The sequence below is a fragment of the Cupriavidus sp. CuC1 genome, from assembly GCF_044627735.1.
Classification (GTDB): Bacteria; Pseudomonadota; Gammaproteobacteria; order Burkholderiales; family Burkholderiaceae; genus Cupriavidus; species Cupriavidus ulmosensis.
The window spans coordinates 110,321-152,315 of record NZ_JBIUHC010000003.1; the positions used below are offsets into that span (position 1 = coordinate 110,321).

Sequence of the window (41,995 nt, forward strand, 5' to 3'; positions counted from 1 at the left end):
CGGGCGTTGGTGCGGGTGCGCTGACCGCGCATCGGGAGACCCCTGCGGTGACGGACGCCACGATAGCAACCAAGGTCCATGAGACGCTTGATGTTCATCGTGGTTTCACGACGCAGGTCACCCTCAACCGTGGCCTTGGCTACTTCGTCACGAAGCTTTTCCAGGTCGCCGTCGGTCAGGTCCTTGACCTTCTTGTCAAAGGGAACGCCGGTGGCCACGCAAATCTTGCGGGCGCGCGAGCGGCCGATACCGTAAATAGCCGTCAGGCCGATCTCGGTATGCTTGTGGTTCGGGATGTTAACCCCTGCGATACGTGCCATTCGTCAATCCTCTTTCCGATTAGCCTTGGCGTTGCTTGTGGCGGGGATCCGACGAGCAGATCACGCGCACGACACCGTTGCGCTTGATAACTTTGCAGTTGCGGCAAATGCGCTTAACAGAAGCCAGCACTTTCATGATTTTCCTCTTCCTTCAATTCCTGTTCGCTTCACTTCGTCCGAAAGACGATGCGCGCGCGTGACAGATCATATGGGGTCAGTTCAACCGTCACCCGATCACCCGGAAGAATCCGGATGTAGTTCATTCGCATCTTGCCGGAGATATGGCCCAGCACTACATGGCCGTTTTCCAGTTTGACGCGGAACGTCGCGTTGGGAAGGTTTTCCAGGACCTCCCCCTGCATCTGGATGACGTCGTCTTTTGCCATACCTAGCCTGTACCGACCCGGCTTCAGCGCAAGGTCAGATTACCCTTGAAATTCGCTTTCTTCAGCAGGGACTCATATTGCTGCGACATGACATAGGATTGGACCTGGGCCATGAAGTCCATCGTGACGACCACGATGATCAGCAACGAGGTTCCGCCAAAATAGAACGGAACGTTCCAGCGCAGTACCAGGAATTCCGGCAACAGGCAGACCAGTGTGATGTAGATCGCACCAGCCAGCGTCAGACGGACAAGAATCTTGTCGATGTAGCGCGTCGTCTGCTCGCCCGGACGAATGCCCGGAATGAAGGCACCGCTTTTCTTCAGGTTGTCCGCGACTTCCCGGCTGTTGTACACAAGAGCCGTATAGAAGAAGCAGAAAAATATAATTGCAGCAGCGTACAGCAGGATGTAGACCGGCTGTCCCGGCGAAAGCGTCGCAGCCAGGTCCTTGATGAACCGGCCGGCAGCGCTCGTCGAGTCAGACGTGAACCAGCCCGCGATGGTCGCCGGGAACAGGATGATCGACGATGCGAAGATCGGCGGAATCACCCCTGCCATGTTCAGCTTCAGCGGCAGGTGCGACGACTGACCGCCGTACACCTTGTTGCCGACCTGACGCTTGGCATAGTTCACCAGGATCTTGCGCTGGCCACGCTCGACAAACACCACGGCGAAGGTAACACCGGCGATGATTGCAACGATCAGGATCGATGCAATGATGCTCATGGAACCGGTGCGAACCAGTTCGAAGAGCCCGCCGATCGCGTTGGGCAAGCCCGCCGCGATACCGCCGAAGATGATGATCGAGATGCCGTTGCCCAGACCCCGCTCGGTGATCTGCTCACCCAGCCACATCAGGAACATCGTACCGGTCACCAGCGTGATCACCGCGGTCGCCCGGAACATCAGGCCCGCATCGATCACCAGACCAGGCTGAGATTCCAGCGCGACTGCAATCGACAGCGCCTGGAAGGTGGCCAGAACCACCGTGCCGTAGCGCGTGTACTGCGTGATCTTGCGTTGACCCGCCTGCCCTTCCTTCTTCAACGACTCCAGCTGCGGCAGCACGATCGTCAGCAATTGCATGATGATCGACGCCGAGATGTACGGCATGATGCCGAGCGCGAAGACGGTAAAGCGCGACAGTGCACCGCCCGAGAACAGGTTGAACATCCCGAGGATGCCACCTGACTGACTCTGGAAAAGCTTCGCAAGCTGTTCCGGATCGATTCCCGGCACCGGAATATGCGCTCCGATGCGGTACACGATCAAGGCCAGCACCAGGAACATCAGCCGGCGCTTTAGGTCGCCGTACTTCGCCGTGTTCTTGGCTTGCGTGCTTGCATTGGGTTTCGCCGTGGCCAAACGATGCTCCGACTGTGACTCGCCTATGCTGCGAAATCTGCTGCTAAATTACGCCGCGATCTGACCGCCGGCGGCTTCGATCGCAGCCTTGGCACCAGCGGTGGCGCCCAGACCCTTGATCGTTACCTTGCGGGTCAGCTCGCCAGCCTTGATGATCTTGGCGCTCTTGACCAGCTCAGTCACCAGGCCAGCCTGCTTCAGAACCAGCAGGTCCACCTCGGTGGCTTCCAGACGCTCGATGTCACGCAGGCTCACCTCAGCGGTGAAGATCTTCGTGAGCGAGGTGAAGCCACGCTTCGGCAGGCGACGATACAGCGGCATTTGACCGCCTTCGAAGCCGACCTTGTGGAAGCCGCCCGAACGCGACTTCTGACCCTTGTGACCACGACCGGCAGTCTTGCCCAGGCCGGAGCCGATACCGCGGCCGACGCGACGCTTTGCGTGCTTCGAACCGTCAGCCGGTTTCAGGTTGTTGAGTTGCATCTTGCTCTCCGTGTCCCGGTATCAGGCCAGAACCTTGACCAGGTACGACACCTTGTTGATCATGCCGCGAACAGCGGGCGTGTCCTGCAGCTCCGACACCGAATTGATACGGCGCAGGCCCAGGCCACGTACGGTGGCGCGATGATCCTCACGCGTGCCGATCAGGCTGCGCACGAGTTGCACTTTTACGGTTTGTTGCGACATTTCGTCCGACTCCTTAACCGAGGATGTCTTCAACAGACTTGCCACGCTTTGCGGCGATCTCGCCCGGCGTGCTCATCTTTTGAAGACCGTCCAGCGTGGCGCGAACCATGTTGTACGGATTGGTCGAGCCGTGCGACTTGGTCACGACGTTGGTCACGCCCATCACCTCGAAAATCGCGCGCATCGGGCCACCAGCGATCACGCCGGTACCTTCCTTGGCGGGCATCATCAGCACCTTGGCGGCGCCGTGCTTGCCAACGACTTCGTGTTGCAGCGTGCCGTTCTTCAGCGAGACCTTGACCATCTTGCGACGGGCTTCGTCCATTGCCTTCTGAACTGCAACCGGCACTTCCTTGGCCTTGCCCTTGCCCATGCCGATGCGGCCATCGCCGTCACCAACCACGGTCAGCGCAGCGAAACCGAGAATCCGGCCACCCTTCACCACCTTGGTGACACGGTTGACCGAGATCATCTTCTCGCGGAGGCCGTCGTCGCGTTCGTCCTGCTGGACTTTTGCTTGCATTTTTGCCATGACGTATCTCTCTATGTGCGCTTAGAACTTAAGGCCGGCTTCGCGCGCTGCGTCAGCCAGTGCCTTCACGCGACCATGGAAGCGGAAGCCGCCGCGATCGAACGCAACGGTTTCCACGCCAGCTGCCTTCGCCTTTTCGGCGATGCGCTTGCCAATCAGGGTCGCGGCGGCGGCGGTAGCACCGCTGCCAGTCAGTTCCTTGCGCACTTCTGCCTCGGCGGTCGAAGCCGATGCCAGCACTTGCGTGCCGCACGGCGAGTAGACCTGGGCGTAAATATGCGAATTCGTACGGAACACGGTCAGACGGTTGATCTTCAACTCCGCGATTTTGGCGCGGGTCTGACGTGCACGGCGCAAACGAGCGTCTTTCTTGTTCATGATTGCACCCCTTACTTCTTCTTGGTTTCCTTCAGGATGACGCGCTCGTCCGAGTAGCGAACGCCCTTGCCCTTATAGGGCTCAGGCGGACGGTACGCGCGGACTTCCGCTGCCACCTGACCGACTTTCTGCTTGTCCGCACCCTTGATGATGATCTCGGTCTGCGTGGGCGTTGCCGCCGTCACGCCTTCCGGCATCGCATGGATCACGTCGTGCGAGAAACCAAGCTGGAGCTTCAGCGCAGTACCTTGCAGCTGGGCACGATAGCCCACGCCGACCAGGTTAAGCTTGCGCTCGAAACCGGCGGTTACACCCTTGACCATGTTGGCCACCAGGGCGCGCATGGTGCCCTGCAGTGCGTTTGCTTCGCGCGATTCATCAGCGGGGGCGAAAGTCAGCGTGTCGTTTTCGACATTGACCTTGACCAGGCTGTGGATCGGCTGCGTCAGCGTGCCGAGCGGGCCCTTAACGGAGAGCACGCCAGCTGCCAGATTAACTTCTGCGCCTTTGGGCAGCGCGATGGGAGCCTTACCTACACGGGACATGGTTTACTCCTTACGCGACGTAGCAAAGAACTTCGCCGCCCACGCCAGTGGCACGTGCCTTGCGATCGGTCATCAGACCCTGCGGGGTCGAGATGATTGCGACGCCGAGGCCGTTCATCACTTGGGGGATGTCGCTGCGGCCCTTGTACACGCGCAGACCAGGCTTCGAGACGCGCTCAATGCGCTCGATGACCGGACGGCCAGCGTAGTACTTCAGACCGATGCTCAGTTGTGCCTTGCCGCCTTCTTCTTTCACGGCGTAGTCGTCGATGTAGCCTTCGTCCTTAAGGACCTTGGCGATTGCCACTTTCAGCTTCGACGACGGCATGACAACCGACACTTTCTGCACGCCTTGGGCGTTGCGGATGCGCGTCAGCATATCGGCGATAGGATCGCTCATGCTCATACTGTTTCTCCTGTAGCCTGTGCGTAATTACCAGCTGGCTTTCGTCAGACCCGGGATTTCGCCACGGAAGGCGATTTCACGGATCTTATTACGCGCCAGGCCAAACTTGCGGAAGGTACCGCGGGGACGACCGGTGATCGCGCAGCGGTTACGCTGGCGAGTCGGGTTCGCGTTGCGCGGGAGCTGCTGCAGCTCGAGACGCGCGCTATAACGCTCTTCTTCCGACTTCTCTTGGTCGTCGATAATGGCCTTGAGGGTCGCACGCTTGTCGGCATACTTTGCCACGAGCCTAGCGCGCTTCTTCTCACGTTCAATCAGAGCCAATTTAGCCACGGTTACCCCTTAATTACGGAACGGGAACTTGAATGCTGCGAGGAGGGCCTTGGCTTCCTCGTCATTCTTCGCCGTCGTCGTGATGCTGATGTTCAGACCACGCAGTGCGTCGATCTTGTCGTACTCGATTTCGGGGAAAATGATCTGCTCTTTCACACCGATGTTGTAGTTGCCACGACCATCGAACGAGCGGCCCGAAACACCACGGAAGTCACGAACGCGCGGCAGGGCCACGGTCACGAGACGATCCAGGAATTCGAACATGCGTTCGCCGCGCAGCGTCACCATCGCGCCGATGGGATAACCCTGGCGGATCTTGAAGCCGGCGATTGCCTTCTTGGCCTTGGTCACCACCGGCTTTTGGCCGGCGATCTTGGTCAGGTCGCCCACGGCCAGCTCAATGACCTTCTTGTCATTGATGGCTTCGCCAAGGCCCATGTTCAGGGTGATCTTGGTGATACGCGGCACTTCCATGACCGACTTGAAGCCGAACTGTTCGATCAGCTTCGGTACTACTTGTTCTTTGTAAAACTCTTGCAGACGTGCAGTCATGCTCAACTCCTATCTGTGCCCAGAATCAAGCTGCCACGACGGCACCGGTGGTCTTCAGCACGCGTACACGCTTGCCGTCTTCCACCTTGATACCGACGCGCGACGGCTTGCCATTGGCATCCACGAGCGCAACGTTAGAAATATGCAGCGGCATGACCTTGTCGACCACACCACCGGTGGTGCCCAGCATGGGGTTCGGACGTGCGTGCTTCTTAGCCACGTTGACGCCTTCCACCACAACCTTCTCGCCGAGCATGGCTTGCACGGTGCCGCGCTTGCCCTTGTCTTTTCCGGTCAGGACGATGACTTCGTCGCCTTTACGAATCTTGTTCATGGCGGCTCCTTACAGCACTTCCGGCGCGAGCGACACGATCTTCATGAAGCGCTCGGTACGGAGTTCACGAGTCACCGGCCCGAAAATACGGGTGCCGATCGGCTCGAGCTTGGTGTTCAGCAAGACAGCGGCATTGCTGTCGAACTTGACGAGCGAACCATCAGCGCGACGTACGCCCTTGGCGGTACGCACGACGACGGCGTTGTAAATATCGCCCTTCTTCACGCGACCGCGCGGCGCTGCGTCCTTAACGGTCACCTTGATGATGTCGCCCACGCTCGCATAGCGGCGCTTGGACCCACCCAGCACTTTGATGCACAGCACTTCGCGCGCACCAGTGTTATCGGCTACTTCGAGCCGGCTTTCTGTCTGAATCATGGTGTTATCTTCCCAACTTAATCCACCGGGCAACGCCCGCCGGTCAGTCTTGGTCCCGTCAGCCCCTGGCTTTGCGCCAGCAACCGTTTGGGTTGATCAACTTTGAAGTCGGTAGTTACCAGGCGGCCTGAACATGGTTAATCAGGAGCCGCTCGGCTAGGTTCGCTTCACCGATTCGCCGGGGTGATACAACTAAGGCGAATGCAACAAAGCGGAAGTCCAGGATTATAGCACATAACCCTGGACTCGCAAGTCAACCGAAAACCGTGTGGTTTTTTAGATGACGCGCGCAGCTTCGACCAGACGGGAAACCACCCAGGACTTGGTCCGCGACAGCGGACGCGTTTCCTGGATCTCGACCTTGTCGCCTTCCTTGTACTGGTTGGCTTCGTCGTGTGCGTGGTACTTCTTGGAACGCAGCACGTACTTGCCGTACAGAGGATGCTTGACGCGGTTTTCGATCAAGACCGTGACGGTCTTGTCCATCTTGTCGCTAACTACCCGACCGACCAGCGTGCGGCGAAGCGACGATTCCGTTTGTGCAGTTTCAGTCATTTCGAGGTCGCCTTTTCGTTCAGCACGGTTTGCACCCGCGCGATGTCCTTGCGCACCTTCTTCAGCTGGCTGGTGTTCTGCAGCTGTTGGGTGGCCTTTTGCATGCGCAGGCTAAATTGGGCCTTCAGCAGCTCGGAGAGCTCCTGGTTCAGCCCTGCGGCATCTTTGCCGCGAAGTTCGGATGCTTTCATCCCTGCTCTCCTTACGTCCCGACCTGGCGCACCACGAAATTGGTAGCGATCGGCAGCTTGGCGGCCGCGAGGCGGAACGCCTCACGAGCCAGCTCTTCCGTCACGCCATCCATTTCGTACAGCATCTTGCCCGGCTGGATTTCTGCCACGTAGTATTCCGGATTACCCTTACCGTTACCCATACGGACTTCGGCGGGCTTCTTCGAGATCGGCTTGTCCGGGAAAATCCGGATCCAGATGCGGCCGCCACGCTTGATGTGACGGGTCATCGCACGACGTGCCGACTCGATCTGACGAGCCGTCAGACGACCACGGCCCATCGCCTTCAGGCCGAATTCGCCGAAAGACACGGCGTTGCCACGGGTAGCTTTACCCGTGTTGCGGCCTTTCTGCTCCTTGCGATATTTTCTGCGCTTAGGTTGCAGCATCGTTATTCTCCACTCTTCGCATCTGCGCCAGGAGCGCGGCGACCTGCACCGGCACCCGCGCCACCGCGGCGGTTGCCACCCGGACGGCCGCCTTCGCCTTCACGGCGACGACCATCAGGACGACCACCCGGGCGACGACGACGATCGTCTTGCGGCTCTTCCACCACCGGCGCTTCGTTGCGGCCGAGGTGATCACCCTTGTAGACCCACACCTTGACACCGATGATGCCGTAGGTGGTTTCTGCTTCGGAGAAGCCGTAGTCGATGTCGGCGCGCAGGGTGTGCAGGGGCACACGGCCTTCGCGATACCACTCGGTACGTGCGATTTCGATGCCGTTCAGACGACCGGCGCTCATGATCTTGATGCCTTGGGCACCGAGGCGCATCGCGTTCTGCATCGCGCGCTTCATTGCGCGGCGGAACATGATACGGCGCTCGAGCTGCTGGGTGATCGAGTCGGCGATCAGCTGCGCATCGGTTTCCGGCTTGCGGATTTCCTCGATGTTCACGTGCACGGGCACACCCATGCGGCGTTGCAGCTCGGCCTTGAGCAGTTCGATGTCCTCACCCTTCTTGCCGATCACCACGCCCGGACGCGAGCTATAAATGGTGAGACGTGCATTGCGGGCGGGGCGCTCGATCACGACGCGGCCAACCGAAGCGTTCTTGAGCTTCTTCTTCAGAAACTCGCGAACTTCGATGTCTTCCTTCAGCATGCCGGCGAACTTCGTGTTGTTGGCGTACCAACGCGAAGCCCAGTTACGGCTGACGGCCAGACGGAAGCCAGTCGGATGAATCTTCTGTCCCATCGTGACTCCTTAGTTGCCGAGCGTCACAGTGATGTGACAAGTTTGTTTCTCGATGCGGTTGCCGCGGCCCTTTGCTCGTGCCGTGAAACGCTTGAGCGAGGTTGCCTTGTCGACGAAGATGGTCTTGACCTTCAGTTCGTCGATGTCGGCGCCTTCATTGTGCTCGGCGTTGGCGATGGCCGATTCGACCACCTTCTTCACGATGACGGCCGCCTTTTTCGGGCTGAACGTCAGGACGTTGAGCGCGCGTTCGATCGGCAGACCGCGGATCTGGTCAGCGACCAGGCGCGTTTTCTGGGCGGAGATGCGGGCACCGCGATGAATCGCTTTCACTTCCATGATGGCACCTTACCTCTTCGCTTTCTTGTCAGCCGCGTGGCCCTTGAACGTACGCGTGAGCGCAAATTCACCGAGCTTGTGGCCAACCATGTTTTCCGAAACATACACCGGCACGTGTTGACGGCCGTTATGTACGGCGATCGTCAGGCCGATGAAGTCCGGCAGAATGGTCGAGCGACGCGACCAAGTCTTGATGGGCTTCTTGTCCTTGCCGGCTGAGGCCGCTTCCACCTTTTTCAGCAGGTGGGCGTCACAGAACGGACCCTTTTTTGCGGAACGTGTCATGTCTAGGCTCCTACCTACCGATTAACGCTTGTGGCGGCGCTGCACGATCATGCTGGCAGTGCGCTTGTTGCTGCGGGTACGGTAACCCTTGGCCGGGGTACCCCAAGGCGAAACGGGGTCACGACCAGCAGCGGTCTTGCCTTCACCACCACCGTGCGGGTGGTCCACCGGGTTCATCACAACGCCGCGAACCGTCGGGCGGATACCGCGCCAACGATTTGCACCGGCCTTGCCGATGACGCGCAGGCTATGCTCTTCGTTACCGACTTCACCAATGGTGGCGCGGCATTCGATGTGAACGCGACGCACTTCACCGGAGCGCAGGCGAACCTGAGCGTAGATGCCTTCACGAGCCAGCAGCACAGCGGAACCGCCAGCGGCGCGAGCGATCTGAGCGCCCTTGCCCGGCAGCATTTCCACGCAGTGGATGGTGGTACCAACCGGAATGTTGCGGATCGGCAGGTTGTTACCCGACTTGATCGCAGCTTCCGAGCCGTTCATCAACGCTTGGCCAACTACCATGCCCTTGGTGGCAATGATGTAGCGGCGCTCGCCGTCGGCGAACAGCACCAGCGCGATATTGGCGCTGCGGTTCGGATCGTATTCCAGGCGCTCGACCTTGGCGGCAATGCCGTCCTTGTCGTTGCGCTTGAAGTCGACCACGCGGTAATGGTGCTTATGACCACCGCCCTTGTGGCGGGTGGTGATGTGACCGTTGTTGTTACGGCCCGACTTCTGGAATTGCTTTTCCAGCAGCGGAGCGTGGGGCGCGCCCTTGTGCAGGTTGTGATTAACAACCTTTACCATGGAGCGACGGCCCGGGGACGTCGGCTTGGTCTTGACGAGTGCCATGATTACTTGGCCTCCGCTTCAAAATTGATTTCCTGACCCGGCTTGAGCGAAACGTAAGCCTTCTTCACGTGGTTGCGACGCCCCATGAATCGGCCAAAACGCTTTTGCTTGCCCTTTTGGTTCAGGATCTGAACGGACTGCACCTCGACCTTGAACAGCAGTTCGACTGCCGCCTTCACGTCTGCCTTGTTGGCATCGCGAGCGACTTCGAACACGACTTGTTCGTTCTTGTCGGCGACCAGGGTTGCCTTTTCGGAAACCACCGGCGCGAGCAGCACCTGCATCAAACGATGATCGTTCTTGGCTACTTGCGTCATTTCAGCAACTCCTCGATCTGCGCGACGGCCGCCTTGGTCACCAGCACCTTCTTGTAGTGCACGAGCGACAGCGGGTCAGCCTGGCGCGGCTCGACAACCGCCACGTGCGGCAGATTGCGCGAAGCCAGGTAGAGGTTCTCGTCGAGGCTGTCGGTGATGATCAGCACCGAGTCCAGGCCCATGGCCTTGAACTTGTCGGCCAAGAGCTTGGTCTTGGGCGCATCGACGGTGAAACCGTCCACCACGTTGATACGACCTTCACGTGCGAGCTGCGAGTAAATCGAGCGCATACCGGCACGGAACATCTTCTTGTTGACCTTCTGCGTGAAGTTCTCTTCCGGCGAATTCGGGAAGATACGGCCGCCCCCGCGCCACAGCGGCGAGGAAGACATACCGGCACGGGCGCGACCCGTACCCTTCTGGCGCCAAGGCTTCTTGGTCGTGTGCTTGACCTCTTCACGGTCCTTCTGCTTACGGTTACCGCTGCGAGCGTTAGCCTGGTAAGCGACGACGACTTGGTGAACGAGGGCTTCGTTGTAGTCACGGCCGAAGACTTCGGGCGAGGCGTCAACGCCTGCACCGATCTGGCCATTGTCCTGGAGGAGCTTGAGTTCCATTGATTCGCTCCTTAAGCTTTGGCTTTGGCCTTGACGGCCGGGGTAACGATAACCTTGCCGCCCTTGGAGCCGGGAATGGCGCCCTTGACCAGCAGCAGCTTGCGCTCTGCGTCGATCTTGGCGATTTCCAGGTTCTGGACGGTGCGGGTGACGTCACCCAGATGGCCAGTCATGCGCTTGCCGGGGAACACACGGCCCGGATCCTGCGCCATACCGATGGAACCCGGCACGTTGTGCGAACGCGAGTTACCGTGGGTGGCACGACCCGATGCGAAATGGTGGCGCTTGATGGTACCGGCGTAGCCCTTACCGATGGTCACGCCCTGGACGTCGATCTTCTGACCGACTTCGAACAGGTCGACCGACAGCGTACCGCCGGCTTGCAGTTCGCCAGCCTTAGCGGCATCGATGCGGAATTCGCGGATGATTTCACCAGCTTCAACACCTGCTTTGGCGAGGTGACCTGCCAAAGGCTTGGTGACGCGGCTAGCGCGGCGTGCGCCGAAAGTGACTTGAACCGAGGTATAACCGTCGGTCTCGTCCGTCTTGATTTGTGTCACGCGGTTGTCGCCGACCTCGACCACGGTAACGGGAATTGAATCGCCGTCGTCCGTGAAAATACGGGTCATGCCAACCTTGCGACCTACAAGGCCAAGGCTCATGGTTTGCTCCATTCCCAGCTGCGATTGGCCGGGGCTGATTAAATACACGAAAACAGTGTTTGCAGTGCGGGGCTTGCGCTGAAGAAGACTGCGCGCGGCCAAATTGGCCAGCCCACTACCCATAGACAAACGGGTAGCCTTACACTATATCCCAGCGGTTTGGAAAGAGCAAGCGTGGTCTGGGAAGTTGGGGTCTGGACGCGGGCGGGTGTTGTTTTGCGATGTTTGCACTTGGCGCCGGCGCTCTGCGATGCGATTTTCGGGGCCGTTAGCGGGGTTGCTAGCGGCTGTATCGACACTTGATGTCCGCATCCAAGTGCCGATACGGCCTCCGTTACCGCCCTACCCTTACGAATTCCCCGCCGAAGAACACCAACGGTTCGCCTTCCCCCACTTCAAATCCCTCCACCGCCCCGACGATCAGCAAGTGATCGCCCACCACGTCGGCACGCTCCACCCTGCACGCCAGCGTGGCCAGCGCCTCGTCCAGGTAGGGCACGCCGCGCTCGCAGCGCCGATGGGGGACGCCAGCAAACTTGTCCTCCGCCGGCGTGGCAAAACGGCGCGCCAGCTCGCCATGTCCCGCCTGCAGGATGCTGACGCCAAAGTGCTTGCCGACGGCAAAGTGCCCGGCATTCGGTGAATGCAGCGCCAGGCTCCACAAGACCAGCGGTGGCGCCAGCGACAGCGAGGCGAAGGAGTTGATGGTCAGGCCGATAGGGCGACCCTCGGCGCCGCACGCCCCGATGACCGCCACGCCGGTGGCGTAACGGCCACAGGCCCGGCGCAGCGCCCTCGTATCCAGCACAGCGCATGCGGCTTCCATTTCAGGCAGCCTGCGGCAGATGCTGGTCGATCAACTGCTGGCACGCAGCGGGATCGGCCCACCAGGGAAAGAAGTCCGGCGGGTTGTCAAAGCCATTGGCAATGCGTCCGGCCAGCGCCGGCGCATGGCCAGCCGCGCCCAGCAACGCCAGGATATGCGGCGGCGGCGGAGTGAGCAGGGAATTGGTCCAGTTCACCACGTCGCCGGCGTATTGCCAGTAACGCGCGAACGTCTGCTCCATCCAGCCCGCGTCGAACGCGCGATCGCCATGCGCGACGATGGCATCGAGATACACCCTGCAGCACTTGGCGGCGTTGTTTGAGCCCTGCCCCGTGATGGGGTCGTTGACGACTACGGCGTCGGCCATGCCGAACACAAGCCTGCCCGAGGGCAAGGTCATGACCGGACGGCGCACGGTTGGGGCGAAGCGGCCGGCGAGTATGCCTTGCGCGTCGGTCAGGGTCACCGCATCACAGCGCTCGGCCTCCCACGGGAGCCACGTGCGCAGGATGCGCATGCTCTCGGCGAGGTGCTGCTCCGGCGAGCGTGGCTCCGCCCAGCGGTCCATCGGGCCACCGGGTATGCCCTCGAACACCATGATCTCGCAGGGTCCGGACAGCGTCAGGGCCGGGAAGACGAAGTATTCGCCAATGCCGGGAATCAGGTTGAAGCAAACCCGCGAGAACGGGGTCCGCGGCGTCATGCCGTTCACATAGGTCAGGGCCAGCGAGCGCTGCGGCGCGCTAAAGGGACTGCGCGTGGCGTCACGCTCGAAACGGCTGATGATCTCGCCCTTGCCGGCCGCGAGCAGCACGAGATCATGCTCGCGCGCCAGCGCTTCCAGCTCATCGATGCCGGCATCGGCGATGCGCAGGTCGCCGCCGCGTTGCGCGAAGGCCTCCATCCAGGCGGGCATCTTGAGACGCTGGTCCACTGCCTGGGCTGCCCGGTCGAGTGGGGCTGCCCAATCGATGAGTTTGGCCCCTGGCTGCTCCGGATGCGGAATCGCCAGACCGATCCCTTCCACGGGCGGGCACGTGTCGTCCCACCAGCTAAGGCCAAGCTCCCGCTCGGTCTGCAGTGCACGGTCGAACATGCACTGGCTGGACATGACCTTGCCCGCCCGGACCTGGTCCGGCGTGCGATTGGTCATCAGCGTGACCCGGTAACCCTTGGCTTGCAGGCCGAGGGCCATCTGCAGGCCGGACTGGCCCGCGCCGACGATGGCAATGCGTTGGCTCATGGCAATCTCCTACTTGAAGTTCAGCGTGGAAATCGAAGTCCTGGCGCGCGGCGTCAGCCGGCCAGGCGCGGGATGGCAGGGACGTTTTGCTCCGGCCCCATTGCCGAGTAGCCGCCGTCCACCGCGTAGTCGGCGCCGGTGACAAAGCTGGCATGGTCCGAGCAGAGGAACAGCACGACCTGGGCCACTTCATCGGGCTCGCCCACGCGGCCCAGCAGGTGGAAGTCCGCCGCCACGCGATCGGTGCGCTCGCGGTTGCCGCCGCTGACCTCATCCATCAGCCGGCACCAGGTCCAGCCCGGCGAGACCGCGTTGACGCGGATCCGATCCGGCGCGAGGTCCATCGCCATGCTGCGGGTAAGCTGCCGGATTGCCGCCTTGGAGGCCGGATAAAGCCAGCGTCCGGTCTGCGCCACATTGGCCGAGATGCTGGTGAAGTTGACGATCGCGCCGCCGCCGCGTGCGCGCATTCCATCGTGGACGGCCTGGGCCAGGATCACGCTGGAGACTACGTTGACGTCGAGCGCGGTGAGCCAGTCACGGCGGTTCGACTTGAAACCGTCGTCGAGATAGGTGCAGGCCAGGTTGATGAGGTAGTCGATGCCGCCGAAGTGCCGCGCCACCTGTGCGACGGCCACCGCCACCTGGGTGTCGTCGGTGATGTCGGTGCGGATGAAGATCGCGCGTTGGCCTAGTTCGGCGGCAACGCGCTCGCCGCCGGCGGTATCGATATCGAGTATCGCCACTCGCGTTCCGGCCTCCACGAAGGCCTTCGCGACTCCCGCGCCGATTAGCGTGGCGCCACCGCTGACGATGGCAACCTTGTCCTGCAGTCCTTTCATGACGTTGTCTCCTTGTATTCGGTGCGTTGCCCGTGCGCCTTGGGGGCCATCCGGCGCCGTAGGCGCAGCGGTACCCGAGGCGCGTGCCGGGCCCGCCCCTTTTGCTTGATGACGTCGATATACCGGGGCGCGTATGCGCCCGGATTACTTGCCCTCGCTCTCCTGCCAGCGCGCCATCAGCGTGTTGGAGGGCAGCGCTTCGTCGAGCAGCTTGCGCGCGGTCTCGACACCGGCCACGGGCAGGCCGGCGGGATCGAGCTTGCCGATCTGCACCAGCACGCTCGCCTGGTCCCAGTAGATGTGCTCGTGGTACAGCTTGTCCCCGCGGAACTTGACGATCGCGATGAGGGGGATCTCCACGCGTTTGCCGGTAGGCGCCACGCCCGGCAGCATCCAGTCGACCTCGCAGGTATGCGTGAAGCAGAACAGCATCTCGTCGACGATCTGGCTGGCACCCACGGTGCGCGACAGCGGGATCAGCGTCGTATCGGGCGGATTGCTGTTGACGAAGTGGTTCTGGTAGAAGCGCTTGAGCTGCCGGTGGCCGACGCCGCCGGTCATGGTCGGGATATGATTGACATACGGCTCGGCCACCATCGTCGCCATGGTGGCGTCGACATCGCGGGTGGCGAATTCGTATTCGCAGTGCTTGTCCCAGAGGGCCGAGAAGTCGTAGTGCGGCCCCATCTCTGCGCGCAGCGCGGCAATCGAGCGCTGATGCGCCATCAGCGCCGAGGGGCGGTCGAAATGCTCGCCACCGGTGCGCGCGAACGCGTGGTCGACGCCCGGATAAACGTACAGCTCGATACCGTCCTTGCCGCCAAGGGCTGCGCGGATCTGCGCTTGCGCCTCGGGTGGGCAAAAGCCGTCGCGCTCGGCCACGTGCAGCACCAGCCGTCCCTGGATATCGGCCGCCTCGTCCAGCGCGCGCTCGATGCCGACGCCGTAGTACGCCACAGCACAGGCCACACCGTCCAGGCGGCAAGCAGCCAGATAGGCGAGCTTGCCACCCAGGCAAAAGCCAAGCACCCCGGTCTGGCCCACGCATTCGGGGCGGGCGCGCAGCGCGTCCAGGGCCGCACCGACATCCTTGACGCCGAGGGCCTCATCGAAGCGCTGATACAAGCCCAAGGCGCGCTGGAAGTCCTCGCCGCGATCGCCCAGTTCGATGCCAGGGGCGATGCGCCAGAACAGGTCCGGCACCAGCACCGTGTAGCCTTCCTCGGCGTAGTAGTCCGCCGCGGCGCGCATGGTGGCGTTGACGCCGAAGATTTCCTGGCACAACACAATGCCGGGCCCCTTGCCCGCTGCGGGCGTGGCGAGGTAGGCGCTGAACGTGCCGCTACCGTCGGCGGCGTGGATCTGGATGGTCTGGCCCATGGGCTGCGTTCCTTTGTTTTGGGGGATGGGGCTACCGTGCTGGATTCCATCATGGGCGATCCGCACCGCAGCAAGCTAGCCGCGGGCTGCAGCGGCTATCCGATTAGTGCAGGAAAATACCGGTGCGGGCAAGGGGCGCCGGGAAGCGATCCACTATAGTGGTGTGAAGGAATCCGCCCGCAGGCTGGCCGGGCTCAACGTACGAAGCGGCGCGCCAATGACGCCGAGGAGCGAGACAATGCCGCAGCCCCCCGCGGCCACGGCCACCGAGCCGCTGGCAGGCGCCCTGCTATCCGACCCCGCCCGGCTGGTCTTCGCCTCGACCGACCAGGCCCAGACGCGCGCAGCGGTGGGTACGGTTTTCAAGCCGCACAAGCTCACCATCGGCGGCACGACGCTGGCTGCCCGCATGCATCATGCGCCGCTTGGCGCCGTGTCGTTCAACCGGCTGGCCTATGGCGCGGAGGTCCAGATCGAGCCTGGGCCGCTTGATGATTTCCTGCTTGTGCAGATGCCGCTGGCGGGCCATGCCCAGATCCATTGCGGCCGGCAGCAGATCCTCTCCGACCGCGACACGGCCTCGGTGCTCACGCCCAGCGACCCCGTGCGGATGCGCTGGAGCCACGACAGCGACCAGTTGATCGTGCGCGTGGAGCGCGGTGCCATGGAGCGGGTATGCGCGGCGTACCTCGGCCATCGGCCGCAGGCACCGCTGCGCTTCGAGCTCGGGATGGAGTGGCGCCGCCTGGCAGCCTGGTACCAGCTGATGCACTACCTGGCGGACCTGCTCGCGCTGGCGCCGGATGCGGCGCGGCATCCGTTGACGGCTTGCCAGCTGGAGCAGCTGGTGATCGGCACGTTGTTGACGGTGCAGCCCCATAGCCTGGCGGAGGCGATGCGGGCACGGGGCAAACCCTTGGCGCCGCGTCACGTGAAGCAGGTCGAGGAATACATCCATGCCCATGCGCAGGCACCACTGACCCCGGCCCTGCTGGCGGAAGTCGCCGGCGTCAGCCTGCGCGGGCTCTATGCGGGCTTTCGGGAGCATCGGGGCATCAGCCCAATGGCCTACCTGCGCGCGGTGCGACTGGAGCGTGTTCGCCATGACCTGCTGAACGACCTGGCGATCGACTCGGTCACGGCCGCGGCCCTGCGCTGGGGCTTTGGCCACCTGGGACGCTTCAGCCTGGAATACCGCAAGAATTTCGGCGAGCCGCCGGGCCAGACGCTGCGCCGGCGCGGGCCTTCCTAGGCCGCATTGCGGTGAAATGGGAGCACAAAAACAAGAACGGCGAACCGAAGTTCGCCGTTCTTGTTTGCGCAAAACCGCTTTGGGCGGTCTTGTGCGGAATACCTTACACCTTGATTTCGACGTCGACGCCGGCCGGCAGGTCGAGCTTCATCAGTGCGTCAACGGTCTTGTCGGTAGGATCGACGATGTCCATCAGGCGCTGGTGAGTACGAATCTCGAACTGATCACGGCTCGTCTTGTTGACGTGCGGCGAACGCAGGATGTCGAAGCGCTGGATACGGGTCGGCAGGGGCACCGGGCCCTTGACGATCGCGCCGGTGCGCTTGGCGGTATCCACGATTTCGGCTGCCGACTGGTCGATCAGGCGATAGTCGAAAGCCTTCAGGCGGATACGGATCTTCTGGTTCTGCATGATATTTCCTTTAAAGAGCGATGGGCGGCTAGCGCCCTGGAACAAGGGAACTGGCCGACGGTATTGTACCGCCAGCCAGCTCCAGGAAGTTTGCTTAGTCGAGGATCTTTGCCACGACGCCGGCGCCGACGGTACGACCGCCTTCACGGATGGCGAAACGCAGGCCTTCTTCCATGGCGATCGGGGCAATCAGCTTGACCGTGATCGACACGTTGTCACCCGGCATGACCATTTCCTTGTCCTTCGGCAGCTCGATCGAGCCAGTCACGTCGGTCGTACGGAAGTAGAACTGCGGGCGGTAGTTGTTGAAGAACGGGGTGTGACGGCCGCCTTCGTCCTTCGACAAGATGTAGACCTCGCCGGTGAAGTGCGTGTGCGGCTTGATCGAACCCGGCTTGCACAGCACTTGGCCGCGCTCGACGTCTTCGCGCTTCGTGCCGCGCAGCAGCAGACCCACGTTGTCGCCAGCTTGACCTTGGTCCAGCAGCTTGCGGAACATTTCCACGCCGGTGCAGATGGTCTTGACCGTCGGCTTGATGCCCACGATTTCGATTTCTTCACCGACCTTGATGATGCCGCGCTCGATACGACCGGTCACAACCGTGCCACGGCCCGAGATCGAGAACACGTCTTCCACCGGCATCAGGAAGGTGCCGTCGATGGCACGTTCCGGCGTCGGGATGTAGGTGTCCAGCGTGTCGGCCAGGGCCAGGATCGCTTGCTCGCCCAGTTCGCCCTTGTCGCCTTCCAGTGCCAGCTTGGCCGAACCCTTGATGATCGGGGTGTCGTCGCCGGGGAATTCGTACTTGGACAAGAGCTCGCGCACTTCCATTTCGACCAGCTCGAGCAGCTCGGCGTCGTCGACCATGTCGCACTTGTTCAGGAACACGATGATGTAAGGCACGCCAACCTGGCGGGCCAGCAGGATGTGTTCGCGGGTCTGGGGCATGGGGCCGTCAGCGGCCGAGCACACCAGGATTGCGCCGTCCATCTGTGCGGCGCCCGTGATCATGTTCTTCACATAGTCAGCGTGGCCCGGGCAGTCAACGTGTGCGTAGTGGCGGTTAGCCGTTTCGTACTCGACGTGTGCGGTATTGATGGTAATACCGCGTGCCTTTTCTTCCGGCGCTGCGTCGATTTCGTCGTACTTCTTGGCCGAACCGCCAAACTTGGCTGCCAGCACCGTGGCAATTGCTGCCGTCAGGGTGGTCTTGCCATGGTCAACGTGACCGATCGTGCCAACGTTCACGTGCGGCTTAGTCCGCGAGAACTTTTCCTTTGCCATTTTTCAGCTCCTAATCGAAACCAGTATGTCGTGTTCATAGTGCCGCCGCGCACAACGCGCGGCGGCGGATTTTTTACTTACTTGCCACGTGCCGTGATCACGGCGTCGGCTACGTTCTTCGGCGCTTCAGCGTAGTGCTTGAACTCCATCGTGTACGTAGCGCGGCCTTGCGTGGCCGAACGCAGCGAGGTCGAGTAGCCGAACATCTCTGCCAGCGGAACTTCCGCGCGCAGGATCTTGCCACCGCCGACCATGTCGTCCATGCCCTGGATAATGCCGCGACGCGACGACAGATCGCCCATCACGTTACCCATGAAGTCTTCGGGCGTTTCCACTTCCACGGCCATCATCGGCTCGAGCAGCACGGGGCTTGCGCGACGCATGCCTTCCTTGAAGCCCATGGAGCCGGCCATCTTGAACGCGTTTTCGTTCGAGTCCACATCGTGGTACGAACCGAAGAACAGCGTGACCTTGACGTCGACCACCGGGAAGCCTGCCAGAACGCCGGAGTTCAGGGTGTCCTGAATGCCCTTGTCCACTGCGGGGATGTACTCGCGCGGAACCACGCCGCCCTTGATGGCGTCGACGAATTCGTAGCCCTTGCCCGGTTCTTGCGGCTCGAGCTTCAGCACCACGTGACCGTACTGGCCACGGCCGCCCGACTGCTTGACGAACTTGCCTTCCACTTCGTCGCAGGTCTTGCGGATGGTTTCGCGGTACGCAACCTGGGGCTTGCCCACGGTGGCTTCCACGCCGAATTCGCGCTTCATGCGGTCGACCAGGATTTCCAGGTGGAGCTCGCCCATGCCCGAAATGATGGTCTGGCCGGATTCTTCGTCGGTCTTGACGCGGAACGACGGATCTTCCTGTGCCAGGCGGTTCAGGGCGATGCCCATCTTTTCCTGGTCAGCCTTGGTCTTCGGCTCGACAGCCTGCGAAATCACCGGCTCCGGGAACACCATGCGTTCCAGGATGATGATGTGGTCCGGATCGCACAGCGTATCGCCCGTGGTGGCTTCTTTCAGGCCAACCGCGGCGGCGATGTCGCCTGCCAGCACTTCCTTGATTTCTTCGCGCTGGTTGGCGTGCATCTGCAGAATCCGGCCCAGGCGTTCCTTCTTGCTCTTGACCGGGTTGTAGATGGTATCGCCCGAATTGACCTTGCCCGAGTAGACGCGGAAGAAGATCAGCTGGCCGACGAACGGGTCGGTCATGATCTTGAACGCCAGAGCGGAGAACTTTTCGTCGTCCGCGGCACGGCGCGACGTTTCCTTGTCGTCGTCGTCCACGCCGGTGACCGGCGGGATGTCGACCGGCGACGGCAGGAAGTCGATCACGGCGTCCAGCATACGCTGCACGCCCTTGTTCTTGAACGCGGTGCCGCACAGCATCGGCTGGATTTCGCAGGCGATGGTACGGTCACGCAGGCCCTTGATGATCTCGGCTTCGGACAGTTCGCCCTCTTCCAGATACTTGTTCATCAGCTCTTCGTTCGACTCGGCAGCTGCCTCGACCATCTTCTCGCGCCATTCGTTGCACGAGTCGGCCAGTTCAGCCGGGATGTCCACGTAGTCGAACTTGGTGCCTTGGCTGGCCTCGTCCCAGATGATCGCTTTCATCTTGATCAGGTCGACCACACCCTTGAAGGTGTCTTCGGCGCCGATGGGCACAACGACGGGAACCGGGCTGGCCTTCAGGCGGGTCTTCAGCTGGTCGTAGACCTTGAAGAAGTTCGCGCCGGTACGGTCCATCTTGTTGACGAAGGCCAGGCGCGGCACGCCGTACTTGTTAGCCTGGCGCCAGACGGTTTCCGACTGGGGCTGCACGCCACCCACTGCGCAGTAGACCATGCATGCGCCATCCAGCACGCGCATGGAGCGCTCCACCTCAATGGTGAAGTCCACGTGGCCCGGGGTGTCGATGATGTTGATGCGGTGTTCCGGGTAATTGCCGGCCATGCCCTTCCAGAAGGCGGTGGTGGCAGCGGAGGTGATCGTGATGCCACGCTCCTGTTCCTGCTCCATCCAGTCCATGGTGGCGGCGCCATCATGCACTTCACCGATCTTGTGGTTCACACCGGTGTAGAACAGGATACGCTCGGTCGTGGTGGTTTTACCCGCGTCAATGTGAGCCGAGATACCGATATTGCGGTAGCGCTCAATGGGAGTCTTACGAGCCACTTTAATCCTCTATTCGTCCGTGAGACGCCGGCATCTCATTGCCAACGCCCGTAACACAAACGGGCGAGCGTGTGAAAACACAGCCCGCCCGGCAACCAACCGCGTAACTCGCGCGCTTTAGAAGCGGAAGTGCGAGAACGCCTTGTTGGCTTCGGCCATGCGGTGCACTTCGTCGCGCTTCTTCATCGCGCCGCCGCGGCCTTCCGCTGCTTCCAGCAGCTCACCTGCCAGGCGCAGCGCCATCGACTTCTCGCTGCGTTTTTTCGCGGCCTCGCGCAACCAACGCATCGCCAATGCCAAACGACGCGACGGACGGACTTCGACCGGAACCTGATAGTTGGCGCCGCCCACGCGACGGCTCTTCACTTCGACCACCGGCTTCACGTTGTTGATCGCAACGGAAAACACTTCAACGGGGGCCTTGCCTGCCTTCTTTTCGATCTGGTCGAACGCGCCATAAACGATACGTTCGGCAACCGACTTCTTGCCGTCCAGCATCAGGACGTTCATGAACTTGGCAACTTCAACGTTACCGAACTTCGGATCGGGCAGGATATCCCGCTTGGGGACTTCACGACGACGTGGCATCTTCTTTCCTTTAGATTCAGTTGAGAGCGCGGCAATGATTTCCCGCTCTCCGGCCACCAACTAGCTTGCCTTCCATCGAGGCAAATTCGCCGGGTGACCACTTACTCGACGGCACGGCGCGACAAACGCTCCGTTTTACCGCCGCCTGGTGACAGCACCATGACGCATTCGCCACAGGCCATCGTTTGTTGCTTCGGGCTTTGTGCCCAGCTTGCCTGGCGTTAGCCTTAAGCAGCCTTCGGACGCTTCGCGCCGTACTTCGAACGTGCCTGGCGACGATCCTTCACGCCTTGCAAGTCCAGCGAGCCACGGACGATGTGGTAACGCACACCCGGCAAGTCCTTCACACGGCCGCCGCGAATCAGCACGACCGAGTGTTCTTGCAGGTTGTGGCCTTCACCGCCGATGTACGAGATGACCTCGAAACCGTTGGTCAGGCGCACCTTGGCGACCTTACGCAGTGCCGAGTTCGGCTTCTTCGGCGTCGTGGTGTACACACGGGTGCACACGCCGCGACGCTGGGGGCAGTTCTCAAGCGCCGGGCTCTTGCTCTTGACGACTTCAGAGACACGCGGCTTGCGAACCAGTTGGTTGATAGTTGGCATTGTTCAATCCAGCTTGGTTTTACGGAAAAACACCCCTGGGGCCACAAGCAATGGGCCGAAGAGGCAACGACGGGTTTTGGGCGGGAAAAGTGAGCGAGCGCTCTTGAGACGGACCTGTGGAGGAACAGACTGGCCAAAGAGCGCGAGCTCGCCTGGGATCCCGCTGCGACCACACCACCAGAGCATCACACGATCCCCTGGCGGGCTTGCCGATTGCGAACCGAGGGCCACAATTACGACAGGCGAGCGAAATCCAAAGCCAAAAACTCGAATCTGACATGCTAGCAGCGACTACGTAAACGGTCAAGCAGCTTCTGACACAAGCACAAGCGTGCTTCTCAACTTGGCGCGGCCGGGCCTCAAAAGTCCTCCACGGCACCCAGCGCTTCCAGGATGGCGTCGCCATAGCGCTCCAGTTTGGCGGCGCCGATGCCGGGGACCTCAGCCATTGCAGTCAACGAATCCGGTGCGCTGCGCGCCAGTTCGGCCAGCGTGGCGTCATGGAAAATCACATAGGCCGGCACACCGTGTTCACGTGCCGTCTCGGTGCGCCATTTGCGAAGGGCTTCCCAGTTGGCCAGCGCCTCGGAATCCATGCCGGCGGTATGGTCGGTGCGAGTGCCGGTGGAACCGCGCGCCCCACGTTCGCCGCTCTTGACGGGCTTGCTGACCTGCCGGCGCAGGGTGATCGGCATTTCGCCCTTGAGCACGGCGCGGGCGGACTCGCCCAGCAACAGTGCGCCATGGCCGCCGTGGTCGATGACCAGCAGGCCGTGGGCGATCAACTGGCGGAAGATGGCATGCCATTCCGACACGGTGCGCTCGGCCCCGATCCCGAAGGTGGAGACTTTGTCGTGGCCCCATTGGCGGATCTTTTCCGACGCATTGCCGCGCAGCACATCGACCATATGGGTCGCCCCGAAATGGACGCGGCTGGCCTGCGCCGTGCGATAGACGCAGGACAGCGCCATCTGCGCTTCACGCGTGCCGTCCCAGGTGGCGGGAGGCTCCAGGCAGGTGTCGCAGTTGCCGCAGGGTTCGCTCGCTTCGTCGAAATAGCCCAGGATGCGCACACGCCGGCAGCCGGCGGTCTCGCACAGCCCAAGCAGGGCATCGAGCTTGGCGGACGAGACGCGCTTGTGCGCGTCATCCGCCTCGGACTCGTCGATCATGCGCTTTTGCTGGACCACGTCGCCCAGCCCGTAGGCCATCCAGGCGTTGGCCGGCAGCCCGTCGCGGCCGGCGCGGCCAGTCTCCTGGTAGTAGCCTTCCATGCTCTTGGGCAGGTCCAGGTGGGCGACGAAGCGCACGTCCGGCTTGTCGATGCCCATGCCGAAGGCGATGGTGGCCACCATGATCACGCCCTCTTCCTCGCGGAAACGAGCCTGATGGTGCTGGCGCACGCCCGCATCCATGCCGGCGTGGTACGCCAGCGCGTTGAGGCCCTGGGCGCTGAGGTAGCTCGCGGTGTCCTCCACCTTCTTGCGCGACAGGCAGTAGACGATGCCGCTGTCGTGCGTGCCGTCGGCGGCCAGGTGCTCGGCCTTGATAAAGGCCAGCAGCTGCTGGCGCGCATTGTCTTTCTCGACGATGCGATAGCGGATGTTGGGGCGGTCGAAGCTGGAGACGAAGACGCGGGCGTCGTGCAGCGCGAGGCGCTCCACGATTTCCTCGCGCGTGACGGAATCCGCGGTGGCCGTCAGGGCAATGCGCGGCACTTCCGGGAAGCGCTCGTGCAGCACCGAAAGCTGGATGTACTCGGGCCGGAAGTCATGGCCCCACTGCGATACGCAGTGCGCCTCGTCGATGGCGAACACGCCGATACGGGTACGCTGGAGCAGATCCTGGAAGCGCGGCGTCATCAGCCGCTCGGGCGCCACATAGAGGATTTCCAGGCGGCCGGCGAGCAGGTCGCGCTCCACCGCGGAGGCCTCGGCCCCGCTGAGCGTCGAGTTCAGCACGGCCGCGCGCACACCCGCCTCGGACAGCGCCGCGACCTGGTCCTGCATCAGCGCGATCAGCGGCGACACCACGATGCCGGTGCCCTGCCCCGCCCTCTGGCGCAGCAATGCGGGAATCTGGTAGCACAGCGACTTGCCGCCGCCGGTCGGCATCAGGACCAGGCAATCTCCACCATCGGCCACATGGTCGATGATCTCCCCCTGCCGGCCGCGGAAGGCGTGGTAGCCGAAAACATCCTTGAGAATCGCCAGGGCGCGCGACATAGCAACAGCTTAGAAAAAGGGGTGGAACCGCGAAAGGCGTAACCATACCACCAAGGGCGCGGCTAACTACTTCGGGCTGTGACGAATGTTCCCGGATTTCTTTCGCCCGGCGGCGCATGGTGCACGGGTCAGTGCCTTTGCGGCAAAGCATGCGTACGACGAATAAAAATGACCGAAGAAGACAGGAAGAAATAAAGCCGGATATATAACGACAGGCAAAAAAAACCCGGCCACCAGGGCCGGGCTTCTTCATGCAGCTTGCTTGCTGGTTCAGGCTGGCAGTCTTAGACCGCGTCGCCCTCGCCTTCGGTCGTCGCCGGCACCACCGGCGGCTCGATGAAGAGCGACTGCTCTTCATCGGAGATCGCCTGGGCGCGTTCGCGCTCGGCCGCCTCGCGCGCCTTGCGGGCACGGTGGTAGGCCAGACCCGTACCAGCGGGGATCAGTCGGCCAACGATCACGTTTTCCTTCAGACCACGCAGGTCGTCGGTCTTGCCCATGATCGCGGCTTCGGTCAGCACGCGGGTGGTTTCCTGGAACGATGCCGCCGAGATGAAGCTGTCGGTGGACAGCGACGCCTTGGTGATACCGAGCAGCAGGTTTTCGTACGTGGCCGGACGCTTGCCTTCGGCGATCACGCGATCGTTCTCGTCAAGCAGTTCCGAACGCTCCACCTGTTCACCCGGGATGAACTTGGTGTCGCCCACATCCGAGATCTGCACGCGGCGCAGCATCTGGCGCACGATCACTTCGATGTGCTTGTCGTTGATCTTCACGCCCTGCAGACGGTACACGTCCTGCACTTCGTCGACGATGTAGTGCGCCAGTTCCTCGATGCCCTTCAGGCGCAGGATGTCGTGCGGGTCCGCCGGACCTTCCACGATCATTTCGCCCTTGTTCACCACCTGGCCATCGTGCACCAGGACTTGCTTTTCCTTGGTGATCAGGAACTCGTGGGCATTGCCGTCCAGGTCCGTAATCACCAGGCGTTGCTTGCCCTTGGTGTCCTTGCCGAACGACGTGGTGCCGGTGACTTCCGCCAGCACGGCGGCATCCTTCGGCGAACGCGCTTCGAACAGCTCGGCCACACGCGGCAGACCCCCGGTAATGTCGCGGGTCTTTTGCGATTCGGTCGGGATACGTGCAAGCACTTCACCCACGTGCACCTGCTGGCCGTCCTTCACGGTAATCAGCGCGCCGACCTGGAAGCCGATGGTCACGGAATGGTCCGTGCCCGGGATCTTCACTTCCTGGCCGTTGGCGTCGAGCAGCTTCACCTGCGGGCGCAGGCCCTTGGTGGCAGCCGTACGGCGCTTGGCATCGATCACCACGAGGGTCGACAGGCCGGTGACTTCGTCCATCTGCTTGGCGACGGTCACGCCTTCTTCGACGTTCTCGAACTTGGTCGTGCCGGTGTACTCCGACACGATCGGGCGTGTCAGCGCGTCCCATGTGGCCAGCTGGGTACCCGCCTTGATGGCTTGGCCATCCTGCACGAGCAGCATGGCGCCGTACGGGATCTTGTGACGTTCGCGCTCACGGCCGTGGTCGTCGGTGATCAGCGACTCGCCCGAACGCGAGATGACGATCAGCTCGCCCTTCGCGTTGGTGACGTAACGCATGGTCGCCGTGAAACGCACGGTACCGGTTGCCTTCGCTTCCACGCTGGATGCCACTGCCGAACGCGATGCCGCGCCGCCGATGTGGAACGTACGCATGGTCAGCTGGGTGCCCGGCTCGCCAATCGACTGGGCGGCGATCACGCCAACCGCTTCGCCGGAGTTCACCAGCACGCCGCGGCCGAGGTCGCGGCCATAGCACATGCCGCACAGGCCGTAGCGCGTGTCGCACGACAGCGGGGTGCGCACCTTCACTTCGTCCACGCCGATGGCGTCGATCATGTCGACCAGGTCTTCGTCCAGCAGGGTGCCGGCTTCGATCGCGGTTTCCTGGGTTTCAGGGTTCACCACGTCGGACACCGTCACACGGCCGAGAATCCGGTCGCGCAGGGCTTCGATCACTTCACCGCCTTCGACCAGGGCCTTCATGGCCACGCCGTTGGTCGTGCCGCAATCGTCTTCCACCACCACCAGATCCTGCGTCACGTCGACCAGACGACGAGTCAGGTAACCCGAGTTCGCGGTCTTCAGTGCCGTATCCGCCAGGCCCTTACGCGCGCCGTGGGTGGAGATGAAGTACTGCAGAACGTTCAGGCCTTCACGGAAGTTCGCCGTAATCGGCGTTTCAATGATCGAGCCATCCGGCTTGGCCATCAGGCCCCGCATGCCGGCCAGCTGACGGATCTGCGCAGCGGAACCGCGCGCGCCCGAGTCGGCCATCATGTAGATCGAGTTGAACGAGTCCTGCTTCACAGTGTTGCCGTGACGGTCGACCACGTCTTCGTGCTGGAGCTGCTCCATCATCGCCTTGCCCACCTGGTCGCCGGCGGCGCCCCAGATGTCCACGACGTTGTTGTAGCGTTCCTGGTCGGTCACCAGGCCCGACATGTACTGCTTGTCGTATTCCTTCACCTTGGCGGCCGCGTCGGCAATGATCTTTTCCTTTTGCGGCGGCACCAGCATGTCGTCGATGGCGATCGAGATACCGGCGCGCGTTGCCAGGCGGAAGCCCGACTGCAGCAGCTTGTCAGCGAAGATCACGGTTTCGCGCAGGCCGCACTTGCGGAACGCGGTATTGATCAGGCGCGAGATCTCCTTCTTCTTCAGCGGCTTGTTCAGCACCGAGAAAGGCAGGCCCTTCGGCAGGATCTCGGACATGATCGCGCGGCCGACCGTGGTGGCCTGCAGCGTGATCTTGGGCGCGAAGCGGGCATCGCCCACGGCGTCCTTGTCGACCAGCTCATACTCGGTGATACGCACGTTCACGCGGGAAGCCAGTTCGACTTCCTTGTTCTCGTAGGCGCGGATCACTTCGCTGATGTCGGCAAACGTCAGGCCTTCGCCCTTGCCGTTGATCTTGTCGCGGGTCGTGTAGTACAGACCCAGCACCACGTCTTGCGACGGCACGATCGACGGGTCGCCGTTGGCCGGGAACAGCACGTTGTTGGAGGCCAGCATCAGCGTGCGGGCTTCCATCTGCGCTTCCAGCGACAGCGGGACGTGAACAGCCATCTGGTCACCGTCGAAGTCGGCGTTGAACGCCGCGCAGACCAGCGGGTGCAGCTGGATGGCCTTGCCTTCGATCAGCACCGGCTCGAACGCCTGGATGCCCAGGCGGTGCAGCGTCGGCGCGCGGTTCAGCATGACCGGATGCTCGCGGATCACCTCTTCGAGGATGTCCCACACCACCGCGGTCTGGCTTTCCACTTCCTTCTTCGCCGCCTTGATGGTGGTGGCGATGCCCATCGTTTCCAGCTTGTGGAAAATGAAAGGCTTGAACAGTTCGAGCGCCATCAGCTTGGGCAGGCCGCACTGATGCAGCTTGAGGGTCGGGCCCACCACAATGACCGAACGGCCGGAGTAGTCGACGCGCTTGCCCAGCAAGTTCTGGCGGAAACGGCCGCCCTTGCCCTTGATCATTTCGGCCAGCGACTTCAGCGGACGCTTGTTGGCGCCCGTCATGGCCTTGCCGCGGCGACCGTTGTCCAGCAGCGAGTCAACCGCTTCCTGCAGCATGCGCTTTTCGTTGCGCACGATGATTTCAGGCGCCTTCAGTTCGAGCAGGCGCTTCAGGCGGTTGTTACGGTTGATGACGCGGCGATACAGGTCGTTCAGGTCCGAGGTGGCGAAACGGCCACCGTCCAGCGGTACCAGCGGACGCAGTTCGGGCGGCAGCACCGGCAGCACTTCCAGGATCATCCATTCCGGCTTGATGCCCGAACGCTGGAACGCCTCGAGCACCTTCAGGCGCTTGGCGAACTTCTTGATCTTGGCTTCGGAGCCCGTGGTCTGCAGCTCGGCGCGGATCGTTTCGATCTGCTTTTCGATGTCGATGCCGCGCAGCAGTTCACGGATGCCTTCGGCACCCATCATGGCCACGAACTCGCCTTCGCCGTACTCTTCGCACTTGGCGATGTAGTCGTCCTCGGACATGATCTGGCTCTTCTTGAGCGGGGTCATGCCGGGTTCGAGCACCACGAATGCTTCGAAGTACAGGACGCGTTCGATGTCGCGCAGCGTCATGTCGAGCACCATGCCCAGACGCGACGGCAGCGACTTCAGGAACCAGATGTGCGCGGTCGGCGCAGCCAGTTCGATGTGGCCCATGCGCTCGCGGCGCACCTTGGCCAGCGTCACTTCAACGCCGCACTTCTCGCAGATCACGCCACGATGCTTCAGGCGCTTGTACTTGCCGCACAGGCACTCATAGTCCTTGATCGGGCCAAAGATCTTGGCGCAGAACAGGCCATCGCGCTCGGGCTTGAAGGTCCGGTAGTTGATGGTTTCAGGCTTCTTCACTTCACCGTACGACCACGAACGGATCTTCTCTGGCGATGCCAGGCCGATCTTGATCGCGTCGAACTGCTCTTCCTGCTGAACCTGCTTAAAGAGATCGAGCAATGCTTTCATTGCAACTCCTTGTTTCGCCGCCAGCCCGACAGCATGTCGGGCCCGCGGCATTCATCCTGTGGGAAAACCGTAGCGGGCAATCGGCGGCAGGCGGGCTATTGCCGGCCTGCCGCGCACTCTCGATCCGAATCAATAGCGATCGAGGTCGATGTCGATACCCAGCGAACGGATTTCCTTCACCAGCACGTTGAACGATTCCGGCATGCCGGCATCGATCGAGTGCTCGCCCTTGACGATGTTCTCGTAGACCTTGGTCCGGCCGTTCACGTCATCGGACTTGACCGTCAGCATTTCCTGCAGCACGTAGGAGGCGCCATAAGCTTCCAGCGCCCACACTTCCATCTCACCGAAACGCTGGCCACCGAACTGCGCCTTACCACCCAGCGGCTGCTGGGTCACCAGCGAGTACGGGCCGGTCGAACGCGCGTGCATCTTGTCGTCGACCAAGTGGTGCAGCTTCAGCATGTGCATCACGCCCAGCGTTACCGGACGCTCGAACGCTTCGCCGGTACGGCCGTCGTGCAGCGTGACCTGTTGCTTGGAAGCGGTCAGGCCCATGTCCTTGGCGATCTCTTCCGGGTACGCCAGGTCCAGCATGCGGCGGATTTCGTCCTCATGCGCACCGTCGAACACCGGCGTGGCGAACGGGACACCCTTCTTCAGGTTGGTGGCCAGTTCCAGCACTTCGGCGTCGGACAGGCTGTCGAGGTCTTCCGGCTTGCCGCTCTCGTTGTAGATCTGCGCGAGCAACGGACGCAGTTCCTGCGCCTTCGCCTGTGCCTTGAGCATGGAGCCGATACGCTGGCCCAGGCCGCGCGCGGCCCAGCCCAGGTGGGTTTCCAGAATCTGGCCCACGTTCATCCGCGACGGCACGCCGAGCGGGTTCAGCACGATATCGGCGGGCGTGCCGTCGGCCATGTAGGGCATGTCTTCGATCGGGACGATCTTGGACACAACGCCCTTGTTGCCGTGACGGCCTGCCATCTTGTCGCCGGGCTGCAGGCGGCGCTTGACGGCCAGGTACACCTTGACCATCTTGATCACGCCCGGCGGCAGTTCGTCGCCTTGCGTGAGCTTCTTGCGCTTTTCTTCAAAGGCCAGGTCGAACTCGTGGCGCTTCTGCTCGATCGCTTCCTTGACGGCTTCCAGCTGGGCAGCGACTTCTTCGTCGGCCGGGCGGATGTCGAACCAGTGGTACTTGTCCAGGTCGGCCAGGTACTCGCGGGTCAGCTTGGCGCCCTTGGACAGCTTCTTCGGACCGCCATTGACGGTCTTGTCGAGCAGCAGGCGCTCCAGGCGCTGGAAGGCGTCGCCTTCCACGATACGCAGCTGGTCGTTCAGGTCCAGGCGGTAGCGCTTGAGTTCATCGTCGATGATGGACTGGGCACGCTTGTCGCGGGTCACGCCTTCGCGGGTGAAGACCTGGACGTCGATCACGATACCGCTCATGCCCGAGGGCACGCGCAGCGAGGTGTCCTTCACGTCCGAAGCCTTCTCGCCGAAGATCGCGCGCAGCAGCTTTTCTTCCGGGGTCAGCTGGGTCTCGCCCTTGGGCGTGACCTTGCCGACCAGCACGTCGCCGGCTTCCACTTCGGCACCGATGTAGGTGATGCCGGACTCGTCCAGGCGCGCCAGTTGCGCTTCGGCGAGGTTGGAGATATCGCGGGTGATTTCTTCCGGTCCCAGCTTGGTGTCACGGGCGACGACCGACAGTTCCTCGATGTGGATCGAGGTGTAGCGGTCTTCGGCAACCACGCGTTCGGAGATCAGGATCGAGTCTTCGAAGTTGTAGCCGTTCCACGGCATGAACGCCACCAGCATGTTCTGGCCGAGCGCGAGCTCGCCCAGGTCGGTCGATGCGCCGTCGGCGATCACGTCGCCACGGGCGACGAAATCCCCGACCTTGACCATCGGACGCTGGTTGATGTTGGTGTTCTGGTTCGAGCGGGTGTACTTGATCAGGTTGTAGATGTCGACGCCGACTTCACCGGCGACAGCTTCCTCATCGTTCACGCGAATCACGATACGCATTGCGTCGACGTAATCCACCACGCCGCCACGGGTTGCCTGGACGGCAGTACCCGAGTCGACCGCAACGGTACGCTCGATGCCGGTACCCACCAGCGGCTTGTCCGGACGCAGGCAAGGCACGGCCTGACGCTGCATGTTGGCGCCCATCAGTGCACGGTTCGCATCATCGTGCTCGAGGAACGGCACCAGCGATGCTGCCGCGGACACGATCTGCGAAGGCGCCACGTCGATGTACTGGACGCGGTCCGGCGTGACCATACGGGTTTCACGCTCGCTGCCTTCACGCGACGACACCAGCTCGTCGATCAGGGTACCGTCGGTGTCAACCGTTGCGTTGGCCTGCGCCACCACGTACTTGCCTTCTTCAATGGCGGACAGGTAGTCGACCTGGTCGGTCAGCTTGCTGTCGACCACCTTGCGGTACGGCGTTTCCAGGAAGCCGTATTCGTTCAGGCGTGCGTACAGTGCCAGCGAGTTGATCAGGCCAATGTTCGGGCCTTCCGGCGTTTCGATCGGGCACACGCGGCCATAGTGGGTCGGGTGCACGTCACGGACTTCAAAGCCTGCGCGTTCACGGGTCAAACCGCCCGGGCCCAGTGCGGAGACACGACGCTTGTGCGTGATCTCGGACAGCGGGTTGGTCTGGTCCATGAACTGCGACAGCTGCGACGAACCGAAGAACTCGCGGATGGCCGAGGAAATCGGCTTCGAGTTGATCAGGTCGTGCGGCATCAGGTTTTCGGTCTCGGCCTGGCCCAGACGTTCCTTGACGGCGCGTTCCACGCGCGACAGGCCGGCACGGAACTGGTTTTCGGCCAGTTCGCCAACGCAGCGAACGCGACGATTGCCCAGGTGATCGATGTCATCGACCTCGCCCTTGCCGTTGCGCAGGTTGACCAGGATCTTGATGGTCTCGAGGATGTCCTCGTCCTGCAGCACCATGCTGCCTTCACCGCTCGGGCGGCCCAGGCGGCTGTTGACCTTCATACGGCCAACGCGCGACAGGTCGTACGACTCTTCGCTGTAGAACAGGCGCTGGAACAGGGCTTCCACCGCGTCTTCGGTCGGCGGCTCGCCGGGACGCATCATGCGGTAGATGGCGATACGCGCAGCGGTCTGGTCGGCGGTGTCGTCCACGCGCAGGGTCTGCGACATGTACGGACCTTGGTCCAGATCGTTGGTGTACAGGGTCTGGATCTGCTTGACACCGGCTTCGCGCAGGTTTTCCAGCACGGTTTCGGTCAGCTCGTCGTTGGCGTTGGCAATCACCTCGCCGGTATCCGGGTCGATGATGTTCTTTGCCAGCACGCGGCCGAGCAGGTAGTCTTCCGGCACGCTGATCAGCTTGGTACCGGCGGAATCCAGGTCACGGATGTGCTTGGCGTTGATCCGCTTGTCCTTCTCCACGACGACACGGCCGTCCTTGTCGGCGATGTCGAAGCGCGCGACTTCGCCGCGCAGGCGCTCGGGCACGAATTCCATCTGCGCGCCTTCCGACTGCAGCGTGAAATTGTCGAACACGAAGAAGTGCGCGAGGATCTGCTCGGGCGTCAGGCCGATCGACTTCAGCAGGATCGTCACCGGCATCTTGCGGCGGCGGTCAACGCGGAAGTACAGGATGTCCTTCGGGTCGAACTCGAAATCGAGCCACGAACCGCGGTAAGGAATGATACGTGCCGAGAACAGCAGCTTGCCCGAGCTGTGGGTCTTGCCCTTGTCGTGCTCGAAGAACACGCCGGGCGAACGGTGGAGCTGCGAGACGATCACACGCTCGGTACCGTTGATCACGAACGAACCGGTCGACGTCATGAGCGGAATTTCGCCCATGTAGACTTCCTGTTCCTTCACTTCCTTGACCTTGCCCGGATTTTCCCGATCGTTGATGATCAGGCGCACCTTGGCACGCAGCGCCGAGTGGAAGGTCAGGCCACGCTGTTGACATTCCTTGACGTCGAACGGCGGGTTGGAGAGGTGGTAGGAGACGAACTCCATACGGGCAAGCCCGTTGTGCGACACAATCGGGAAGATTGCACTGAAAGCCGCTTGCAGGCCCTCTGTTTTGCGGCGCGAGGGTGGCGTACCCTCTTGCAGAAACTGAGCGTAGGATTCAATCTGGGTGGCAAGCAGGAAAGGAACCTGATGAACCGTCGCGCGCTTCGCAAAACTTTTGCGAATGCGCTTCTTTTCGGTGAAGCTGTACGCCATGGGATCTCCGAATCATCGCAGGGCTGGCTGGACCGGCGCAGCACCTGAGGTGTTCAGCGACTGGGAGGGGATTTGGCGGTTGGCCGCTACCAACCTCTGGCTGACGGTGTCCGCACGCTGCGAGCCGGCAGAAACGACGCAATGCGTCATGCCGGCCCGGGGGACACCCGACCAAACTTGTCTTCTGCAGTCGGTTCAGAAGACAAACATCAGCAACCACCTAGTGTGCCACTGATGTTTGGCCTCTGCTGAAGCTTAGGCATGCGCCCAGCTGTCAAGCATCGTTTGCGCCACTTGCTCACGCTTCCGGGTGCTGAATAAAACACACTTCGCAGAAGCGCAAAAAGGCTGGCGCCGGGAATCTCCCTTTGCCAGCCCCATTCGCGTGCCAAAAGGCACGCGAGTACAGCTTACTTGACTTCGACCTTCGCGCCGGCGTCTTCCAGCTTCTTCTTGGCGTCGGCTGCAGCAGCCTTGTCCACGCCTTCCTTGACAGCCTTCGGTGCGCCGTCAACCAGATCCTTGGCTTCCTTCAGGCCCAGGCCGGTGATTTCGCGAACAGCCTTAATCACGCCAACCTTGTTTGCGCCGATTTCCGACAGGATGACGTTGAACTCGGTTTGCTCTTCAGCGGCAGCAGCGCCGGCGCCCGGGGCAGCAGCCACGGCCATCGAAGCGGCGGACACGCCAAACTTTTCTTCGAACGCCTTGACCAGGTCGTTCAGTTCCATCACGGACATCGAGCCTACGGCTTCGAGGATGTCGTCTTTGCTGATTGCCATTTGGAATACTCCTGCTAAATGTGATTCGGTATCGGTAATACGATCTTGATGAGCCAGGCTGCGAAAGGCTTACGCCTTAAGCAGCTGCGCCTTCGCTCTCGGCGGCGGCAGCAGCGCCTTCGCCTTCGGCAGGGGCGCCTTCGCTCTTCTTGGCGGACAGGGCGGCCAGCAGACGGGCGAAGCCCGACACCGGTGCCTGCATCACGCCGAGCAGCTGAGCAATCAGTTCGTCACGGCTCGGGATCGAGGCCAGTGCCTTGACAGCAGCAGCATCGAGCACGTTGCCGTCGTACGACGCTGCGCGCAGAACCAACTTGTCGTTGGTCTTGGCAAAGTCGTTCAGAACCTTGGCCGACGACACTGCATCTTCGGAAATACCGTAGATCAGCGGACCGGTCATTTGCTCTGCGAGGCCGGCAAACGGCGTGCCTTCCACGGCGCGGCGGGCCAGCGTGTTCTTCAGAACACGCAGGTACACGCCTTGCTCGCGGGCCTTGGCGCGCAGCTTGGTCAGATCGCCAACCGCAATGCCGCGATATTCGGCTACGACGATGGTCTGGGCTTTAGCGACTTGCGCCGAAACCTCAGCAACGACGGCCTTCTTATCTTCAATATTAAGTGGCACGGTTAAGCTCCAAAACGATGCTTGTCCCCCGGATCGTCCGGGGCACGCACATCAGTCCAAACGAACGGCGTCCGATTTGGCCCGAATCACCCGGGTCATTGCCCGGATTCTTCAATCCCTCGGGTGCGCCATCTGCGCTGGTGGGCCGGGAGGCGTCGCGGCAGGCCGAAGCCACGCTGCGTACGTTCCGTCCGATTAAGGCGAGGCAGCCATCCTGCAGCCGCACCCGCCACCAGCGGTCTTTGATAACCAGCGGTGCCTGCTCCGCGCTTGCGCGCCGGCGGGCACCACTGCCCAAAGCCTTGCTCCTTTATCCTGGCGTGTCCTATGAGGCACCGCCTGACTCCGGAGACGATCCCGGCGCGAGCCAGGATCCTCAATTCTCTACGCTGGGCGACGTTATCGGGTCCGCCCTGCGGTTGCCGCCAGCCTTAGGCCGACAGCGAAGCCTGTTCCACGCGAACGCCTACGCCCATGGTGGACGACACGGCGATCTTGCGCAGGTACACGCCCTTGCTGGTAGCCGGCTTCGACTTCACCAGGGCTTCGATCAGCGCGCTCAGGTTGCGCTTCAGATCGGCGTCCTGGAACGAACGGCGGCCGATGGTGGCGTGGATGATACCGGCCTTGTCGACACGGTATTGCACCTGACCGGCCTTGGCGTTCTTCACAGCCTGGGCCACATCGGGGGTAACCGTACCGACCTTCGGGTTCGGCATCAGGCCGCGCGGGCCCAGGATCTGACCCAGCGTACCAACGATACGCATGGTGTCCGGCGAGGCGATCACCACGTCGAAGTTCAGGTTGCCGGCCTTGACTTGCTCAGCCAGGTCTTCCATGCCGACGATCTCAGCGCCAGCTGCCTTGGCAGCTTCAGCCTTTTCGCCTTGGGCGAACACAGCCACGCGAACCGACTTGCCGGTACCGGCAGGCAGCACGACGGAGCCACGAACCACCTGGTCCGACTTCTTCGCATCGATGCCCAGTTGCACGGCAACGTCGATGGATTCGTCGAACTTGGCCGATGCGCAACCCTTCACCAGGCCCAGGGCCTCGTCGATCGGGTAGAACTTGGTGCGCTCGATCTTCGCCTTGTTGGCGGCGGTGCGCTTGGAAACCTTAGCCATTTACAGACCCTCCACGGTGATGCCCATCGAGCGAGCCGAACCGGCGATCGTACGCACGGCAGCGTCCAGATCGGCAGCGGTCAGGTCAGCGTTCTTTGCCTTGGCGATTTCTTCAGCCTGGGCACGCGTGATCTTGCCAACCTTGTCGGTGTGCGGCTTGGCCGAACCCTTGGTCAGGCCAGCTGCCTTCTTGATCAGAACGGTCGCCGGCGGCGACTTCATCACGAAGGTGAAGCTCTTGTCGGCGAAGGCGGTAATCACCACCGGCACCGGCAGGCCGGGTTCCATGCCTTGGGTCTGCGCGTTGAACGCCTTGCAGAACTCCATGATGTTCAGACCGCGTTGACCCAGTGCAGGGCCCACGGGCGGGGAGGGATTTGCCTTACCAGCCGGAATTTGCAGCTTGATAAAGCCAATGATCTTCTTGGCCATATTTACTCCAATCCGGACCGCTTCCTGGCGGAATGCGATCCTGTTGAGTCGTAGCGCGCTATCGCTGCAAGGGCGGTTCATCCACCCCAGCCAGCCTCACGCTCCTCTTGTGGCCGGCCCCTTGCGGGACTGGCCGCTGCATTTTTCGCTGACCTTGCGGCCAACATAAAACGCTAAAACCTGAACTGCTTTGAACCGCTTAAACCTTCTCGACCTGGCCAAACTCGAGCTCGACCGGGGTAGCACGCCCGAAGATGGTGACCGAGACGCGCAGGCGCGATTTCTCGTAGTTCACTTCCTCGACGTTGCCATTGAAGTCGGTGAAAGGACCGTCCTTGACGCGTACCATTTCGCCCACTTCGAACAGGGTCTTGGGCCGCGGCTTCTCGACCCCTTCCTGCATCTGGGTCATGATCTTGTCGACTTCCTTCTGGGAAATCGGGCTCGGTCGGTTGCGCGCACCACCCACGAAGCCAGTGACCTTGCTGGTGTTCTTCACCAGGTGCCAGGTCTCGTCGGTCATTTCCATCTCGACCAGCACGTAACCCGGGAAGAAGCGACGTTCGGTGACAGACTTCTGTCCACCCTTGATTTCAACGACTTCTTCGGACGGGACCAGGATGCGGCCAAACTTGTCCTGCATTTCGGCGCGCTCGATGCGCTCCTGCAGCGCGCGCTGCACACTCTTTTCCATGCCGGAATAGGCGTGCACCACATACCAGCGCTTCTTCGACGAAGGCGATTCAGCTGCGGGGACTTCCTGTTGTGCGTTATCCGTCATGTTCTATCCTTCATTTCCAGCCCAGCACGAGCGAAAAGATGACCCACTCGATGAGCTTGTCCGCAGACCACAGGAACACGGCCATGATCACGACGAAGACAAACACCAGGCCGGTCATCTGCCCGGCTTCCTTGCGGGTGGGCCAAACGACCTTACGGACTTCGCGATACGATTCCTTGGAGAAACCGATGAAGTCCTTGCCTGGTGCCGAGACCAGCGCGACCACCACGCCCAGCGCAATGCCGCCGAAAAGCGCCGCGCCACGCACGTAGGATGGTTGCTGTGCCAAGGCATAGAAACCGATGACGCCGGCAACCACCAGTAGCACCGCGGCGCCAAGCAACCACTTACCACTAGCGGCGTTGACGGTTTCGACGTTGGGATTGGCCATGTTTCGCAAACGAGACTAAGCCGCGTCACGATACTCTCTATCGCGACGCGGCTGATTGAATTGGCAGGGGCAGAGGGAATCGAACCCCCAACCTTCGGTTTTGGAGACCGACGCTCTGCCAGTTGAGCTATACCCCTAAAACAACTGTGGGGTCGGCGGTCAGGCCAACCCCTCTGGCAACGAATACGGCCGGTTGGTGCCGTATTCGCTGATCGACTTTATCAGTCGAGGATCTTTGCCACGACGCCGGCGCCGACGGTACGACCGCCTTCACGGATGGCGAAACGCAGGCCTTCTTCCATGGCGATCGGGGCAATCAGCTTGACCGTGATCGACACGTTGTCACCCGGCATGACCATTTCCTTGTCCTTCGGCAGCTCGATCGAGCCAGTCACGTCGGTCGTACGGAAGTAGAACTGCGGGCGGTAGTTGTTGAAGAACGGGGTGTGACGGCCGCCTTCGTCCTTCGACAAGATGTAGACCTCGCCGGTGAAGTGCGTGTGCGGCTTGATCGAACCCGGCTTGCACAGCACTTGGCCGCGCTCGACGTCTTCGCGCTTCGTGCCGCGCAGCAGCAGACCCACGTTGTCGCCAGCTTGACCTTGGTCCAGCAGCTTGCGGAACATTTCCACGCCGGTGCAGATGGTCTTGACCGTCGGCTTGATGCCCACGATTTCGATTTCTTCACCGACCTTGATGATGCCGCGCTCGATACGACCGGTCACAACCGTGCCACGGCCCGAGATCGAGAACACGTCTTCCACCGGCATCAGGAAGGTGCCGTCGATGGCACGTTCCGGCGTCGGGATGTAGGTGTCCAGCGTGTCGGCCAGGGCCAGGATCGCTTGCTCGCCCAGTTCGCCCTTGTCGCCTTCCAGTGCCAGCTTGGCCGAACCCTTGATGATCGGGGTGTCGTCGCCGGGGAATTCGTACTTGGACAAGAGCTCGCGCACTTCCATTTCGACCAGCTCGAGCAGCTCGGCGTCGTCGACCATGTCGCACTTGTTCAGGAACACGATGATGTAAGGCACGCCAACCTGGCGGGCCAGCAGGATGTGTTCGCGGGTCTGGGGCATGGGGCCGTCAGCGGCCGAGCACACCAGGATTGCGCCGTCCATCTGTGCGGCGCCCGTGATCATGTTCTTCACATAGTCAGCGTGGCCCGGGCAGTCAACGTGTGCGTAGTGGCGGTTAGCCGTTTCGTACTCGACGTGTGCGGTATTGATGGTAATACCGCGTGCCTTTTCTTCCGGCGCTGCGTCGATTTCGTCGTACTTCTTGGCCGAACCGCCAAACTTGGCTGCCAGCACCGTAGCAATTGCTGCCGTCAGGGTGGTCTTACCATGGTCAACGTGACCGATCGTACCAACGTTCACGTGCGGTTTAGTCCGCGAGAACTTTTCCTTTGCCATTTCGCGACTCCTGTGTCGGTAGCGATATTGCTAGTGCGGTATTTGGTGCCCATGGGCAGGATCGAACTGCCGACCTCTCCCTTACCAAGGGAGTGCTCTACCACTGAGCCACATGGGCGAAACTTGACTGCTGCTTTTCAGAACTGCAATAACCCGGGCAATCTGGAGCGGGTGAAGGGAATCGAACCCTCGTCGTAAGCTTGGAAGGCTTCTGCTCTACCATTGAGCTACACCCGCCGGGTTACCACGCTTTCTGCTTCACCGACGCCTGCCGGGTACTCACTACTGCTCTGCAATTCTTGGTGGAGAGGGTTGGATTCGAACCAACGTAGGCGTAAGCCAACAGATTTACAGTCTGCCCCCTTTAGCCACTCGGGCACCTCTCCGCAGTGAACTTCTCATTATGGTGTAACTTTCCTTGGCTGTCAAGCACTTTCCGTACTATGCAAAGTAGGGAAGGACAGACCTTGGAGCGTTGAACCTGGCACCAGCGTAGGCTGCCCGATCGCACCATCATCGTCGGCATTCAATAAAGAACACCTTCACCCTATAGGGGCTCGCCGCGGCCTCTAAAACGGCTTCTGGCGGCCTCTGGGGCCTTGCTTTAACCTCGAAACCGGCTCGCCAGGCTGGCGGCCTGGGCGCTGCTTAAGCCTGATCGGCAAATCGCCGCCACAAAAGCAAAACCCCCCAGTACTTTCGTACTGGGGGGTTTCAAGGGAGAGCCTGGCGATTACCTACTTTCACACGGGTATCCGCACTATCATCGGCGTGGAGTCGTTTCACGGTCCTGTTCGGGATGGGAAGGGGTGGTTCCAACTCGCTATGGTCACCAGGCATAAACGGTGGCCGCGTTGACTTGGTCAACGCAGCGAATAGGGATGTAGTAGTAGGTTGCGAGGTATCGGCCAAGCTGCTTTGTTGCTGTTGCAGCGGCACGCGATACTCAACCAGGAGAAACACACTGGTTATAGGATCAAGCCTTACGGGCAATTAGTACTGGTTAGCTTAACGCATTACTGCGCTTCCACACCCAGCCTATCAACGTCCTGGTCTCGAACGACCCTTCAAGGAGCTCAAGGCTCCAGGGAATCCTCATCTTCAGGCGAGTTTCCCGCTTAGATGCTTTCAGCGGTTATCTCTTCCGTACATAGCTACCCTGCGATGCCTCTGGCGAGACAACAGGTACACCAGCGGTACGTCCACTCCGGTCCTCTCGTACTAGGAGCAGCCCCCGTCAAGATTCCAACGCCCACGGCAGATAGGGACCAAACTGTCTCACGACGTTTTAAACCCAGCTCACGTACCTCTTTAAATGGCGAACAGCCATACCCTTGGGACCGGCTACAGCCCCAGGATGAGATGAGCCGACATCGAGGTGCCAAACACCGCCGTCGATATGAACTCTTGGGCGGTATCAGCCTGTTATCCCCAGAGTACCTTTTATCCGTTGAGCGATGGCCCTTCCATTCAGAACCACCGGATCACTATGTCCTGCTTTCGCACCTGCTCGACTTGTCGGTCTCGCAGTTAAGCACGCTTTTGCCATTGCACTTTAGGTACGATGTCCGACCGTACCAAGCGTACCTTCGAACTCCTCCGTTACACTTTGGGAGGAGACCGCCCCAGTCAAACTGCCTACCATGCACTGTCCCCGATCCGGATTCACGGACCAAGGTTAGAACCTCAAACAAACCAGGGTGGTATTTCAAGGACGGCTCCACGCAGACTAGCGTCCACGCTTCAAAGCCTCCCACCTATCCTACACAGATCGGTTCAAAGTCCAATGCAAAGCTACAGTAAAGGTTCATGGGGTCTTTCCGTCTAGCCGCGGGGAGATTGCATCATCACAAACACTTCAACTTCGCTGAGTCTCGGGAGGAGACAGTGTGGCCATCGTTACGCCATTCGTGCAGGTCGGAACTTACCCGACAAGGAATTTCGCTACCTTAGGACCGTTATAGTTACGGCCGCCGTTTACCGGGACTTCAATCAAGAGCTTGCACCCCATCATTTAATCTTCCGGCACCGGGCAGGCGTCACACCCTATACGTCCACTTTCGTGTTTGCAGAGTGCTGTGTTTTTATTAAACAGTCGCAGCCACCATTTTATTGCAACCCCTTCACCCTCCTGGCGCAGGCCAGTCAAGCTACAAGGGCGTACCTTATCCCGAAGTTACGGTACCAATTTGCCGAGTTCCTTCTCCCGAGTTCTCTCAAGCGCCTTAGAATACTCATCTCGCCCACCTGTGTCGGTTTGCGGTACGGTCTCGTATGACTGAAGCTTAGAGGCTTTTCTTGGAACCACTTCCAATTGCTTCGCAGCACTAGGCCGCTCGCCCCACATCCTTGAATTCCGCGCCCGGATTTGCCTAAGCGCCTTCTCCAATGCAGGGACCGGGACTTCCAACACCCGGACAACCTTCCGCGATCCGTCCCCCCATCGCATCATACGACGGTGCAGGAATATTAACCTGCTTCCCATCAGCTACGCATCTCTGCCTCGCCTTAGGGGCCGACTCACCCTACGCCGATGAACGTTGCGTAGGAAACCTTGGGCTTACGGCGAGGGGGCTTTTCACCCCCTTTATCGCTACTCATGTCAGCATTCGCACTTCTGATACCTCCAGCATCCTTTACAAGACACCTTCACAGGCTTACAGAACGCTCTCCTACCATGCACTTACGTGCATCCGCAGCTTCGGTGACTGGCTTAGCCCCGTTACATCTTCCGCGCAGGACGACTCGATCAGTGAGCTATTACGCTTTCTTTAAAGGATGGCTGCTTCTAAGCCAACCTCCTGACTGTTTTAGCCTTCCCACTTCGTTTCCCACTTAGCCAATCTTAGGGACCTTAGCTGGCGGTCTGGGTTGTTTCCCTCTTGACACCGGACGTTAGCACCCGATGTCTGTCTCCCGTGATTGCACTCTTCGGTATTCGGAGTTTGCTATGGCGGGGTAATCAGCAATAGACCCCCCAACCATGACAGTGCTCTACCCCCGAAGGTGAGACACGAGGCACTACCTAAATAGTTTTCGGAGAGAACCAGCTATTTCCAGACTTGTTTAGCCTTTCACCCCTATCCACAGCTCATCCCCTAACTTTTCAACGTTAGTGGGTTCGGTCCTCCAGTACGTGTTACCGCACCTTCAACCTGGCCATGGATAGATCGTCTGGTTTCGGGTCTACACCCAGCGACTGAACGCCCTATTCGGACTCGCTTTCGCTACGCCTTCCCTAATCGGTTAAGCTTGCCACTGAATGTAAGTCGCTGACCCATTATACAAAAGGTACGCCGTCACCCGTTTCCAGGCTCCGACTGTTTGTATGCATGCGGTTTCAGGATCTATTTCACTCCCCTCCCGGGGTTCTTTTCGCCTTTCCCTCACGGTACTGGTTCACTATCGGTCGATCACGAGTATTTAGCCTTGGAGGATGGTCCCCCCATCTTCAGACAGGATTTCACGTGTCCCGCCCTACTTGTCGTACACCTAGTTCCACAACGCTGTTTTCGCATACAGGGCTATCACCTGCTATGGCCGGGCTTTCCATCCCGTTCTGCTAACAA

The 41,995-nt window shown here is 61.2% G+C and carries 44 protein-coding genes, 4 tRNA genes and 2 rRNA genes (1 of these 50 only partly in view); 1 reads left to right on the forward strand and 49 read right to left on the reverse strand.

Annotated features, from left to right (window positions below; genetic code table 11):
• The 28 genes from rpsM to ACGLHR_RS02245 form a co-directional block, all read right to left on the reverse strand.
• Window positions 1-320 carry the 5' portion of a 30S ribosomal protein S13 gene (gene rpsM / locus ACGLHR_RS02110; protein WP_006160431.1) on the reverse strand. The gene continues 46 nt to the left of window position 1, outside the view, so only the first 320 of its 366 coding nucleotides appear in the window; the start codon lies at window positions 318-320; the stop codon falls past the left edge of the window.
• 19 nt (window positions 321-339) lie between these two features.
• Window positions 340-456 (reverse strand): 50S ribosomal protein L36, encoded by a 117-nt coding sequence (rpmJ, locus tag ACGLHR_RS02115; RefSeq protein WP_006160433.1) that lies wholly within the window; start codon window positions 454-456, stop codon window positions 340-342.
• A gap of 31 nt (window positions 457-487) precedes the next feature.
• Window positions 488-706: a translation initiation factor IF-1 gene (infA, locus tag ACGLHR_RS02120; RefSeq protein ID WP_006160436.1), complete on the reverse strand. Its 219-nt coding sequence runs from the start codon at window positions 704-706 to the stop codon at window positions 488-490.
• A gap of 23 nt (window positions 707-729) precedes the next feature.
• Window positions 730-2,073, reverse strand: a complete 1,344-nt coding sequence (secY, locus tag ACGLHR_RS02125) for a preprotein translocase subunit SecY (protein WP_267604570.1) — start codon at window positions 2,071-2,073, stop codon at window positions 730-732.
• Window positions 2,074-2,121: 48 nt separating this feature from the next.
• A complete protein-coding gene (gene rplO / locus ACGLHR_RS02130; RefSeq protein WP_267604571.1) occupies window positions 2,122-2,556 on the reverse strand; it encodes a 50S ribosomal protein L15 in 435 nt (144 codons plus the stop codon).
• 21 nt (window positions 2,557-2,577) lie between these two features.
• Window positions 2,578-2,760: a 50S ribosomal protein L30 gene (gene rpmD / locus ACGLHR_RS02135; RefSeq protein ID WP_006160440.1), complete on the reverse strand. Its 183-nt coding sequence runs from the start codon at window positions 2,758-2,760 to the stop codon at window positions 2,578-2,580.
• 13 nt (window positions 2,761-2,773) lie between these two features.
• A complete protein-coding gene (gene rpsE / locus ACGLHR_RS02140; RefSeq protein WP_006160449.1) occupies window positions 2,774-3,292 on the reverse strand; it encodes a 30S ribosomal protein S5 in 519 nt (172 codons plus the stop codon).
• 21 nt (window positions 3,293-3,313) lie between these two features.
• A complete protein-coding gene (rplR, locus tag ACGLHR_RS02145; protein ID WP_043350338.1) occupies window positions 3,314-3,670 on the reverse strand; it encodes a 50S ribosomal protein L18 in 357 nt (118 codons plus the stop codon).
• Window positions 3,671-3,681: 11 nt separating this feature from the next.
• Window positions 3,682-4,215 carry a 50S ribosomal protein L6 gene (gene rplF / locus ACGLHR_RS02150; protein ID WP_267604573.1) on the reverse strand — a complete coding sequence of 178 codons (534 nt, stop codon included), beginning with the start codon at window positions 4,213-4,215 and terminating at the stop codon, window positions 3,682-3,684.
• A 10-nt stretch (window positions 4,216-4,225) separates the two neighbouring features.
• Window positions 4,226-4,621 (reverse strand): 30S ribosomal protein S8, encoded by a 396-nt coding sequence (gene rpsH, locus ACGLHR_RS02155; RefSeq protein WP_006160454.1) that lies wholly within the window; start codon window positions 4,619-4,621, stop codon window positions 4,226-4,228.
• A gap of 27 nt (window positions 4,622-4,648) precedes the next feature.
• Window positions 4,649-4,954 carry a 30S ribosomal protein S14 gene (rpsN, locus tag ACGLHR_RS02160; protein WP_006160456.1) on the reverse strand — a complete coding sequence of 102 codons (306 nt, stop codon included), beginning with the start codon at window positions 4,952-4,954 and terminating at the stop codon, window positions 4,649-4,651.
• A 9-nt stretch (window positions 4,955-4,963) separates the two neighbouring features.
• Window positions 4,964-5,506 carry a 50S ribosomal protein L5 gene (rplE, locus tag ACGLHR_RS02165; protein WP_006160458.1) on the reverse strand — a complete coding sequence of 181 codons (543 nt, stop codon included), beginning with the start codon at window positions 5,504-5,506 and terminating at the stop codon, window positions 4,964-4,966.
• A gap of 25 nt (window positions 5,507-5,531) precedes the next feature.
• Window positions 5,532-5,840, reverse strand: a complete 309-nt coding sequence (gene rplX / locus ACGLHR_RS02170) for a 50S ribosomal protein L24 (protein ID WP_043350346.1) — start codon at window positions 5,838-5,840, stop codon at window positions 5,532-5,534.
• A gap of 9 nt (window positions 5,841-5,849) precedes the next feature.
• Window positions 5,850-6,218, reverse strand: coding sequence for a 50S ribosomal protein L14 (gene rplN / locus ACGLHR_RS02175; RefSeq protein ID WP_017225233.1), 369 nt, complete (start codon window positions 6,216-6,218; stop codon window positions 5,850-5,852).
• A gap of 276 nt (window positions 6,219-6,494) precedes the next feature.
• On the reverse strand, window positions 6,495-6,773 hold the full coding sequence (gene rpsQ, locus ACGLHR_RS02180; RefSeq protein ID WP_006160462.1) for a 30S ribosomal protein S17: 279 nt from the start codon (window positions 6,771-6,773) through the stop codon (window positions 6,495-6,497).
• A complete protein-coding gene (gene rpmC, locus ACGLHR_RS02185) occupies window positions 6,770-6,964 on the reverse strand; it encodes a 50S ribosomal protein L29 (protein WP_006160464.1) in 195 nt (64 codons plus the stop codon). Before rpmC ends, rpsQ begins: the two co-directional genes overlap by 4 nt.
• Window positions 6,965-6,975: 11 nt before the next feature.
• Window positions 6,976-7,392, reverse strand: a complete 417-nt coding sequence (gene rplP / locus ACGLHR_RS02190; RefSeq protein ID WP_006160465.1) for a 50S ribosomal protein L16 — start codon at window positions 7,390-7,392, stop codon at window positions 6,976-6,978.
• Window positions 7,393-7,394: 2 nt separating this feature from the next.
• Window positions 7,395-8,201 (reverse strand): 30S ribosomal protein S3, encoded by an 807-nt coding sequence (gene rpsC, locus ACGLHR_RS02195; RefSeq protein WP_400091594.1) that lies wholly within the window; start codon window positions 8,199-8,201, stop codon window positions 7,395-7,397.
• A 9-nt stretch (window positions 8,202-8,210) separates the two neighbouring features.
• A complete protein-coding gene (rplV, locus tag ACGLHR_RS02200) occupies window positions 8,211-8,540 on the reverse strand; it encodes a 50S ribosomal protein L22 (protein ID WP_006160469.1) in 330 nt (109 codons plus the stop codon).
• 9 nt (window positions 8,541-8,549) lie between these two features.
• The gene (gene rpsS / locus ACGLHR_RS02205; RefSeq protein WP_006160471.1) at window positions 8,550-8,825 is read right to left on the reverse strand and encodes a 30S ribosomal protein S19; all 276 of its coding nucleotides are present in this window, start codon (window positions 8,823-8,825) and stop codon (window positions 8,550-8,552) included.
• A gap of 21 nt (window positions 8,826-8,846) precedes the next feature.
• Window positions 8,847-9,677 carry a 50S ribosomal protein L2 gene (gene rplB / locus ACGLHR_RS02210; RefSeq protein ID WP_043350353.1) on the reverse strand — a complete coding sequence of 277 codons (831 nt, stop codon included), beginning with the start codon at window positions 9,675-9,677 and terminating at the stop codon, window positions 8,847-8,849.
• A gap of 2 nt (window positions 9,678-9,679) precedes the next feature.
• Entirely contained in the window at window positions 9,680-9,994 is a 315-nt protein-coding gene (gene rplW / locus ACGLHR_RS02215) for a 50S ribosomal protein L23 (RefSeq protein ID WP_006160473.1), read from the reverse strand.
• Entirely contained in the window at window positions 9,991-10,611 is a 621-nt protein-coding gene (gene rplD / locus ACGLHR_RS02220; RefSeq protein ID WP_006160474.1) for a 50S ribosomal protein L4, read from the reverse strand. The genes rplW and rplD overlap by 4 nt, the downstream gene beginning before the upstream one ends.
• Window positions 10,612-10,622: 11 nt before the next feature.
• Window positions 10,623-11,273: a 50S ribosomal protein L3 gene (gene rplC / locus ACGLHR_RS02225; RefSeq protein ID WP_267604574.1), complete on the reverse strand. Its 651-nt coding sequence runs from the start codon at window positions 11,271-11,273 to the stop codon at window positions 10,623-10,625.
• A gap of 334 nt (window positions 11,274-11,607) precedes the next feature.
• Entirely contained in the window at window positions 11,608-12,099 is a 492-nt protein-coding gene (locus ACGLHR_RS02230; RefSeq protein WP_400091595.1) for a flavin reductase family protein, read from the reverse strand.
• A 1-nt stretch (window position 12,100) separates the two neighbouring features.
• The gene (locus ACGLHR_RS02235) at window positions 12,101-13,342 is read right to left on the reverse strand and encodes a styrene monooxygenase/indole monooxygenase family protein (RefSeq protein WP_400091597.1); all 1,242 of its coding nucleotides are present in this window, start codon (window positions 13,340-13,342) and stop codon (window positions 12,101-12,103) included.
• Between the two features lie 53 nt (window positions 13,343-13,395).
• Window positions 13,396-14,184 carry an SDR family oxidoreductase gene (locus ACGLHR_RS02240; protein ID WP_400091599.1) on the reverse strand — a complete coding sequence of 263 codons (789 nt, stop codon included), beginning with the start codon at window positions 14,182-14,184 and terminating at the stop codon, window positions 13,396-13,398.
• A 144-nt stretch (window positions 14,185-14,328) separates the two neighbouring features.
• Window positions 14,329-15,564: a dienelactone hydrolase family protein gene (locus tag ACGLHR_RS02245; RefSeq protein WP_400091600.1), complete on the reverse strand. Its 1,236-nt coding sequence runs from the start codon at window positions 15,562-15,564 to the stop codon at window positions 14,329-14,331.
• A gap of 238 nt (window positions 15,565-15,802) precedes the next feature.
• Here ACGLHR_RS02245 and ACGLHR_RS02250 point away from each other — a divergent pair, with 238 nt between their 5' ends.
• Complete coding sequence (locus ACGLHR_RS02250; protein ID WP_400091602.1) at window positions 15,803-16,816, forward strand: AraC family transcriptional regulator; 1,014 nt, start codon at window positions 15,803-15,805, stop codon at window positions 16,814-16,816.
• Window positions 16,817-16,919: 103 nt separating this feature from the next.
• Here ACGLHR_RS02250 and rpsJ read toward each other — a convergent pair whose 3' ends face one another.
• From rpsJ to ACGLHR_RS02355, 21 genes are all read right to left on the reverse strand, one after another.
• Window positions 16,920-17,228 (reverse strand): 30S ribosomal protein S10, encoded by a 309-nt coding sequence (gene rpsJ, locus ACGLHR_RS02255; protein ID WP_006160488.1) that lies wholly within the window; start codon window positions 17,226-17,228, stop codon window positions 16,920-16,922.
• Window positions 17,229-17,322: 94 nt separating this feature from the next.
• Complete coding sequence (gene tuf / locus ACGLHR_RS02260) at window positions 17,323-18,513, reverse strand: elongation factor Tu (protein WP_267604579.1); 1,191 nt, start codon at window positions 18,511-18,513, stop codon at window positions 17,323-17,325.
• A gap of 77 nt (window positions 18,514-18,590) precedes the next feature.
• Window positions 18,591-20,693 carry an elongation factor G gene (gene fusA, locus ACGLHR_RS02265; RefSeq protein WP_174424950.1) on the reverse strand — a complete coding sequence of 701 codons (2,103 nt, stop codon included), beginning with the start codon at window positions 20,691-20,693 and terminating at the stop codon, window positions 18,591-18,593.
• A gap of 117 nt (window positions 20,694-20,810) precedes the next feature.
• The gene (rpsG, locus tag ACGLHR_RS02270; RefSeq protein WP_035876146.1) at window positions 20,811-21,281 is read right to left on the reverse strand and encodes a 30S ribosomal protein S7; all 471 of its coding nucleotides are present in this window, start codon (window positions 21,279-21,281) and stop codon (window positions 20,811-20,813) included.
• 227 nt (window positions 21,282-21,508) lie between these two features.
• The gene (gene rpsL / locus ACGLHR_RS02275) at window positions 21,509-21,886 is read right to left on the reverse strand and encodes a 30S ribosomal protein S12 (RefSeq protein WP_006162330.1); all 378 of its coding nucleotides are present in this window, start codon (window positions 21,884-21,886) and stop codon (window positions 21,509-21,511) included.
• A gap of 359 nt (window positions 21,887-22,245) precedes the next feature.
• Window positions 22,246-24,111 (reverse strand): DNA helicase RecQ, encoded by a 1,866-nt coding sequence (gene recQ, locus ACGLHR_RS02280; RefSeq protein ID WP_318231208.1) that lies wholly within the window; start codon window positions 24,109-24,111, stop codon window positions 22,246-22,248.
• A gap of 284 nt (window positions 24,112-24,395) precedes the next feature.
• On the reverse strand, window positions 24,396-28,640 hold the full coding sequence (gene rpoC / locus ACGLHR_RS02285) for a DNA-directed RNA polymerase subunit beta' (protein WP_318231209.1): 4,245 nt from the start codon (window positions 28,638-28,640) through the stop codon (window positions 24,396-24,398).
• Between the two features lie 129 nt (window positions 28,641-28,769).
• Window positions 28,770-32,876, reverse strand: coding sequence for a DNA-directed RNA polymerase subunit beta (rpoB, locus tag ACGLHR_RS02290; RefSeq protein WP_267604580.1), 4,107 nt, complete (start codon window positions 32,874-32,876; stop codon window positions 28,770-28,772).
• Window positions 32,877-33,286: 410 nt separating this feature from the next.
• Window positions 33,287-33,658, reverse strand: a complete 372-nt coding sequence (gene rplL, locus ACGLHR_RS02295; RefSeq protein ID WP_006162333.1) for a 50S ribosomal protein L7/L12 — start codon at window positions 33,656-33,658, stop codon at window positions 33,287-33,289.
• 76 nt (window positions 33,659-33,734) lie between these two features.
• A complete protein-coding gene (rplJ, locus tag ACGLHR_RS02300; RefSeq protein ID WP_006162335.1) occupies window positions 33,735-34,283 on the reverse strand; it encodes a 50S ribosomal protein L10 in 549 nt (182 codons plus the stop codon).
• Between the two features lie 431 nt (window positions 34,284-34,714).
• On the reverse strand, window positions 34,715-35,410 hold the full coding sequence (gene rplA / locus ACGLHR_RS02305) for a 50S ribosomal protein L1 (RefSeq protein WP_006162337.1): 696 nt from the start codon (window positions 35,408-35,410) through the stop codon (window positions 34,715-34,717).
• The gene (rplK, locus tag ACGLHR_RS02310; RefSeq protein ID WP_006162338.1) at window positions 35,411-35,842 is read right to left on the reverse strand and encodes a 50S ribosomal protein L11; all 432 of its coding nucleotides are present in this window, start codon (window positions 35,840-35,842) and stop codon (window positions 35,411-35,413) included.
• Window positions 35,843-36,041: 199 nt separating this feature from the next.
• Entirely contained in the window at window positions 36,042-36,623 is a 582-nt protein-coding gene (nusG, locus tag ACGLHR_RS02315; protein ID WP_006162340.1) for a transcription termination/antitermination protein NusG, read from the reverse strand.
• Window positions 36,624-36,633: 10 nt separating this feature from the next.
• Window positions 36,634-37,014 carry a preprotein translocase subunit SecE gene (secE, locus tag ACGLHR_RS02320; RefSeq protein ID WP_006162342.1) on the reverse strand — a complete coding sequence of 127 codons (381 nt, stop codon included), beginning with the start codon at window positions 37,012-37,014 and terminating at the stop codon, window positions 36,634-36,636.
• A gap of 61 nt (window positions 37,015-37,075) precedes the next feature.
• Window positions 37,076-37,151 (reverse strand) — tRNA-Trp (locus tag ACGLHR_RS02325).
• A gap of 84 nt (window positions 37,152-37,235) precedes the next feature.
• The gene (gene tuf / locus ACGLHR_RS02330) at window positions 37,236-38,426 is read right to left on the reverse strand and encodes an elongation factor Tu (RefSeq protein ID WP_267604579.1); all 1,191 of its coding nucleotides are present in this window, start codon (window positions 38,424-38,426) and stop codon (window positions 37,236-37,238) included.
• 43 nt (window positions 38,427-38,469) lie between these two features.
• Window positions 38,470-38,544 (reverse strand) — tRNA-Thr (locus ACGLHR_RS02335).
• 45 nt (window positions 38,545-38,589) lie between these two features.
• Window positions 38,590-38,663: transfer RNA gene (locus tag ACGLHR_RS02340), tRNA-Gly, on the reverse strand.
• Between the two features lie 63 nt (window positions 38,664-38,726).
• Window positions 38,727-38,812: transfer RNA gene (locus ACGLHR_RS02345), tRNA-Tyr, on the reverse strand.
• A 338-nt stretch (window positions 38,813-39,150) separates the two neighbouring features.
• Window positions 39,151-39,263, reverse strand: a 5S ribosomal RNA gene (rrf, locus tag ACGLHR_RS02350).
• A gap of 135 nt (window positions 39,264-39,398) precedes the next feature.
• Window positions 39,399-41,995, reverse strand: a 23S ribosomal RNA gene (locus tag ACGLHR_RS02355); the annotation flags it as partial.

Coding starts and splice junctions, on each gene's coding strand:
- rplW (WP_006160473.1), bottom strand. CDS start 9,994: ATGACGCAAGTAGCCAAGAACGATCATCGTTTGATGCAGGTGCTGCTC.
- rplD (WP_006160474.1), bottom strand. CDS start 10,611: ATGGAACTCAAGCTCCTCCAGGACAATGGCCAGATCGGTGCAGGCGTT.
- rpsS (WP_006160471.1), bottom strand. CDS start 8,825: ATGACACGTTCCGCAAAAAAGGGTCCGTTCTGTGACGCCCACCTGCTG.
- nusG (WP_006162340.1), bottom strand. CDS start 36,623: ATGACGGATAACGCACAACAGGAAGTCCCCGCAGCTGAATCGCCTTCG.
- rpoB (WP_267604580.1), bottom strand. CDS start 32,876: ATGGCGTACAGCTTCACCGAAAAGAAGCGCATTCGCAAAAGTTTTGCG.
- rplK (WP_006162338.1), bottom strand. CDS start 35,842: ATGGCCAAGAAGATCATTGGCTTTATCAAGCTGCAAATTCCGGCTGGT.
- rpoC (WP_318231209.1), bottom strand. CDS start 28,640: ATGAAAGCATTGCTCGATCTCTTTAAGCAGGTTCAGCAGGAAGAGCAG.
- rpsG (WP_035876146.1), bottom strand. CDS start 21,281: ATGCCACGTCGTCGTGAAGTCCCCAAGCGGGATATCCTGCCCGATCCG.
- tuf (WP_267604579.1), bottom strand. CDS start 38,426: ATGGCAAAGGAAAAGTTCTCGCGGACTAAACCGCACGTGAACGTTGGT.
- recQ (WP_318231208.1), bottom strand. CDS start 24,111: ATGTCGCGCGCCCTGGCGATTCTCAAGGATGTTTTCGGCTACCACGCC.
- rpsH (WP_006160454.1), bottom strand. CDS start 4,621: ATGAGCATGAGCGATCCTATCGCCGATATGCTGACGCGCATCCGCAAC.
- secE (WP_006162342.1), bottom strand. CDS start 37,014: ATGGCCAATCCCAACGTCGAAACCGTCAACGCCGCTAGTGGTAAGTGG.
- rpmJ (WP_006160433.1), bottom strand. CDS start 456: ATGAAAGTGCTGGCTTCTGTTAAGCGCATTTGCCGCAACTGCAAAGTT.
- ACGLHR_RS02240 (WP_400091599.1), bottom strand. CDS start 14,184: ATGAAAGGACTGCAGGACAAGGTTGCCATCGTCAGCGGTGGCGCCACG.
- rpsQ (WP_006160462.1), bottom strand. CDS start 6,773: ATGACTGAAACTGCACAAACGGAATCGTCGCTTCGCCGCACGCTGGTC.
- rplA (WP_006162337.1), bottom strand. CDS start 35,410: ATGGCTAAGGTTTCCAAGCGCACCGCCGCCAACAAGGCGAAGATCGAG.
- ACGLHR_RS02250 (WP_400091602.1), top strand. CDS start 15,803: ATGCCGCAGCCCCCCGCGGCCACGGCCACCGAGCCGCTGGCAGGCGCC.
- ACGLHR_RS02245 (WP_400091600.1), bottom strand. CDS start 15,564: ATGGGCCAGACCATCCAGATCCACGCCGCCGACGGTAGCGGCACGTTC.
- rpsC (WP_400091594.1), bottom strand. CDS start 8,201: ATGGGACAGAAGATTCATCCGACTGGCTTCCGTCTGGCCGTCAGCCGT.
- rplL (WP_006162333.1), bottom strand. CDS start 33,658: ATGGCAATCAGCAAAGACGACATCCTCGAAGCCGTAGGCTCGATGTCC.
- rplF (WP_267604573.1), bottom strand. CDS start 4,215: ATGTCCCGTGTAGGTAAGGCTCCCATCGCGCTGCCCAAAGGCGCAGAA.
- rpsJ (WP_006160488.1), bottom strand. CDS start 17,228: ATGCAGAACCAGAAGATCCGTATCCGCCTGAAGGCTTTCGACTATCGC.
- rpmD (WP_006160440.1), bottom strand. CDS start 2,760: ATGTCGCAACAAACCGTAAAAGTGCAACTCGTGCGCAGCCTGATCGGC.
- tuf (WP_267604579.1), bottom strand. CDS start 18,513: ATGGCAAAGGAAAAGTTCTCGCGGACTAAGCCGCACGTGAACGTTGGC.
- ACGLHR_RS02230 (WP_400091595.1), bottom strand. CDS start 12,099: ATGGAAGCCGCATGCGCTGTGCTGGATACGAGGGCGCTGCGCCGGGCC.
- rpsE (WP_006160449.1), bottom strand. CDS start 3,292: ATGGCAAAAATGCAAGCAAAAGTCCAGCAGGACGAACGCGACGACGGC.
- rplO (WP_267604571.1), bottom strand. CDS start 2,556: ATGCAACTCAACAACCTGAAACCGGCTGACGGTTCGAAGCACGCAAAG.
- rplC (WP_267604574.1), bottom strand. CDS start 11,273: ATGAGCCTTGGCCTTGTAGGTCGCAAGGTTGGCATGACCCGTATTTTC.
- rplV (WP_006160469.1), bottom strand. CDS start 8,540: ATGGAAGTGAAAGCGATTCATCGCGGTGCCCGCATCTCCGCCCAGAAA.
- ACGLHR_RS02235 (WP_400091597.1), bottom strand. CDS start 13,342: ATGAGCCAACGCATTGCCATCGTCGGCGCGGGCCAGTCCGGCCTGCAG.
- rpsL (WP_006162330.1), bottom strand. CDS start 21,886: ATGCCAACTATCAACCAACTGGTTCGCAAGCCGCGTGTCTCTGAAGTC.
- rplN (WP_017225233.1), bottom strand. CDS start 6,218: ATGATTCAGACAGAAAGCCGGCTCGAAGTAGCCGATAACACTGGTGCG.
- rpmC (WP_006160464.1), bottom strand. CDS start 6,964: ATGAAAGCATCCGAACTTCGCGGCAAAGATGCCGCAGGGCTGAACCAG.
- rplP (WP_006160465.1), bottom strand. CDS start 7,392: ATGCTGCAACCTAAGCGCAGAAAATATCGCAAGGAGCAGAAAGGCCGC.
- rplR (WP_043350338.1), bottom strand. CDS start 3,670: ATGAACAAGAAAGACGCTCGTTTGCGCCGTGCACGTCAGACCCGCGCC.
- infA (WP_006160436.1), bottom strand. CDS start 706: ATGGCAAAAGACGACGTCATCCAGATGCAGGGGGAGGTCCTGGAAAAC.
- rplB (WP_043350353.1), bottom strand. CDS start 9,677: ATGGCACTCGTCAAGACCAAGCCGACGTCCCCGGGCCGTCGCTCCATG.
- rplX (WP_043350346.1), bottom strand. CDS start 5,840: ATGAACAAGATTCGTAAAGGCGACGAAGTCATCGTCCTGACCGGAAAA.
- rplE (WP_006160458.1), bottom strand. CDS start 5,506: ATGACTGCACGTCTGCAAGAGTTTTACAAAGAACAAGTAGTACCGAAG.